53 protein-coding genes (1 of these 53 only partly in view) are annotated in these 57,096 nt (G+C 71.7%); 40 read left to right on the top strand and 13 right to left on the bottom strand.

The annotated features are described in order from the left end of the window. On the top strand, positions 1–180 hold the end of the coding sequence (locus tag G569_RS61290) for a 3-hydroxyacyl-CoA dehydrogenase/enoyl-CoA hydratase family protein (protein ID WP_157592167.1). Its footprint begins 1,413 nt before the window's first position; 180 of the gene's 1,593 nt are visible here — the last part of the coding sequence; its start codon lies beyond the left edge, outside the window; its stop codon occupies positions 178–180. 178 nt (positions 181–358) lie between these two features. Then, complete coding sequence (locus G569_RS0120050; protein ID WP_028064743.1) at positions 359–1,090, top strand: SIR2 family NAD-dependent protein deacylase; 732 nt, start codon at positions 359–361, stop codon at positions 1,088–1,090. Between the two features lie 8 nt (positions 1,091–1,098). Here G569_RS0120050 and G569_RS0120045 read toward each other — a convergent pair whose 3' ends face one another. Continuing rightward, positions 1,099–1,869 (bottom strand): hypothetical protein, encoded by a 771-nt coding sequence (locus tag G569_RS0120045; protein ID WP_028064742.1) that lies wholly within the window; start codon positions 1,867–1,869, stop codon positions 1,099–1,101. 30 nt (positions 1,870–1,899) lie between these two features. Continuing rightward, positions 1,900–4,356, bottom strand: a complete 2,457-nt coding sequence (locus G569_RS64665; RefSeq protein ID WP_053226697.1) for a lytic murein transglycosylase — start codon at positions 4,354–4,356, stop codon at positions 1,900–1,902. Positions 4,357–4,553: 197 nt separating this feature from the next. Here G569_RS64665 and G569_RS0120035 point away from each other — a divergent pair, with 197 nt between their 5' ends. Next, positions 4,554–5,096: a hypothetical protein gene (locus G569_RS0120035; protein WP_028064741.1), complete on the top strand. Its 543-nt coding sequence runs from the start codon at positions 4,554–4,556 to the stop codon at positions 5,094–5,096. 461 nt (positions 5,097–5,557) lie between these two features. Here G569_RS0120035 and G569_RS49980 read toward each other — a convergent pair whose 3' ends face one another. Continuing rightward, positions 5,558–6,238 (bottom strand): phosphorylase family protein, encoded by a 681-nt coding sequence (locus G569_RS49980; RefSeq protein ID WP_037497768.1) that lies wholly within the window; start codon positions 6,236–6,238, stop codon positions 5,558–5,560. Between the two features lie 34 nt (positions 6,239–6,272). Between G569_RS49980 and G569_RS64660 the strand changes: the two genes are divergently transcribed. The 6 genes from G569_RS64660 (at position 6,273) to ftsH (ending at position 12,346) form a co-directional block, all read left to right on the top strand. Further along, on the top strand, positions 6,273–6,911 hold the full coding sequence (locus tag G569_RS64660) for a hypothetical protein (RefSeq protein ID WP_053226696.1): 639 nt from the start codon (positions 6,273–6,275) through the stop codon (positions 6,909–6,911). A gap of 3 nt (positions 6,912–6,914) precedes the next feature. Then, positions 6,915–7,340, top strand: a complete 426-nt coding sequence (locus tag G569_RS58455; RefSeq protein WP_053226695.1) for an SCP2 sterol-binding domain-containing protein — start codon at positions 6,915–6,917, stop codon at positions 7,338–7,340. Between the two features lie 19 nt (positions 7,341–7,359). Next, positions 7,360–8,517, top strand: a complete 1,158-nt coding sequence (locus G569_RS49965) for an adenylate/guanylate cyclase domain-containing protein (RefSeq protein ID WP_053226694.1) — start codon at positions 7,360–7,362, stop codon at positions 8,515–8,517. After that, positions 8,514–9,704 carry a tRNA lysidine(34) synthetase TilS gene (gene tilS / locus G569_RS0120010; protein ID WP_028064740.1) on the top strand — a complete coding sequence of 397 codons (1,191 nt, stop codon included), beginning with the start codon at positions 8,514–8,516 and terminating at the stop codon, positions 9,702–9,704. Before G569_RS49965 ends, tilS begins: the two co-directional genes overlap by 4 nt. Continuing rightward, positions 9,701–10,234: a hypoxanthine phosphoribosyltransferase gene (gene hpt / locus G569_RS0120005; protein ID WP_028064739.1), complete on the top strand. Its 534-nt coding sequence runs from the start codon at positions 9,701–9,703 to the stop codon at positions 10,232–10,234. Before tilS ends, hpt begins: the two co-directional genes overlap by 4 nt. A gap of 123 nt (positions 10,235–10,357) precedes the next feature. Beyond that, positions 10,358–12,346, top strand: a complete 1,989-nt coding sequence (ftsH, locus tag G569_RS0120000) for an ATP-dependent zinc metalloprotease FtsH (protein ID WP_028064738.1) — start codon at positions 10,358–10,360, stop codon at positions 12,344–12,346. A gap of 86 nt (positions 12,347–12,432) precedes the next feature. Here ftsH and G569_RS0119995 read toward each other — a convergent pair whose 3' ends face one another. The 3 genes from G569_RS0119995 to G569_RS0119985 form a co-directional block, all read right to left on the bottom strand. Beyond that, positions 12,433–12,636 (bottom strand): hypothetical protein, encoded by a 204-nt coding sequence (locus G569_RS0119995; protein ID WP_028064737.1) that lies wholly within the window; start codon positions 12,634–12,636, stop codon positions 12,433–12,435. A 90-nt stretch (positions 12,637–12,726) separates the two neighbouring features. After that, the gene (locus G569_RS0119990; protein ID WP_157592165.1) at positions 12,727–12,891 is read right to left on the bottom strand and encodes a hypothetical protein; all 165 of its coding nucleotides are present in this window, start codon (positions 12,889–12,891) and stop codon (positions 12,727–12,729) included. A gap of 28 nt (positions 12,892–12,919) precedes the next feature. Further along, on the bottom strand, positions 12,920–13,408 hold the full coding sequence (locus G569_RS0119985; protein ID WP_028064735.1) for an Lrp/AsnC family transcriptional regulator: 489 nt from the start codon (positions 13,406–13,408) through the stop codon (positions 12,920–12,922). A gap of 83 nt (positions 13,409–13,491) precedes the next feature. Between G569_RS0119985 and G569_RS0119980 the strand changes: the two genes are divergently transcribed. The 12 genes from G569_RS0119980 (at position 13,492) to G569_RS0119925 (ending at position 26,586) form a co-directional block, all read left to right on the top strand. Further along, on the top strand, positions 13,492–14,577 hold the full coding sequence (locus G569_RS0119980) for a DMT family transporter (protein ID WP_084285265.1): 1,086 nt from the start codon (positions 13,492–13,494) through the stop codon (positions 14,575–14,577). A gap of 290 nt (positions 14,578–14,867) precedes the next feature. Beyond that, entirely contained in the window at positions 14,868–15,692 is an 825-nt protein-coding gene (gene folP, locus G569_RS0119975) for a dihydropteroate synthase (RefSeq protein ID WP_053226693.1), read from the top strand. Continuing rightward, a complete protein-coding gene (folB, locus tag G569_RS0119970; RefSeq protein ID WP_053226692.1) occupies positions 15,653–16,084 on the top strand; it encodes a dihydroneopterin aldolase in 432 nt (143 codons plus the stop codon). Before folP ends, folB begins: the two co-directional genes overlap by 40 nt. Positions 16,085–16,104: 20 nt before the next feature. Continuing rightward, on the top strand, positions 16,105–16,611 hold the full coding sequence (locus G569_RS49960) for a TetR/AcrR family transcriptional regulator (RefSeq protein ID WP_037497767.1): 507 nt from the start codon (positions 16,105–16,107) through the stop codon (positions 16,609–16,611). Continuing rightward, a complete protein-coding gene (locus G569_RS49955) occupies positions 16,608–18,647 on the top strand; it encodes an MMPL family transporter (RefSeq protein ID WP_169542201.1) in 2,040 nt (679 codons plus the stop codon). Before G569_RS49960 ends, G569_RS49955 begins: the two co-directional genes overlap by 4 nt. Beyond that, complete coding sequence (gene folK, locus G569_RS0119955; RefSeq protein WP_028064731.1) at positions 18,644–19,162, top strand: 2-amino-4-hydroxy-6-hydroxymethyldihydropteridine diphosphokinase; 519 nt, start codon at positions 18,644–18,646, stop codon at positions 19,160–19,162. Before G569_RS49955 ends, folK begins: the two co-directional genes overlap by 4 nt. A gap of 2 nt (positions 19,163–19,164) precedes the next feature. Next, entirely contained in the window at positions 19,165–19,926 is a 762-nt protein-coding gene (locus tag G569_RS0119950) for a type III pantothenate kinase (protein WP_028064730.1), read from the top strand. Positions 19,927–20,141: 215 nt separating this feature from the next. Further along, positions 20,142–21,131: a tRNA dihydrouridine synthase gene (locus G569_RS0119945; protein WP_028064729.1), complete on the top strand. Its 990-nt coding sequence runs from the start codon at positions 20,142–20,144 to the stop codon at positions 21,129–21,131. 64 nt (positions 21,132–21,195) lie between these two features. Next, positions 21,196–21,672: a transcription elongation factor GreA gene (gene greA / locus G569_RS0119940; RefSeq protein ID WP_028064728.1), complete on the top strand. Its 477-nt coding sequence runs from the start codon at positions 21,196–21,198 to the stop codon at positions 21,670–21,672. A 1-nt stretch (position 21,673) separates the two neighbouring features. Next, positions 21,674–23,119 (top strand): lysine--tRNA ligase, encoded by a 1,446-nt coding sequence (lysS, locus tag G569_RS0119935; protein WP_028064727.1) that lies wholly within the window; start codon positions 21,674–21,676, stop codon positions 23,117–23,119. Positions 23,120–23,359: 240 nt separating this feature from the next. Next, positions 23,360–25,951, top strand: coding sequence for an ATP-dependent Clp protease ATP-binding subunit (locus G569_RS0119930; protein WP_028064726.1), 2,592 nt, complete (start codon positions 23,360–23,362; stop codon positions 25,949–25,951). Between the two features lie 23 nt (positions 25,952–25,974). Further along, positions 25,975–26,586: an ankyrin repeat domain-containing protein gene (locus G569_RS0119925; RefSeq protein ID WP_306765126.1), complete on the top strand. Its 612-nt coding sequence runs from the start codon at positions 25,975–25,977 to the stop codon at positions 26,584–26,586. Here G569_RS0119925 and G569_RS0119920 read toward each other — a convergent pair. Then, positions 26,579–26,794, bottom strand: a complete 216-nt coding sequence (locus tag G569_RS0119920) for a hypothetical protein (RefSeq protein ID WP_028064724.1) — start codon at positions 26,792–26,794, stop codon at positions 26,579–26,581. The genes G569_RS0119925 and G569_RS0119920 overlap by 8 nt on opposite strands. Before the next feature lie 173 nt (positions 26,795–26,967). Here G569_RS0119920 and G569_RS0119915 point away from each other — a divergent pair, with 173 nt between their 5' ends. After that, positions 26,968–29,334, top strand: a complete 2,367-nt coding sequence (locus tag G569_RS0119915; RefSeq protein WP_028064723.1) for a penicillin acylase family protein — start codon at positions 26,968–26,970, stop codon at positions 29,332–29,334. Here the strand turns inward: G569_RS0119915 and G569_RS0119910 are convergent. Then, the gene (locus tag G569_RS0119910; protein ID WP_157592164.1) at positions 29,331–29,969 is read right to left on the bottom strand and encodes a hypothetical protein; all 639 of its coding nucleotides are present in this window, start codon (positions 29,967–29,969) and stop codon (positions 29,331–29,333) included. The two genes, G569_RS0119915 and G569_RS0119910, sit on opposite strands and share 4 nt — an antisense overlap. 621 nt (positions 29,970–30,590) lie before the next feature. On the opposite strand from G569_RS0119910, the gene G569_RS0119905 reads away from it, so the two are divergent. From G569_RS0119905 to G569_RS0119840, 14 genes are all read left to right on the top strand, one after another. Then, complete coding sequence (locus G569_RS0119905) at positions 30,591–33,929, top strand: ATP-binding protein (protein WP_028064721.1); 3,339 nt, start codon at positions 30,591–30,593, stop codon at positions 33,927–33,929. An 81-nt stretch (positions 33,930–34,010) separates the two neighbouring features. Next, positions 34,011–35,360, top strand: coding sequence for a DNA repair protein RadA (gene radA / locus G569_RS0119900; RefSeq protein WP_028064720.1), 1,350 nt, complete (start codon positions 34,011–34,013; stop codon positions 35,358–35,360). A gap of 88 nt (positions 35,361–35,448) precedes the next feature. Then, entirely contained in the window at positions 35,449–36,561 is a 1,113-nt protein-coding gene (gene disA, locus G569_RS0119895) for a DNA integrity scanning diadenylate cyclase DisA (RefSeq protein ID WP_028064719.1), read from the top strand. A 29-nt stretch (positions 36,562–36,590) separates the two neighbouring features. Next, complete coding sequence (locus tag G569_RS0119890; protein WP_169542199.1) at positions 36,591–37,187, top strand: CarD family transcriptional regulator; 597 nt, start codon at positions 36,591–36,593, stop codon at positions 37,185–37,187. Between the two features lie 23 nt (positions 37,188–37,210). After that, positions 37,211–37,864 carry a 2-C-methyl-D-erythritol 4-phosphate cytidylyltransferase gene (ispD, locus tag G569_RS0119885; protein ID WP_028064717.1) on the top strand — a complete coding sequence of 218 codons (654 nt, stop codon included), beginning with the start codon at positions 37,211–37,213 and terminating at the stop codon, positions 37,862–37,864. 15 nt (positions 37,865–37,879) lie between these two features. After that, the gene (locus tag G569_RS0119880; protein WP_028064716.1) at positions 37,880–38,710 is read left to right on the top strand and encodes a histidinol-phosphatase; all 831 of its coding nucleotides are present in this window, start codon (positions 37,880–37,882) and stop codon (positions 38,708–38,710) included. Continuing rightward, the gene (gene ispF, locus G569_RS0119875; protein WP_028064715.1) at positions 38,710–39,174 is read left to right on the top strand and encodes a 2-C-methyl-D-erythritol 2,4-cyclodiphosphate synthase; all 465 of its coding nucleotides are present in this window, start codon (positions 38,710–38,712) and stop codon (positions 39,172–39,174) included. Before G569_RS0119880 ends, ispF begins: the two co-directional genes overlap by 1 nt. A 31-nt stretch (positions 39,175–39,205) precedes the next feature. Then, the gene (locus G569_RS66025; RefSeq protein ID WP_037497764.1) at positions 39,206–40,498 is read left to right on the top strand and encodes an SWIM zinc finger family protein; all 1,293 of its coding nucleotides are present in this window, start codon (positions 39,206–39,208) and stop codon (positions 40,496–40,498) included. Further along, positions 40,495–40,959: a GNAT family N-acetyltransferase gene (locus tag G569_RS0119865; protein ID WP_028064713.1), complete on the top strand. Its 465-nt coding sequence runs from the start codon at positions 40,495–40,497 to the stop codon at positions 40,957–40,959. Before G569_RS66025 ends, G569_RS0119865 begins: the two co-directional genes overlap by 4 nt. Positions 40,960–40,999: 40 nt before the next feature. Next, on the top strand, positions 41,000–42,466 hold the full coding sequence (locus G569_RS49950; protein ID WP_053226690.1) for a DUF5691 domain-containing protein: 1,467 nt from the start codon (positions 41,000–41,002) through the stop codon (positions 42,464–42,466). After that, positions 42,463–43,545, top strand: coding sequence for an ATP-binding protein (locus G569_RS0119855; protein ID WP_028064712.1), 1,083 nt, complete (start codon positions 42,463–42,465; stop codon positions 43,543–43,545). Before G569_RS49950 ends, G569_RS0119855 begins: the two co-directional genes overlap by 4 nt. After that, on the top strand, positions 43,546–45,699 hold the full coding sequence (locus G569_RS49945) for a DUF5682 family protein (RefSeq protein ID WP_037497762.1): 2,154 nt from the start codon (positions 43,546–43,548) through the stop codon (positions 45,697–45,699). Further along, positions 45,641–46,825: a VWA domain-containing protein gene (locus G569_RS0119845; RefSeq protein ID WP_053226689.1), complete on the top strand. Its 1,185-nt coding sequence runs from the start codon at positions 45,641–45,643 to the stop codon at positions 46,823–46,825. Before G569_RS49945 ends, G569_RS0119845 begins: the two co-directional genes overlap by 59 nt. A gap of 176 nt (positions 46,826–47,001) precedes the next feature. Then, positions 47,002–47,928: a hypothetical protein gene (locus G569_RS0119840; protein ID WP_053226688.1), complete on the top strand. Its 927-nt coding sequence runs from the start codon at positions 47,002–47,004 to the stop codon at positions 47,926–47,928. Here G569_RS0119840 and G569_RS49940 read toward each other — a convergent pair. Genes G569_RS49940 through G569_RS0119825 form a run of 3 tightly spaced genes read right to left on the bottom strand, consistent with a single transcriptional unit; the run spans position 47,918 to position 50,264 of the window. After that, positions 47,918–48,391, bottom strand: coding sequence for an SRPBCC family protein (locus tag G569_RS49940; protein WP_053226687.1), 474 nt, complete (start codon positions 48,389–48,391; stop codon positions 47,918–47,920). The genes G569_RS0119840 and G569_RS49940 overlap by 11 nt on opposite strands. Beyond that, positions 48,388–49,062, bottom strand: coding sequence for a 1-acyl-sn-glycerol-3-phosphate acyltransferase (locus G569_RS49935; protein WP_053226686.1), 675 nt, complete (start codon positions 49,060–49,062; stop codon positions 48,388–48,390). Before G569_RS49935 ends, G569_RS49940 begins: the two co-directional genes overlap by 4 nt. Continuing rightward, positions 49,059–50,264: an alpha/beta fold hydrolase gene (locus G569_RS0119825; protein WP_028064709.1), complete on the bottom strand. Its 1,206-nt coding sequence runs from the start codon at positions 50,262–50,264 to the stop codon at positions 49,059–49,061. The genes G569_RS49935 and G569_RS0119825 overlap by 4 nt, the downstream gene beginning before the upstream one ends. Before the next feature lie 42 nt (positions 50,265–50,306). Here G569_RS0119825 and cysS point away from each other — a divergent pair, with 42 nt between their 5' ends. The 4 genes from cysS to G569_RS0119805 all read left to right on the top strand — a co-directional run bounded on the left by cysS (position 50,307) and on the right by G569_RS0119805 (position 54,126). Continuing rightward, positions 50,307–51,656 (top strand): cysteine--tRNA ligase, encoded by a 1,350-nt coding sequence (gene cysS, locus G569_RS0119820; protein WP_037497812.1) that lies wholly within the window; start codon positions 50,307–50,309, stop codon positions 51,654–51,656. Between the two features lie 610 nt (positions 51,657–52,266). Further along, the gene (gene rlmB / locus G569_RS49925; protein WP_037497805.1) at positions 52,267–52,953 is read left to right on the top strand and encodes a 23S rRNA (guanosine(2251)-2'-O)-methyltransferase RlmB; all 687 of its coding nucleotides are present in this window, start codon (positions 52,267–52,269) and stop codon (positions 52,951–52,953) included. Positions 52,954–53,091: 138 nt separating this feature from the next. Further along, positions 53,092–53,742, top strand: coding sequence for an RNA polymerase sporulation sigma factor SigH (gene sigH / locus G569_RS0119810; protein WP_028064707.1), 651 nt, complete (start codon positions 53,092–53,094; stop codon positions 53,740–53,742). Positions 53,743–53,760: 18 nt separating this feature from the next. Continuing rightward, entirely contained in the window at positions 53,761–54,126 is a 366-nt protein-coding gene (locus G569_RS0119805; RefSeq protein ID WP_028064706.1) for a hypothetical protein, read from the top strand. Here G569_RS0119805 and G569_RS49920 read toward each other — a convergent pair. Together G569_RS49920 and G569_RS0119795 are read right to left on the bottom strand one after the other, a co-directional pair. Further along, positions 54,123–54,866, bottom strand: coding sequence for an LOG family protein (locus G569_RS49920; protein WP_053226724.1), 744 nt, complete (start codon positions 54,864–54,866; stop codon positions 54,123–54,125). The two genes, G569_RS0119805 and G569_RS49920, sit on opposite strands and share 4 nt — an antisense overlap. Beyond that, positions 54,850–57,096, bottom strand: a 2,247-nt coding sequence (locus tag G569_RS0119795; RefSeq protein ID WP_211233031.1) for a DUF2339 domain-containing protein, incomplete at its 5' end; no start/stop codon positions are given. The genes G569_RS49920 and G569_RS0119795, both read right to left, overlap by 17 nt.

Raw genomic sequence — 57,096 nt, 5'->3', positions numbered from 1 at the left:
CTGGCCGGCCAGGCGCCGCTGGCGGTCGAGGAGATCAAGCGCGTCTCCCACCACGGCGACCTCGACGCGGGCCTCGCCGCCGAGCGCGACGCGTTCCTGCGCGTGCACGGGAGCGAAGACGGCCGCGAGGGCGTCGCGGCGTTCATCGAGAAGCGCGCCCCGCAGTGGCGCGGGGCGTGACGAGGCGGGTGCACGACGGGCGGCGCGCGGTGGCGGGCCACGCCCCGCGGCGGTGCGTGAGCGACCGCGGGCGGCGCGCGGTGGCGGGCCGCGCCCCGCGGCGGTGCGTGAGCGACCGCGGGCGGCGCGCGGTGGCGGGCCACGCCCCGCGGCGCGCGGGCGACCCCGGGCGGGCGCGGTGAGCGGCCCCGCGCGTCTTGCCGCGCTGCTGCGCGAGGCCGGGCCGGCGGTCGTCCTGACAGGCGCCGGCGTCTCCGTGCCGTCCGGGATTCCCGACTTCCGCACGCCGATGACCGGCCTGTGGGCGAACGTGGACCCGATGGAGGTCGCCCACATCGACGTCTGGCGGCGCGACCCCGAGCGCTTCTGGGACTTCTACGGCCAGCGCTTCGCGATCCTCGACGGCAAGCAGCCCAACGGCGCCCATCTGGCGATCGCCGAGCTCGAACGCCGCGGGCTCGTGTCGGGCGTGGTCACCCAGAACATCGACGGTCTGCACGCTTTGGCGGGCTCGGAGCCGATCGAGGTCCACGGCTCGATCCGCACCGCCTCGTGTCTGTCGTGCGGCGCGTCGTTCTCCTTGGCCGAGACCCGGGCGCGGTTCCCGCTCCCGCTCTGCGACTGCGGCGCCGTCCTGAAGCCCGATGTCGTCCTGTTCGGTGAGCTGCTCCCGGAGCGGGCGATGCTGCGGGCGTCCGCCCTGGCGATGACGAGCGGGCTGATGCTCGCCGTCGGCTCCTCGTTGGAGGTCTGGCCGGTCGCCGGCCTGCCAGAGGACACGTTGCGCGCGGGCGGCAAGCTCGCGATCGTGACGATGGGGGAGACCCCGTACGACCGCTACGCGGACGTGCGGCTCGGCGGCGACGTCGTCACCGAGCTCGAGGCCGTCGTCGCCGCGCTCGACGCCTGACGCTGCGGCTACTCCGCCGCGTACAGCGCGCGGGCGCGCAGCGCGGCTTCCAGGCGGGCGAGCGCGGTGCTCACGACCTCGACGCCGTCGGCTTCGAGCCGCCCTTCGCGGGCCGCGAGGGCGGCGGCGCGGACCGGATCGAGGTAGGTGCGAAGCTCGTCGATGCGTTCGGCGAGGTCGCCGAAGATGACCCAGCCGGCGAGCTCGGCGACCGCCGCGGAGAGCGCAGCCTCAAGCTGAAGTGCAGCTTCAGGGTGGCGGTTGCAGTCGAGATCGGCGCGCGCGCGGAGGGTCAGCTCCTCGCACGCGAGGGCGACGTCGCGGCCGGAGAGGAGGGCGGCGAGGCGCTCGGCCGGGCGGTGCTTGGAGCGGCGGCGGACCCGCGGGGGCTCGGGCTCCGCGAGCTCCTGGGCCTCGGTCCAGTCGCCCTCGGCGAGCTCGGCCCCGGTGCCGATGCCGATGCGGACGATGAGCGCGCGGCCGGGGTCGGGGGCGGCCGGATCGGCCGCCGCGACGCGGTGGGCGGAGAGGAAGCGGGCGAGGCAGGTGTCCGCGCGGCGCTGCCAGGCGTCGTCGTCCGGGTCCTTCTCGGAGGAGGCGTCGATCACCGTCACGCGGGTGACGGCGACGGTCCCCGCGGGCGGGGAGCGGCGTGAGCGGCGGCGGGGCGCGTCGGCGTCGGTGACGACGACGACCTCGTGGACCTCATCGCCCGCGTACCGGCGGACGACGTAGCGGCCGGGCGGCGGCCCGGTCCGCCCCGCGAACTCCCACTGCACGAAGCGGAAGCTGCGCGGGTCGTCCGTCAGCTAGTTGCCCTTCTTCTTGGCCTTGATCGCGGACTTGGACGGCTCGACGCGGACCGTCGGGTTGTCGATCTTGCCGAGGCGCTCGATCAGGCGCGTCCACTGGCTGGGCTTCAGGACGGCGTTGAGCTGCTTGGAGAGCTTGGAGTTCGAGCCGTACTGCGGGCGGAAGCCGATGTGGATGTGGTCGGCGTGGTCGGGCAGCGCGAGCGTGTTGTCCGAGCCGGGGAAGTCGTCGCCGCTCATCAGCGAGATGATCTGGTGCGGCTTCATCGTGCCCTGCAGCGTGAGCAGGCGCTCGATGGTGATGTCGGTGATCGAGCCCTTGCCCTGGTTGCCGAGGATCGGGATGCCGTTGATCGCGGCGATGTCCACGGCGGTGCCGGTCGAGTGCTCGGACACGTTCCCCGAGGCGGTCATCAGCGAGTGGCCGCAGTTCAGCGACGTCACCGTCGGGTTCAGCCCCGACGCGACCAGGAACTCGAGGGTGGCGAGCACGCGGCGGTCGATCTGGCCCGCCTGGATGTCCTGGCGGCCGCAGTCGTAGATCTGGATCCGCGGATCGGCGAGGACGCGCTGCTGGAGCGTCTCCTTGCTCATCAGCAGGATCTGGCCGATCGTCGGCGTCGCGGCGTCCGGGCCGACGAACGGGTTCTTGCCCTTGGCGCGGTAGATCGCGGTCGACTCGAGCAGCTTCCAGCCGTCCAGGATCGGCTTCGGGTCGATGCGCGGAGCGCCGCGGCCGGCGGGGCGGATCTCGAAGCGCACGTACGGCTTCTTCTTCGAGGAGGCCGAGCCGATGCGGCCGAGCACGGTGCCGGCGGGCAGCTGCGAGCCGACCTTGAGCTTCTTGATGACGATCTGGTCGCGGGCCAGGCCGAGCGCCAGTGCCGGCGTGAGCGCGCCGTCGATCCGGCCGGTGCGCAGGAACTCCTGCTGCGCGCCGCCCGAGGCCATCGCGTTCGAGCGCGTCGGGTGGGCGAAGAGGCGCTCCTTGACGGGCGCCGCGGCGGCCGTCGCGTCCACGGTCGTCGTCGCGTCGGCGCTCGTCTGCGTGACGGGCTCGGCCGCCTTCTTCGCGCGCGAGGCGGGCCGGTCGGTGTCCGAGGCGGCCTCGGTCGGCTTCGCGTCCGGCTTGGGCAGCGCGAGCATGCGCTTGACCTCGGCCGGGTCGACCTTCTGCGGCTTCGGCGCGGCGTACTGCTCGGCGATCTTCGTCAGCTTCCCGTACGTGTACGTGTTGCCGTACGCGTCCTGGACCTGGACGAACTTGCCGAGGCGCGCGTTCTCGCCGATCCGCGTCACCTGCACGTCGCTGACGGCGACGACCGGCGCGCCCGCGTCCGCGTAGATCTGGATCCCGTTCTGGCCCGACGAACCCTCGAGCGCGACTGCACGGTTGTCGCCCTTGGTCTTGAGGCTGCGCTTGGTGACCTCGTCGCGGTAGCTCGCGTCCGCCGCGACCGGGAAGCGGCCCTCGGTCAGGCCCGTGAGCGAGCCGACGAGGTTGGTCGGCAGGCCGCCGATCAGCTGCGCGCGCAGCAGCACCGAGTCCACGTACCAGTCGGCGTGGTTGTAGGCGAAGATCGCGCTGCGGATGTCCTTGTCACCGCCGGCGGCCTTGAGGTAGCGCGCGGCGGCGAAGATCGCGTCGACCGGGTTGTACGGGTCCATCAGGCCGTCGTTGTTGCCGTCGACGCCGTACGTCTTCCAGGTCTCGGGCATGAACTGCATCCAGCCCTGGGCGCCCGCGGAGGACACGCGCAGGTTGCGGCCGTAGTCGGTCTCGATCTCGTTGATCGCGGCCAACAGCTCCCAGCGGATGCCGTACTGCGTGCCCGCGGCCTGGTAGATCGGCAGCAGGAACGGCGGGATCCGGAACCGGTCGATGAAGAAGTTCGGGACGCCGATCCTGGCCGCGCCGGGCTGGGTCAGCGTGTACGAGGGGTCGTTCTGGGTCGCCGTGGAGGACCCGTGGTCGACGCTGTCGGGCGTGGGCGTCTCGGTCGCGGCCGCCTCGACCTTGCCCGTCAGCGACTCGGTGTTCGCGTCCTCGCCGGAGGCCTTGTTCGTGGCCTGGTCGGTCGTCTTGTCGACCTTCTTCTTGGTGTCGCTCTTCGTCTTGCCGCTGCCGCCCTTCTGGTTGGAGGGCGTGGGCGTCGAGGTCGGCGAAGTGGTGGGCGTGGCCGTGACCGTCGGCGCCTGGGTGGCGGTCGGCGTGGGCGTCGTCTCCGTCGACCCGAGGTCCACGATCGACGCTACCGCCGCGGGCAGACCGGGTATCTGAATCTGGTCGACAGGCGTACCGGCCGGGACCTCGACGGTGATCGTCAACTGCTGACCCGTGACGAGGGTCACACGCACGTAGTGCATGTCGGCCTGCGCAGCGGTGACGAAAACGCCCGCGTAGAACGCGGATGCGGCGAGCGCGACGGCAAGTGGACGGCTGGACGGATTCATGTCGGAGCGCCGCAACCTAGCGGCGTTTTTCTGGGTCCCGACTCGGACAACGCAGAATTGTCACGAGTCTTGCGCTGTTTTGTTGCAATTGCCTGCACATTGGCTCAGTCTCGACCTGTACTTGAGCATGAGCCCGGTGTTCCCTCGCCGCCTACGGTACCGTCAGCCACATAGGCGTTCGATAAGGAGTTGGAAAATTGGCCGACGAAGACGGCTCGAGCCTGCGCGACCGGCTCTCCCGCCAGAGCGAGGAAGCGCTGGGCAAGATCGCGTCCGACCTGCTGGAGAACCCGCTGGTCAACAGCGCGATCACCAAGGCGTTCTCCGCGCGCGAGAAGGCCGCCTCCGCGCAGGAGGCCGCGATGGGCGCGTTGAACCTCCCGTCGGCCGCCGACATCGACCGCCTCACCCGCCGGCTGCGGACCGTCGGCACGCGCCTGGAGGGCATCGAGGAGGCGCTCGACCGCCTGCAGGACGGCGTCGACAAGCTCGCCGACCGCCTCGAGCAGGCCGGCCGCTCGTCCGACGTGGGCCTCGCCGACCGCGTCGCCGCCATCGAAGGCCAGCTCTCGAAGCTCGTCAACGAGGTCGGACACGTGTCGGACGCGATCGACGCCCGCCCGGTCGAGGTCCACCGCGAACAGGAACGCCTCGCGGTCGACGAGGCCCACCCGGCGGCCAAGGCCAAGCCGAAGGCGGCGGCGAAGAAGGCCGCGGCGAAGAAGCGCGCGGCGAAGTAGGACGGAGCGGCGGGGGCGCCCCGCGCCCGCCGCGCCGCCCCGCCCTGCACCGGCCGCGCCGCCCTGCGCCGCGCCGCCCCGCCCTGCGCCGCGCCGCCCGCGCCGCCCTGCGCCGCGCCGCCTGCGCCGCGCCGCGCCGCCTGCGCCGCGCCGCCTGCGCCGCGCCGCGCCGCCGGCGCCGCGCCGCCCGCGCCGCACCGCCCTGCGCCGTGCCGCGCCGCCCTGCGCCGTGCCGTGCCGTGCCGCGCCGCGCGATCCCGCGCCGCGCGACCCCGCGCCACGTCGCGCGGGCTCCACATCACACGAGCGCGACTGATCCAGCGGGGGGGTGTGTTGCTGGTGTTGCGCTATGCGGGAGCGGAGCAACACACCCCGTGCTGGCGAGGACGCGCCGCGCGGGCCCCAGGCAAGCGCGTGCGCGACGGCCCGCGCCCGCTGCGGCGCGGCGCACCGCGCGGCCGTCACGACGCCAGTGCGGCGAGGGCCACGCGGCCCATCTCCTCCTCGGCGGCGAGCAGCGCCTCGTCGGCGATGCGTTCGCGGGTGGGGACGATGTCCGAGACCACGCACACGCACGCGGCGGCGAGGCCGTGGCGGGCGGCGAGCGCGAACAGGGTCGCCGCCTCCATCTCGATCGCGACCGCGCCCGCGGCGCGCCACTCGTCCACGCGCGAGGGGAACGGGTCGTAGAAGAGGTCGGACGAGACGATCACCCCCGCGGGGGTGTGCAAGCGATCTTGCAGGACCGGGTCGGGCGCCAGCGGCCCCGAGGCGCCGAGCGCGCGGCTCGTCCCATCGCCGGGCAAAGCCGCCGACGCGGACAGCAATCCGCCGAGCGCCAGCCCCTCCGACAGCGCCCCGCAGGTGCCGACGCGCAGCAGTCGGCGGGCGCCCAGCATGATCAGCTCCTCGGCCACGATCGCCGCGCTGGGGCCGCCCATGCCGGTCGCCTGGACGGTCAGCGGGGCCCCGTCGATCGCCACGCCGCTGTAGCCCCACAGGCCCCGGTTGTGGTTGAGCATCTTGGGGACGCCGGTGATCAGCAGTTGGGCGAGGCGCAACGCCCGGCCGGGGTCGCCGGGGAGCAGGACGCGCTCGGCGACGGGCTCGTGCGGGCGGATGTGGATGGTCTCTGGCGACATGCGACGCCCTATCGAACTAGAGTTGCCGGTCGCCATGGCGAAGGACAAGAAGAAGGACAAGAAGGACAAGAAGGACGACAAGAGCGTCGAGACCGACGCTCTCGCGGCCGTCCGCTCCGCGGTCGAGCGGGCCCTCCAGGTTTCTGCCGAGGGTGCTGCCTCGACGCGCGAGAGAACTCGTGAGATCGTCGACGAGATCGCTGCCGCCGCCGGCAAGGTGCGCGTGACGCTCGAGGACATGAAGGTGCTGGACGAGGTCAAGCGCCTGCGGCGTGAGGTCGAGGCGCTCGCCTCCCGCGTGGCGTCGCTCGAGATCCGCCCGTCCGGCGCCGCCGCGCCCGCTGCCAAGGACGCGCCCGCCAAGCCGGCTGCCGCCGCCAAGCGCAAGCCCGCCGCGCGCAAGACGGCCGCCAAGCGCAAGCCCGCCGCCGCCAAGAAGCCCGCCGCGGCCAAGGCCAAGGCCAAGCCCGCCGCTGCCGCCAAGCCGAAAGCCGCCGCCGTCAAGAAGCCGGCCGCCGCGCGCAAGCGCGCCCCCGCGAAGAAGCCGGCCGCCGCCGCCGCGAAGCCCGCCGCCGTCGCGAAGCCCGCCGCTCCCGCCGAACCCAAGCCCGCGGCGCCCGCGCCAACGGTCCCGGCGCCCGCGGCCCCGAAGCCGGCGGCCGGGGAGTCCTGAGCCATGAGCGCCTCATTCGAGTCGGCCAAGGAGCTCCGCGAGGTGATCGACAAGATCTTCTCGCTGATGGACGCCGACCCCGACATGGGGCCCAAGCTGCGTGACGCGGACACGCCACAGCGGTTCGAGTTCTCGGACTTCGACGTTGTCGTGAACATCCGCGCCACGCGGGGCGACGAGGAGGGCAACCTCTACTGGGAGTGGTCGGACGACGTCGACTGGGAGTCCAAGGTCCAGATGACGATGTCGTCCGAGGTCGCGAACCGCTACTTCCAGGGCAAGGAGAACGTCCCGATGGCGGTCGCGCGGCGGCGGATCAAGACCGGCGGCGACCTCAAGGCCGCGCTGGCGCTGATCCCCATCACCAAGCCGATCTACGACCAGTACCGCGACTACGTCGAGCGCGAGAAGCCCCACCTGAAGGTCTGACGAGCGGGGCGGTCGTCGCATGACCCTGGCCGACGTCGCCCGCTCCCTGGACATCTCGCCCGCCACCCTGCGCCGGTGGGTGGCGGAGGGGATCGTGCCGCTGCGCGACGGCGAGTGGACGCCCGCGGCGCTCGCCCAGGCCCGGCTGGTCGCCCGCCTGCGCTCACGGGGTCACTCGCTCGACCAGCTCCGGGTCGCCGCCAAGCAGGGGCGACTCGCCTTCGGCTATCTCGAGGACCTCTTCCCGGACCCGGAGGTCGAGTACGGCCTCAAGGACGCCGTCCGCGAGACCGGCCTCGAGCCGGAGCTGATCCGGCGCATCTGGAGCGCGGCGGGGTTCAGCGCGGAGTCGCTCGAGCACCTCACCGAGGACGACATCTCGCTCCTGCAGCGCTTCGGCGCCGTCCTGGACGCCGGGCTGCCGCTGGTCGCGTTCCTCCAGCTCGTGCGGGTGTACGGGCTGGCGCTGGCCCAGATCGCCGACGCCGAGGTCAAGCTCTTCCACCTCTACGTCCACGAGCCGATGATCCGCGACGGCGCGCCCGTCCTGGACATCGCGGAGGAGCTGAGCGACCTTGCCTCGGAGCTGCTGCCGCTGGCGGGCCCGATCATGGACTCCGTGCACCAGCGCACGCTCCAGCACTTCATCGCGCAGGACGTCGTCGGGCACCTCGAGCTGGTCGCCGACGACGCCGCGCTCGGCCGCGTCCGGGTCGCGATCGCCTTCGCCGACCTCGCGGGCTACACGCGGCTGACCGAGGAGGTGGGGGAGGAGGAGGCGCTGGAGGTCGTCGAGCGCTTCGTCGACCTCGTCGGCGAGACGCTGCCCGACACCGCGCGCGTGATCAAGACGATCGGCGACGAGGTGATGGTCGTCGGGACCGAACCGTCAGCGCTGTGCGACTGGGCGGTCGGCCTTGTGACGCTGTCGACCGAGCGCCCGCTGCCGCGGATCGGCGTCCACGTGGGCAGCGCCCTGTATCGCGACGGCGACTACTACGGCCGCGCGGTCAACCTGGCGGCGCGGGTGAGCGCGCGGGCGACCGGCGGCGAGGTCCTGGTCACGCGCGAGGTCCGCGAGGCGGCGGGCCGGCACCTCACCTTCCAGCCGATCGGCGAGGTCAAGCTCAAGGGCTTCGGCGAGGCGACCGAGCTGTTCCTGGCAGGGCTGCGATGAAGGTGCTCGTGCTGCTGTCGGGCGGGCGCGACTCGGTCTGCCTGCTGCACAAGCTGCGCGACGAGGACGTGCAGGCGCTGCACGTCAACTACGGGCTGCGCGGGGAGGAGTCCGACGGCGACGAGGCCTTCTGCCGCGCGCTCTGCGACGAGCTCCGGATCGAGCTGCACGTCGTGCACGCCGGACAGCCCGTCGGCAACGTGCAGGCGTGGGCGAGGGAGCTGCGCTACGCCGCGGCGGAGCGGATCGCCGGCGACCGGCAGATCGCCGTAGGACACACGGCGACCGATCAGCTCGAGACCCTGATCTACCGCCTCGCCGCCTCACCCGGCCGCCGCGCGCTGCTGGGGATGCGCGAGGACCGTGTGCTCCGCCCGCTGCTCGACCTCACGAGAGAAGAGACCGCGGCCTACAACGTCGCGCACGGTCTCGCGTGGCGCGAGGACTCATCGAACCCGGCATCCGTGCGCGGGCACATCCGGAACGAGATCCTCCCGGCCCTGCGCCGGCTCCACCCGGCCGCCGAGGCGAACATGCTCGAGACGCTGCGGCAGCTGCGGGAGGAGGCGGCCGCGCTCGACGAGTGGTCACAGAAGTACGTGGAGCGGGCTTTTGTGACCACGGCGGATCTCGAGGTTGCGCCGCGAGTCGTCCTCCAGCGCCTGGCCGGGGAGATCAACATCGCCGCGCACGTCGACGCGATCGTCTCGCTCGCGAAGCATCCCGGCACCGCGTCGCTCGACCTGCCCGGCGGTCTGCGCGCCATCTCCGAGTACGGCCGCCTGCGGATCGAGCACCCGCAGGAGACGAGCGATCCGACTCCCGCGGAGCTCCCGATTCCCGGCCGCGTCGCGTTCGGCGACGGGGAGCTCGTGTCCGAGCGGGGACACTTCGCGATCGCCGACGGGACATTGGCCGGCGAGGCGCTGGCGGGCACGCTCGAGGTTCGGGGATGGCGGCCCGGCGACCGGATGCGCCCACTCGGGCTCGACGGCAGCAAGTCCCTCCAGGACCTCTTCACCGACCGCAAGATCCCGCGCGAGACCAGGCACAGGCTGCCGATCGTGCTCTCCGACGGCGAGATCGCGTGGGTGCCGGGCGTGGCGACGGGGGAGCGCTTCCGCGTCGGACCGGAAACCCACACGCAAGTGCGACTGTCCTGGCTCCTAGACTCCGCGGCCCCATGAAGGAAGAGATCGGCGAGATCCTCGTCCAGGCGGACGACCTGCAGCACCGCATCCGGGCGATGGCGGAAGAGATCGCCCGCGACTATGAAGGCAAGGACCTGCTCCTGATCGGGGTCCTGAAGGGCGCGTTCCTGTTCCTGGCCGACCTGATGCGGCATCTGGACGTCGGCTGCGAGGTCGACTTCATGGCCGTCGCGTCGTACGGGTCGAGCACGGAATCGAGCGGCGTGGTGCGGATCCTCAAGGACCTCGACGCGCCCCTGGAGGGCCGGCACGTCCTGATCGTCGAGGACATCGTGGACTCCGGACTGACGCTCCAGTACCTGATGCGGACGCTCAAAGGTCGAGGGCCGGCCTCCCTGGAGGTGTGCGCCCTGCTGACCAAACCCAGCCGGAGGACGGTGGATCTCCCTGTCCGTTACACCGGTTTCGAGATTCCTGACAAGTTCGCGATCGGCTACGGGCTCGACTACGCGGAGCGCTACCGGAACCTTCCCTACGTGGCCGCGTTGGTACTCACTGACGACTGATTAGCCGCCGCATACAAACCCGAACCACACTGGCCGAACCCCCTTTGGCTCTGCGAACTCCTTGGTAGCCTTGATCATCTTGACTCGCCGTATCACTTCTGCGCGCGGGATGCGCGCCGGCTCATGAGCCGCTTCTTCAAGAGCGCCGCCTTCCCGATCCTGATCGTGATCGTGCTGGCGTTCTTCGCCTCCAAGCTGATCCAGAACGGGAATCAGGCGCCGGCGACGAGCTACAACCAGTTCCTCACCCAGATCGACAACGATCAGGTCGACAACGTCGTTCTGCGCACGAAGGACAACTCGGCCGAGGTCACGCTGAAGGGTCCGGAGAAGAAGCGCTACACGACCGGCTGGGTCCAGGGCGACGCGGGTGCCGCGCTGATCAACAAGCTGCGTACCGCGGCCGCCGAGGGCAAGATCAACGGCTTCGACATCAAGCCGGCGCGCTCGAGCGTGATCCTCTCGCTCCTGACCTACGTCTTCCCGATCCTGATCTTCATCGGGTTCTGGATCTTCCTGATGAACCAGGTCCAGGGCGGCGGCTCGAAGGTCATGTCGTTCGGCAAGTCCCGGGCGAAGCGGATGAGCGTCGACTCGCCGAAGATCACGTTCCGCGACGTCGCGGGCGTGGACGAGGCGGTCGAGGAGCTGCACGAGATCAAGGAGTTCCTCGAGAACCCGAAGAAGTTCCAGGCGCTCGGCGCGCGGATCCCGAAGGGCGTCCTGCTCTACGGCCCGCCCGGCACCGGCAAGACGCTGCTGGCCCGCGCGGTCGCGGGTGAGGCGGGCGTCCCGTTCTTCTCGATCTCGGGCTCGGACTTCGTCGAGATGTTCGTCGGCGTGGGCGCGTCCCGCGTGCGCGACCTCTTCGAGCAGGCCAAGCAGAACTCGCCCTGCATCATCTTCATGGACGAGATCGACGCCGTCGGCCGCCATCGTGGCGCCGGGCTCGGCGGCGGTCACGACGAGCGCGAGCAGACGCTCAACCAGCTCCTGGTGGAGATGGACGGCTTCGAGGCCAAGGACAACATCATCATGATCGCGGCCACCAACCGGCCCGACATCCTCGATCCCGCCCTGCTGCGCCCCGGCCGCTTCGACCGGCAGATCACCGTCGATCGCCCGGACCGCAAGGGCCGCGCGAAGATCCTCGAGGTCCACACCCGCGGCAAGCCGCTGGCCAAGGGCATCGACGTCGACACGCTGGCGGGCCAGACCCCCGGCTTCACCGGCGCCGACCTGTCCAACCTGGTCAACGAGGCCGCGCTCCTCGCCGCCCGCACGGGCAAGAAGGAGATCACGCAGGTCGAGCTCGAAGAGGGCATCATGCGCGTGGTCGCCGGCCCGGAGAAGAAGACCCGGGTCATGGGCGAGAAGGAACGCCTGGTCACCGCGTACCACGAGATGGGCCACGCGATCGTCGGCCACTACCTCGAGCACTCCGACCCGGTCCACAAGATCTCGATCATCAGCCGCGGCCAAGCCCTCGGCTACACGATCAGCCTCCCGTCCGAGGACAAGTTCCTCACCACGCGCGCGGAGCTGCTGGACACGATGGCGATGACCCTCGGCGGCCGCGCCGCGGAGGAGATCATCTTCGGCGAGATCACCACGGGCGCGTCCAACGACCTCGAGAAGGTCACGGCGACGGCCAAGCAGATGGTCATGCGCTTCGGCATGAGCGAGAAGCTCGGGCCGCGCGTCTTCGGCCACGATCACGGCCAGCCGTTCCTCGGCCGCGAGTTCTCCTCCGAGCCGGACTACTCCGACGAGATCGCCCGCGAGATCGACGACGAGATCCGCCGGATCGTCGAGGGCGCGCACCAGGTCGCCAAGGACCTGCTGGCCGAGCACCGCGCCAGCCTGGAGTCGATCTCCGAGCTGCTGCTCAAGCGCGAGACGATCGAGCGCGAGCAGTTCGAGGCCCTCCTCGCGGGGGCGCCGGAGTCCGAGCTCTGGCCCGACCTGCCCGAAGGCCCGGAGCGTCCGGAGCTCGGCGGCACGGTCTCGCGCGACCGCGAGTCGGCCAAGCGCGGCCTCCCGCGTCCCGGCCTCGCCGGCGGCGCCGCCGAGCTGCGGCGCGACTTCCCGGAAAAGCCCGAGTTGGCGTAAGCCCGACGCGGCGTGGTGCGGCGCCCGCCCAGCGGGCGCCTACGCCGTCGCGTAGCGCGGAGAGCGCGCGGCGATGCCGTCAGGCGCTACCCGAAGGTCGGGCCCGAGAGCTGCGCGCGGAACGTCGCGATCTCGGTGACCGCCGCGCCGATGAAGGCGGCGTGCGAGCGCGCGATGTCGCGCTCGAGGTCGGCCATGTAGGACCCGATGTTGGCGACGCCGGTCTCCTCGGCGAGGTGACGCTCGGCGTGCAGTTCCTTCAGTTGGTTGTGGAGTTCGAAGGCGGACATCGTGGATAGGAGATTCGCAGTGCGGCGCCTGATACACGCGGGTGCGACCATGCCAATCGCGTGTACGGAGCCCCCACCAGGGGGGTGCGGCTAGCCGGACGTGAGCAGCTGCTGCGCGGCGGTCGAGAGCTCGAGGATGACGTTCTGGTGGTCCTGCGGGGTCTGGGCGTGCTGGGCCTGGGCGAGGGTTGCCCGTACTGCGTCGAGCGAGTTCGCCTGGATCATCAGAGCGGGGCTGTTTCCTTGGATCTCCATATCCCGGTCATCGACACCCACCGCCGGCTCATCGGCGACCTTGGACGGATGTCGCACGCAGAGGCAGCGGCGATGCGGGCTTGAGCTCCGCCAGCCGAAGCAGGGTGATCAGCCGTTGCGCGCCCCCGCGCGTGGAGAGCCGCGACAGCGTCACGTGCAGCTCCTGCACGTCGTGGGCGACGAGCATCAGGATCGCGTCGATCTCGCCCGCGACCGAGTCGGCGGAGATGATGTTGTCCAGCGCGGCCACCTCGGCCGCGAAGCGGCGCTCCGCCGCGTCGTCGTGGCGCGCGAGCGTGACCAGCAGGTAGACCTGCAGCGCGAAGCCGGCCGTCGCCGAGTCCAGCCGGGCGGTGATGTGGCGGACAACGCCCGCCTCCTTCATGCGCCGCACGCGGTTCAGCGTCGCGGCGGGTGACAGACCGACGATCCGGGCCAGCTCCACGTTGGGCCGGTCCGCGTCCGTCTGGAGCTCCTTCAGTAGTCGGACGTCGATTTCGTCCAGTGAGACGGGCATAGGACGAAAGAATATTTCGTCACACGGCGTCAGTAGGCGATCCACAAAAGTCGCAAGCGGTTGGCGCCGAAGATGTGAGGGTCATGTTGAACATTCGCCGTCACACCGCTCTGGTGGCGCTCGTCGCCGCGGGCCTCCTCTGGGGGCTCACCGTGCCCCTGTCGAAGCTCGTCCTGGACTGGCTCGACGGCGGCACCCTCACCTTCATCCGGTTCGCGCTCGCCGCGCCGATCCTCGCGATCCTCTCCCGCAAGCACCTCAAGGCCGCGTTCACGCCGCGCATCATCGCGGCGGGGGCGATCGGCTACGGCGTCGTCGTCGTGCTGCAGAACCTCGGCATCGAGCGCACGTCCGTCAGCCACGCCGCCCTGATCGTGGGCGCCACGCCGGCGCTCGTCGCGCTCTCGGCGATCCTCAGCGGCCGCGGCCAGAGCGGCCCGCTGGCCTGGGCCGGGTTCGCGCTCGCGCTCGCGGGCGTGGTGATCGTCGCCGGCGGCGGTGGGGGAGCCGCCTCGCTCGGCGGCGACGCGATCGTGCTGATGTCCGTCTCGATCAGCGCCACGTTCGTCCTGATCCAGCCGTCGCTGTTGCGCGGGCGCGATCCGTTCGCGGTCACCGCCGTGCAGATGATCGGCGGCGCGGCCGCCGCGCTGCCCAACGCGCTGAGCGAAGGCCTCCCGCATGCGCCCGCGGGCGCGACGCCCGTGATCGCCCTCGCGTTCCTGGCCTTCGCCGGCACGGTCGGTCCGTTCGCCCTGTTCGCCTACGGGCAGTCGCGGGTCGCGCCGGAGCTGGCGGGCGCGTTCCTGAACCTCGAGCCGCTGGTCGGCACCGCCGCGGGCGCGCTCGCGTTCGGCGACCCGTTCGGGCCGCTGCAGCTGCTCGGCGGCGCGGTGATCCTGGCCGGCATCGCGCTCTCCACGGCGCGCCCGAAGCGGCCAGCCGCCGCCCCGAGGCGGGCTGCCGCACCGGCCGGTGCGGCTCACCGCACCCGCACACGCCAGCCAACTCCCTCCCGGCGGCGAGGCGAAATCGCGAGTATGCACGTATCAAGCAGCACCTCTGAACACTCTCTCCAACATGACCCTCCTCGCCCCCCGACCCGACCGCAGCCTGACTCCCCACACCTTTGTGGTCCCGGTGGTTCGCGAGGTTCCCTCCCCTTCTGAAACCCTCAAGGCTGCCGGAGTCTCCCCCTCCTCCCTCTGGTAGCGATCCTCCCCCTCGAACTCCTACATCCACCTACCGGCCGCCCTGGGTTCCTCCTCCCCCACGGCGGCCGGTAGCGTTTAAGGAGCCCGTAAGAGGACCCTGGTGCGCCCGCTGCGGCCCATCCGCGGCGCCTGGCGCCACCGTCGAGCTCGACGGGCGGCGCCCGCCTTCGCTCGCCGGCGGCCCCAGGCATCCACGGCTGGACCACATCGGTCGGACCAGATCTCCTCTGCCAGACTCCCGGGTCATGCCGTTCGAGATCATGGGTGTGGTCAACGTCACGCCCGACTCCTTCTCGGACGGCGGGCAGTTCGACGATGCCGCTCAGGCGGTCGCGCACGGTCGCCGGCTGGCTGCCGAGGGCGCCGCGATCCTCGACGTCGGCGGCGAGTCCACCCGCCCCGGGGCCGACCCGGTCCCCGCCGAGGACGAGCGCGCGCGGGTGATCCCGGTCGTCGAAGGCCTGGCCGGCGTGGCCAGGGTCTCGATCGACACGATGAAGCTCGCCGTGGCCGAGGCGGCGGTGGACGCCGGCGCCGGCTATGTCAACGACGTCAGCGCCTTCCGCCACGACCCGGCGCTCGCCGAGTTCGTCGCCGACCGCGACCTCGACTGCTGCCTGATGCACATGCTCGGGGAGCCGCGGACGATGCAGCGCGACCCCCGCTACGACGACGTCGTCTCCGACGTCAAGGCCTTCCTGACCGAGCGGATGGACGCCGCCGTGCGGGCGGGCGTCAAGGAGGAGCGGATCCAGCTCGATCCGGGGATCGGGTTCGGCAAGACGCTGGAGCACAACCTCGAGCTGCTGCGCCGCCTGGGCGAGCTCACCGACCTCGGGCGGCCGCTGGTGATCGGCACGAGCCGCAAGTCGTTCCTGGGCAAGATCACCGGCCGCGACGTGACCGAGCGCGTGCACGCGACCGTCGCCACCTGCGTGATGGCCTACGAGCGCGGGGCGAGCGTCTTCCGGGTTCACGACGTCGCGGCGGTGGCGGACGCGCTCAAGGTGGCTGATGCTACGGTCGCCGGATGGCCGACGACGAGTCCGACGACTACGAAGACGATCTGAGCGAGGACGACGACGAGGAAGGCCTCGAAGTCGGCGTCACGATCGAGATCACCGGTCTCTCGCTCTACACCCATCACGGCGTCACGGCCGAGGAGCGCAAGATCGGGCAGCGCCTGCTGCTCGACGTGCGGTTCGACGCGGGCGAGCCCGACGCGCTGATCACCGACCGCGTCGAGGACACGATCGACTACGGCGAGGTCTGCCAGGTGATCGCGCTGATCGCCCAGGCGCAGTCCTACAAGACGCTCGAGCGGCTGTGCGCGGTGATCGCGGACCGGCTCGCCTCCCAGTTCGGCGCCGAGAGCGTGACGGTCAAGGCCTCCAAGCCCGAGCCGCCGATCCCGCTGCCGGTCGAAGAGGTGTCGGTCGAAGTCTGGCGCGAAGAACGTTAGTGCTCACTAACATATAGGGCATGGCCAGAAAGTCCGCCGAGGAGCGCCGCGAGGAGATCGTGGCGATCGCGTTCCGCCACTTCGCCGAGGGCGGGTACAACGGCACCTCGACGGAGGCGATCGCCCGCGAGGCCGGCATCTCGCAGCCGTACCTGTTCCGGCTCTTCCGCACGAAGAAGGAGCTGTTCCTCGCCTGCTCGGACCACTGCTTCGCGCAGGTCATCGACGTCTTCCGCGCGGCGGTCGAGGGCGTGCCCGAGGGCGAGCGGTTGACGGCGATGGGTCACGCGTACGAGGAGCGACTGCTGCCCGACCGGCACGGCGTGATGTTCCAGATGCAGGCCTACGCGACGTCGGAGCCCGAGATCCGCGCCTATGTGCGCGAGGGCTACATCAGACTGACGCGGACCGTTGCGGAGTTGGCCGGTGTACCCCGCGATGAGACATGGCAATTCTTCGCCTACGGAATGATGCTCAACGTGGTGGCGATGCTCGATCTCGACTGGGTGCCGGAGCACGAGAGTTGACCTACCGCCACCGGCGGGCGATCGCCTGGGGCGCATTGGTGCTCGTGCTCGTCGCGGCGGTCTTCGCGCTGCCCGTCTTCGGCGAGCTCGGCAACGAGAACGACTTCGACGACCCGAGCGCCGAGGCGGTCACCGCGCGCAACCAGGTCAACCGCACGACCGGGGCGCGCTCGACGCCGAGCATCGTGGCGCTGGTGCGGCTCGGGGCGCCGGCGGAGTCCGGGCAGGCGAGGGAGCGGATCCTGCGCGTGCGCTCCGCGCTGGCCGGCCCGGGGGTGGCATCCGTCGTCTCCTACACGCCCGGCGGCGACCGCCGGCTCGTCTCGCGCGACGGCCGCTCGACCTATCTCCTCGCGACCTTCAGGAACAACGACCTCGGTGCGCGGACCCGGATCGAGCAGCGGCTGGGCGATGTGCCGTGGGTCGTGCTGGGCGGTGGCGCGATCGCCGCGCCCGCGATCGGCGACCAGGTCTCCAAGGACATCGCCCGCGCCGAGCTGATCGCGTTTCCGATCCTGTTCCTGCTGACGCTGCTCGTCTTCCGCAGCCCCGTCTCCGCGCTGCTGCCGCTCGCGGTCGGCGCGGCGACGATCCTGCTCAGCTTCCTGGCGATCCGGATCATCAACCTGCACGTGAACCCGATGTCGATCTACGCCCTGAACCTGATCAACGGGCTCGGGCTGGGGCTGGCGATCGACTACTCGCTGTTCATGGTGTCGAGGTTCCGGGAGGAGCTGGCGGCGGGGAAGGACCGCGAGACGGCGCTGTCGGCCACGCTGCGCACCGCCGGCCACGTCGTGGCGTTCAGCGCGATCACCGTCGCCGCCGCGCTGGCCGCGCTGATCGTCTTCCGCCAGCGCTTCCTCTACTCGATGGGCGTCGGCGGGGCGCTGTGCGCGCTGATCGCGGCGGGTGTGTCGCTCACGCTGCTGCCGGCGCTGCTCGGCATCCTGGGGGAGAAGGTCAACGCGGGCGGGCCGCGGCGCTGGAAGGAGGCGATCGCGCGCGAGGCGCGGGCCGAGCGCTCCGGCTTCTGGTACCGCCACTCGCGGCGGGTGATGCGCCGGCCGATCCCGTTCGCGACCGGCGCCACGATCCTGCTGATCGCGCTCGGCCTCCCGTTTCTGACGATCAAGTTCACCGGGATCGACCCGAGCGTGCTGCCGAGCGATCAGCCGGCACGGATCGTCGACGACGCGATCAAGAAGGAGTTCCCGCCGAGCGAGACCTCGCCGGTGTACATCGCGGTGCCGCGCGGCGCGAACCTCGGCCCGTACTCCGCGGCGCTCCCCAGGCCGGTCGCTCCGCCCCGGATCCAGGACGGGCGGATCGACCTGATCGCGCCGGGCGCGCCGTTGAGCGACGAGGCGAAGTCGTTCGTGCGCCGTGTGCGCGCGATCCCCGCGCCGTTCGAACGCTCCGTCGGCGGCCAGACCGCGGGCTTCCTCGACCAGCAGAAGTCCCTTCGCGCCCACCTGCCGATCGCGCTGGCGATCCTCGCGACCACGACGCTCGTGATCCTGTTCTTCATGACGCGCTCGGTGGTGCTGCCGGTCAAGGCGCTGGTGATGAACCTGCTCTCGCTGTGCGCCGCGTTCGGGCTGATGGTGCTGGTCTTCCAGGACGGGCACCTCGACTGGCTGTTCCGGTTCGACTCCCAAGGGGCGATCGAATCCAGTCAGCCCGTGCTGCTGTTCGCGGTCGCGTTCGGGCTGTCGACCGACTACGGCGTGTTCCTGCTCGGGCGCATCAAGGAGCTGCACGACTCCGGGCTCTCCAATGAGGAGGCGGTCGCGCTCGGCCTGCAGCGGACCGGGCGGATCGTCACGTTCGCGGCCGCGCTGATGGTGATCGCGATCGGCTGCTTCGTCACCGCCTCGATCATCTTCATCAAGCAGCTCGGGTTCGGCGTGGCGGTCGCCGTCCTGATCGACGCGACGATCGTCCGCGCGCTGCTCGTCCCCGCCCTGATGCGCCTGTTGGGCGACTGGAACTGGTGGGTTCCGCGTCCACTCGCCAGACTCTTGCCGGCATGAGGGAGATCGGCTACCTCGGATTGGGCTCGAACATCGGCGACCGGCGGATTAATCTGCAGGCGACCGTCGAGCTGTTGTGGGGACACGGCGTCGACGTGCTGCTGTCGTCGAGCGTCTACGAGACCGAGCCGATCGGCGAGGTGCTCACGCAGCGCGCGTTCTACAACGCGTGCCTGCGGGTCGAGACGACCTTCAAGCCGGAGAAGCTGCTCGACGCGTGCAAGGCGGTCGAGCACGCGTTCGGGCGGGTGCAGGCGGGCGAGCGGGGCTACGTCAAGCACGGCCCGCGCGAGATCGACGTCGACGTCCTGCTGCTCGGGCAGACCACGTATGAGTCCGAGCGGCTCACGCTCCCGCACCGCGAGGTGACCACGCGCCGCTTCGTGCTAGTGCCGCTGCTCGAGCTCGACCCGCATCTGCACGTCCCCGGCAAGGGCCGGGCGGCGGACTTCCTCGATTCGATCGAAGGCCAGGACGTCTCGCGCGTCGGGCCACCATTGGATACGGGGCCTTAGAGATGCTGCTCGTCGTCGACGTCGGCAACACGCAGACCCACCTGGGCGCCTATGACGGCGAGGACCTCGTCCACGACTGGCGCTTCGCGACCGTGCGCGAGTCCACCGCGGACGAGCTCGGCGCCGCGCTGACCAACCTGCTCGCGCTGCGCGGGTTCGCGTTCGAGGACATCGACGCGTCGATCGTCTCGGCCACGGTCCCGTCGCTGCGCCCGCAATGGACCGCGATGGCCCAGCGCTACCTCGGCCACGAGATGCTGCTGGTCGGCCCGGGGCTGCGGACCGGGATGCCGATCCGCTACGACAACCCGCGCGAGATCGGCCCGGACCGGCTGGTGAACGCCGTCGCCGGCTACGAGCGGGTCGGCGGGGCATGCGTGATCGTCGACTTCGGCACCGCCGTCACCCACGACGTGGTCTCAGCCGGCGGCGAGTACCTCGGCGGCGTGATCTTCCCGGGCCTGGAGATCTCGATGGAGGCGCTGGCCAACCGCGCCGCCGCGCTGCCCGCGATCGACCTCACCCCGCCGCGCGCGCTGATCGGCAAGTCCACCGTCGATGCGATCCGCGCCGGTGTCCTGTACGGCTACGCGGGCATGTGCGACGGGATCATCGACCGCCTGCACGCCGAGCTCGGCGACTTCAAGGCCCTCGCCACGGGCGGCCTGGCGGGCGCGGTCGTGCCGCACTGCCGGACGATCGACATCGCCGACGACCTCCTCACGTTGACGGGCTTGCGGATCATCTGGGAGCGCAATCGATAAAGGGGTCAGACCCCTTTAGGTGCTCGGGACGAAACCGAGTGTGCAGAGTCGAGACGGCCACCTAAAGGGGTCAGACCCCTGGCTCCGTCGCTCGGAGCCGCTGGGTTCACGCGCCAGGGGTCTGACCCCTTTAGGTCCACGCCGTCACGAGTGACTCCGTCGCTGACACCTAAAGGGGTCTGACCCCTTAAACGACCCCTCGTACGCTTACAAGCGTGCGCAGCCTGCACGATCCATGGGAGCTCGGGGGTCTGACGATCCCCAACCGCGTGATGCTCGCGCCGCTGGCGGGCATCGGGAACTGGTTCGTGCGCCTGCAGGCCAAGCGCTACGGCGCGGGGCTGGCGGTGAGCGAGATGATCTCGAGCTTCGCGATCCACTACGGCAACGCGAAGACGCTCAACGAGCTGCTCGTCATCCACCCCGAGGAGGGGCCGGTGTCGATGCAGCTCTTCGGGCAGGACCCGGAGATCATGCGCTCCGCCGCGGCTCGGGTGGCCGAGGTCGGCGCCGACATCCTCGACCTGAACATGGGCTGCCCGGTGCCGAAGGTGACCAAGACCGGCGCCGGCGCCGCGCTGATCAAGGACCCGGACACCGCGGTCGCGGTCGCGCGTGCCGCGCGCGAGGGAAGCGGTCTCCCGGTCACGGTCAAGCTGCGCGCCTCGATGAAGCCCGGCGGCGTCGAAGGGCTCGAGCTCGCGCGGCGTCTCGTCGAGGAGGCGGGCGTCGCGGGCATCACGTTCCATCCGCGCAGCGCGGCCGTGCGCCACAAGGGCGTCCCGGACTACGACCTGGCCGCGCAACTGGTCCAGGAACTGCCGGTCCCGGTGATCGTGAGCGGCGGCATGGAGGGCGTGGAGCACATCCGCTGGGTCTTCGAGCACACGGGCTGCGCGGCGGTCATGTTGGCGCGTGGCGCACTTGGAAACCCGTGGCTCTTCGCCCAGGTCCTGGGCGAGCGGACCGACGAGCCGACGCCTGAGGAGATCCTCGACGAGTGGCTGTGGGTGATCGATCGGGCCGAGGAGCATCTGGGTCCCGACCGGGCCGCGCGGTATCTGCGAAAGTTCCATCCCTGGTACGTGGAGCGCCTCGGCGCCCCCAAGACCCTCCAGGACGCGCTCCAACGCGCGGAAACGATCTCTGAACAGCGCGCCGCGCTGTTGCTATCCTGCGCGCCCTTCGCGCCTGTCCAGGCGTAGAAGCCGGTCCGCCTGACCAGCGGGCCGTTTCCATTCTTCAGCCCCGCAGAAGGACTGACGCAGCATGCAGAAGGACGTCATCCTCACCCCCGAGGGACTCGAGAAGCTCAAGCAGGAGATCGAGTACCTCTCGACGACGAAGCGTCGCGAAGTCGCCGAGCGCATCAAGGAAGCCCGCGAGTTCGGCGACATCTCGGAGAACTCCGAGTACGACGACGCCAAGAACGAGCAGGCGATGCTGGAATCCCGCATCGCGACGCTCGAGGACAAGCTCCGCTCCGCGTCGGTGATCGACGCTTCCGAGTTGTCGGCGGACGTGGTCCGCGTCGGCTCGCAGGTCCACATCAAGGACGACAAGGGCAAGGACCTCGTCTACACGATCGTCGGCTCCACCGAAGCCGACCCGGCGGCCAACCGGCTCTCCAACGAGTCGCCCGTCGGCAAGGCCCTCGTAGGCCGCAAGAAGGGCGACGCCGTCAAGGTGACGCTCCCGTCGGGCAAGCAGCGCGAGCTCACCGTCACCGGCATCGAAGTCGCATAACGTGGAGGCGAGCGAGCAATCAGAGCTCCTCGCCACCCGCCGCCGCAAGCTCGAGGCTCTGCGGGAGGCGGGCGTCGAGCCGTTCCCGCACGCCTATCCGGGAGTGATCTCGATCGCGGACGCCAAGGCACCGCACGAGGGACTCGAACCCGGCGAGGAGACCGAGGCGCGCGTGCGCGTCGCCGGCCGCCTGCACGCCCGCCGCGGCCAGGGCAAGGCCGCGTTCCTGGACCTCGACGACCGCTCCGGGCGCATCCAGCTGCACGCGCGCGCGGACGTGCTCGGCAAGGAGTCGCTCGACGCGCTCGTGGCGCTCGACCTCGGCGACCTGCTCGGCGTCGACGGCACCATCTTCCGGACCAAGCGCGGCGAGTTGTCGGTCAAGGTCGACGCCTGGGAGCTGCTCGCGAAGTCGCTACGTCCGCCTCCGGACAAACACGCGGGCCTGACGGACACCGAGACGCGTCTGCGTCATCGCGAGCTGGACCTGCTGTCCAACGAGGAGACCCGCGAGGTGTTCATCACCCGCGCGAAGGTCATCACCGCGATCCGCGCGTTCCTCGACGGCGAGGACTTCATCGAGGTCGAGACGCCGGTCCTGCAGCCGATCTACGGCGGTGCTCTCGCCCGCCCGTTCGTCACCCATTTCAACGCGCTGGACCGCACGTTCTACATGCGGATCGCCACCGAGCTCTACCTCAAGCGCCTGATCGTGGGCGGCCTGGAGCGCGTGTACGAGATCGGCAAGGACTTCCGCAACGAGGGCCTTTCGCCCAAGCACAACCCCGAGTTCACGATGCTCGAGTGGTACGAGGCGTACGCGGACTGGGAGGTCGTCGCCGACCGCGCGGAGCGCCTGATCCGCACCGTGGGAGAGGTCGTGGGCTCCGAGCGCTTCCAGCGCAAGTGGGAGCGCGAGACGCTGGCCGGCTCGATCGCCGCGCGCGTCGACGGCCTCGACGTGCTCGCCAATCGCAGCCTCGAGTCGCTGCAGGGCGCCATGCGCGAGCGGGGCATGGAGATCCCGGACGAGCCGAACTGGGCGGCGCTCGTCGACTACCTGGTTTCCAAGCATGTTGAACCGACGCTGATCGAGCCGACGATGCTGCACGACTATCCGGTCGAGCTCTCGCCGTTCGCCAAGCGACACCGCGAGCACGACGGCCTGGTCGAGCGCTTCGAGGCATTTGCGGAGGGCATGGAGTTCTGCAATGCGTTCTCCGAGCTCAACGATCCGGACGACCAGCGCGCAAGGTTCGAAGAACAGGTGCGTCACGCTGCGGCGGGCGATGAGAACGCTCCGCCGTTCGATCACGACTACATCTACGCGCTCGAGCACGGGATGCCGCCGACCGGTGGCATCGGCATCGGGATCGACCGCCTGGTCATGCTGCTAACCGGTCAGCGGACCATCCGGGAAGTCGTGCTCTTCCCCGCACTCAAGTAGTCGGCCCTCCGGACCGATGGTCCGGACACATATCGATAGCCCCCAGCGTTGGTAGACTGGGGTATGGCCAAAGACGTGCCCCGAGCTGTCATCCGAATCGGCGTTGTCGCCGAATACCTGGATGAGGGCCGGGGTATTTTCGTCTCTCCGGCCATACCGTCACTGCCCTCCCGACCCACTGAGACCACCAGAACGACCGAGCGCTAGGCGAGCACTAGTAGGAAGGAAGCTCCCCAACCCATGTTCGAGCGATTCACAGAGCGAGCACGTCAGGTGGTCGTCCTCGCCCAGGAGGAGGCGCGGACGCTCAAGCACAACTACATCGGGACCGAGCACATCCTCCTCGGCCTTCTCCGTGAGGAGGAGGGTCTGGCCGCTCGCGTTCTCGAATCCCTGGACATCACCGTCGAGCGCGTGCGCGCTCAGGTCGTCCGGATCGTCGGTTCCGGCGAGGAGGTGACCTCTGGCCAGATTCCCTTCACGCCTCGCGCGAAGAAGGTGCTCGAACTGGCGCTGCGTGAGGCACTTTCGCTGGGTCACAACTACATCGGCACCGAGCACATCCTGCTCGGCCTCGTCCGCGAGAACGAGGGCGTCGCTGCCCGCATCCTGCTCGACTTCGACGCGGACTCCGAGAAGATCCGCAACGAGGTCATCCGGATGCTGTCCGGCCCCGGTGGCCGGCGCCAGGGTTCGACCGGCCAGGGCCAGGCGCCCGCGGGTGCCGCGGGAGCCCAGGGCGAGAAGAAGTCCTCAAAGTTGCTGGACCAGTTCGGTCGCAACCTGACCAAGCTGGCGGCCGACGGCAAGCTGGACCCCGTCGTCGGGCGTGAGACGGAGATCGAGCGGATCATGCAGATCCTCTCGCGGCGTACCAAGAACAACCCCGTGCTCGTCGGCGAGCCGGGTGTCGGCAAGACCGCGGTGGTCGAGGGCCTGGCCCAGCGGATCACCAACGGCGACGTGCCGGAGCTGCTCAAGAACAAGCAGATCTACACGCTCGACCTTGCCGCCCTCGTCGCCGGCTCCAAGTACCGCGGCGAGTTCGAGGAGCGCCTGAAGAAGGTGATGAAGGAGATCACCCAGCGCGGCGACATCATCCTGTTCATCGACGAGCTCCACAACCTCGTCGGCGCGGGTGCCGCGGAGGGCGCGATCGACGCCGCCTCGATCCTCAAGCCGGCCCTCGCCCGTGGCGAGCTGCAGACCGTCGGCGCGACCACCCTCGACGAGTACCGCAAGTACCTCGAGCGTGACTCGGCCCTGGAGCGTCGCTTCCAGAAGATCACGGTCGACCAGCCGTCGCTCGAGGAGTGCGTGCAGATCCTCAAGGGCCTGCGCGACCGCTACGAGGCGCACCACAAGGTCAACATCACGGATGAGGCGTTGGAGGCAAGCGCCGAGCTCGCCGACCGCTACATCTCCGACCGCTTCCTTCCGGACAAGGCGATCGACCTCATCGACGAGGCCGCCTCGCGTATGCGCATCAAGTCGATGTCCTCCCCGCCCGTGTACCGGGAGCTCGAGGAGGAGATCGAGACGACGCGGCGCGACAAGGAGGCCGCGATCGAGAACCAGGAGTTCGAGAAGGCCGCGCACCTTCGCGATCGCGAGCGCCAGCTCACGAACAAGAAGCGCGACCTCGAGGACGCCTGGGAGTCCGGCGAGGGCGGCGAGCGGCCGTCCATCGGCGAGGAGGAGATCGCGGACATCGTCTCGATGTGGACGGGCATCCCGGTCTTCAAGCTCACCGAGGCCGAGACCCAGAAGCTGATGCGCATGGAGGACGAGCTCCACAAGCGCGTCATCGGTCAGCACCAGGCGATCGAGGTCGTCGCGAAGGCGATCCGCCGCTCGCGTGCCGGCCTCAAGGACCCGAAGCGGCCGACCGGCTCGTTCATCTTCCTCGGCCCGTCGGGCGTGGGCAAGACCGAGCTGGCGCGTACGCTCGCCGAGTTCCTCTTCGGCGACGAGGACGCGATGGTGCGCATCGACATGTCGGAGTACATGGAGAAGCACGCCGTGTCCCGGCTCGTCGGCTCGCCTCCCGGCTACGTCGGGTATGACGAGGGCGGCCAGCTGACGGAGGCGGTCCGCCGCAAGCCGTACAGCGTCCTGCTCCTGGACGAGATCGAGAAGGCGCACCCGGACGTCTTCAACATCCTCCTGCAGATCCTCGAGGACGGTCGCCTGACCGACTCGCAGGGCCGCACGGTGGACTTCCGCCACGCGATCGTGATCATGACCTCGAACATCGGGGCCGGGGAGATCGCGCGCAACACGCCGCTCGGCTTCGCCGTGTCGGACGACGAGACCGGTATCTCGTACGACGACATGAAGGGCCGCATCATGGGCGAGCTCAAGAAGGTCTTCCGGCCTGAGTTCCTCAACCGCATCGACGACGTGATCGTCTTCCACAAGCTCACCAAGGAAGAGATCAAGACGATCGTCGAGCTGTTGCTGCGGCGCATCCGGACGTCCCTGGCGGAGCGCGAGCTCCAGCTGGAGCTGACGGAGGCGGCCGAGGACTTCCTCGTGGAGAAGGGCTGGGATCCCTCGATGGGCGCCCGTCCGCTCCGTCGCGCGATCCAGCGCTACATCGAGGACCCGCTGGCCGACTTCGTGCTCCGCTCCGAACTGGTGCCGGGCGCGACCGTGATGGTCGAGCCGGCCCCGGAGGGCTCCGACGAGGACATCCTGCTCTCGATCGTCAAGCCCGTGCCGAAGCCGGCCCCGGTGGGCGTCGGCGGGCGCAAGGAGGACGACGCCGAGGCGGTCGACGACACCGGCGCGCTGGACACGCCGCCCGTCGAACCATCCGACGAGGCCTAAGCACCGTTGCGAAGGGGCGCCTCTTGGCGCCCCTTCTGCTTCTCGTAGGGTGTGGGTCGATGCCCACGGGATTGGTCGACGCCGCTGCGCGCGGCGATGTCGCTGAGGTGCGCACGCTGCTCGACGACGGCGCGGACGTGAACGAGCGGCGCTCGGACGGGCGCACTGCGATCACCGCCGCCGCGCTGGGCGACCACGTCGAGGTCGCGCGCGTGCTGATCGACGCGGGCGCCGACGTCGACCCGCAGGACTCCGACCGCAACAACGCGTTGCTGGTGACGGGGGAGACGGGAAGCGTCGCCATGCTGCGCGAGGTCCTGCGCGCCTCGCCTGACCTGGGTGCGACGAACCGCTACGGCGGCGTCGCGGTGATCCCGGCGTCAGACCGCGGCCACGTCGAGTACGTGCGCGAGATCGTTCGCACCGGCATCGACGTCAACCACGTCAACGACCTCGGCTGGACCGCGCTGCTGGAGACGGTGCTGCTCGGCGACGGCGACGCCGCGCACGTGGAGATCCTCGGCATCCTGCTCGCCGCCGGCGCCGACCGCTCGATCGCCGACCGCGACGGCGTCACCGCGCTCGAACACGCGCGGGAGCGCGGGTACCGCGAGATGGTCGCGCTGCTCAGCTGAGGCACGGCTCGTCGCCGGAGACGCACGCCTGGAAGGCGAGCGTGACCAGGAGCGCGTAGCCGATCGCCGCCGCCAGCACCGTGAGGAGCAGGATCGCCGGCGCATAGACGAACCTCCGGTGTCGCACGGCGGCCCGGAACAGCAACACGTCGCCGAACACGACGAGCGCGAGCAGGACGACCTCGATGATCGCGAGCAGGATGAACATCAGTCGCAGTCTCCCCGCGTGCTGACCGCCGGTCAACACGGTGCTAACAGTGCTTAATGACCGACGGTCAACAAGCGGGCCGGCGCGCGAGTGTGGCGTATACGCAACGAGGAGCATCGCCGCGCTTGTGGCATGTGCCGCGTGCCACCGGTCGCGCCGGATAGGTTGCGCGGATGTCCAGGATCGCCGCGATCGCCGCGGCGGCATTCGCCCTTACCGCCGCGCCCGCCGCGGCTCAGGACTTCGCCGCCCCCGCCCGCAACATCATCCCCTCCGGCCAGTACGGGTCCGTCCCGCCCGCGCCCGGCGCCGACACCCAGGCGCTGATGTACGACGCGCTCACGCCGCTGTTCGACAACGTCACCGACGCGGACCTGATGAGCAAGTTCAAGTCCGAGCAGTTCGGGCTCGGGGAGGATGGGCCGGGGACGCCCGAGGCGGTCCCGCGGGCGGGCGTGACCGTGGTCCGTGACCGCTTCAACGTCCCGCACATCACGGGCAACAGCCGCGACGACGTGACGTGGGCGATGGGGTGGATCCTGGCCGAGGACCGCGGGCTGCTGCTCGCGCAGGCGCGGGACGCGGCGCGGCTGGCGGCGATCGACGCGCCCAACATCGACGCGTTCGGGCTGGTCATCAACCTCAAGCAGTTCACGCCGAACAAGCAGATCGACCAGATGATCCAGCACGACGGCGACGCGGCGCTCAAGAGCGCGGGCGCGGCGGGCGCGGCCGTGCGGCACGACATCGACGTCTATCTCGAGGGCCTCAACGCCAAGCTCAAGGCCGACGGCGGGACGCGGCCCTGGACACGCGTCGACATCTACGCCGCCAACGCCATCACCGGCCAGATCTTCGGCCAGGGCGGGGGCGACGAGGCGCGCCGCTCGGAGTACCTGTCGGTGCTCCGCAAGCGCTACGGCAAGACCAAGGGCATGGACCTCTTCGACGACCTCACCGAGTTCGACGACCCCGACTCGCCGACGACGATCTCCAAGACGTTCTCCTACGGCAAGCGGATCGGCATCGGCAAGGGCAACGCGGTGCTGGACGCCGGCTCGTTCAAGCCGGTCGGCCCGAAGGGCCTCGCCCGCGCCGCCTCAGCCCACCCGCGCTGGACGAGCAACTTCCTGCTGGTCGGCGCCGCGCGCTCGGCCACCGGTCACCCGCTGTTCGTCGGCGGCCCGCAGATCGGCTACACGTACCCCGGCCTGACGCTCGAGGCCGACATCAGCTACCCCGGCGTCCAGGCCCGCGGCGCGACGTCCCCGGGCTTCGCGGGCAACATCCTGATCGGCCGCGGGCCGGACTACGCCTGGACGCTCACCTCGGCGGGCAGCGACCTGATCGACACCTATGTCGAGACGCTCTGCGGCGGCTCGAAGACGAAGTACCTCTACAAGGGCAAGTGCAAGAAGATGGGCACGGTCGACGCGGGCACGATCAAGGGCTCCGGCCGCGTGAAGTTCTCCACCACCGTCCACGGCCCGGTCACCGGCTACGCCAAGGTCGGCGGCAAGGTCGTGGCGGTCTCGCGCAAGCGCGCCAGCTACGGCCAGGACATCCTCTGGCAGCTCGGTTTCCGCGATCTCACTATCGGAAAGGTGCGCTCGGCGTCAACCCTGCGTGACGCGATGGCGACCTCGCCCTTCACGTTCAACGTCGGCTACGCGGACGACCGCGACATCGCCATGTACTCCGCGGGCAAGCTCCCCAAGCGCGACTCGCGCGTCGACCCCCGCCTGCCCACCAAGGGCACCGGCGAGTACGAGTGGAAGGGCTTCCTGAGCAAGTCCCAGCATCCGTTCCAGGTCAACCCGCCCGCGGGCACGCTCGTGAACTGGAACAACCGCCCCGCGCCGAAGTGGGGCGCGGCGGACGACAACTGGTCCTACGGCTCGGTGCAGCGCGTGCAGATGCTCAACGACAACCTGGCCAAGACCCAGGTGCACACGCTCGCGACGGTCACCTCCGCGATGAACGCCGCCGCGACCCAGGACCTGCGCAACGTGCGGCTGCTCCCCGTGGTCGCGAAGCTGCTCGAGGCCGCGCCGTCGCCCTCGGCGCACGCCACCGCGCAGCTCGCCGCGCTGCAGGCGTGGAGCCAGATCGGCTCATCGCGCCTGGACCGCGACCTCGACGGCAAGATCGACGCGGGTCCGGCGCCCGCGATCTGGGACGCCTTCTACCCGAAGCTCTTCGACGCCGTGATCGGCGTCAAGGGCCTGGAGCCGCTGATCGGCCGCTCCGCGGGCACGTCGAGCGACTTCACCGACGGCGGCTTCTGGTACGTCGAGAAGGCGCTGCGGACGCTCAACGGCGACCCGGTCAAGCGCAAGTTCAAGACGAAGTTCTGCGGTGACCGCGCCAAGTGCGCGGCCGCCGTCTGGAAGGCGCTGGACTCGGTCCCGGACATCGCGAGCGCCGACGCGACGAAGGAGCGGATCGCGTTCAGGCCCGGCCTGCTCCCGACCACGATCCGCTTCACCAACCGCCCGAGCGGGATTCAGCAGGTCATCTCATTCAGCGGGCACCGCTAAGGGAGGATCTGCAGCACGACTCCGTAGACGCCACAGGTGGCCGCGGCCGTGCCGCGGCCGTCCTGGCGCACGCCGCCGGAGATCATCGCGTTGCGCCCGCCGATCTCGATGTGGAACTCGAACGTGTTCGAGCCGCCGATGCTGATCGACGTCGCGGTCTGATTCGCCGCGAGGCCGAGCTCGCCTGCCAGGTTGCCGACCCGCCGGGCGACGTTGACGGTCGTGCCCGACTGGTTGAGGAACGTGAGGACCGAGATCGGATCCTCGTTGCCCGCGGTCTTGTTCTGGTCGTTGCAGGTCGCGGTCAGCACGCCGAGGCCGCTCATCAGCGCCACAGTCTGCGGCGCGCCGGGCGTGTTGTCGGCGACCTCGAAGCCGCGGCTGAACGTCTGAGACTTCGGGACGTCGGCGACGAACTTGCCGGGTAGGCGGCCCTTGTCCGTGCCCGAGCGGTTGGTCGCGACGAGCTTGCCGGCGGCCTGCGAGAGCGACGCGCCCGCGAACACCGCGCTCTTGCCGTCGACCGCGCCCGCGTTCGACACGTAGCTCACCGCCGCCATCGACGTGCCGCCCAGCGACACGAAGAGCGCGATGCCCGCGACCACCATGGACGGTGAGGGCCGGGAGATCTTCATGGAAACCCCTTCTTTGAATCGGTTGACGCTGCCTCCATCCCCGCAAACCCGGCCGATCAAGCAGAGGTGCGCTTAAGCCTGAGAGGCCCGCCGCCGGGCGGGCCTCTCAAGTTGGGAGTAGGCGGGTGGCCGGGGGTCAGTCGGCGGGCCGCCTCAGAGCATCGGAGGAGGGTGTTCCGATGCGTATGGAGGAGGGGATCGCGGGTCAAACGATCCCTCGTGCATGACGGGAGAGCCGCCGAGCCATTGTCGGCTCTCCGTTATGTGAAATCGACGTCCGTGTCGGGTTTCGCGGTTTCCGGAGGGGTCCATTCCGTACGCCGCTGAGAGCATGATGCGCTTCTTGCGTTGCCGAAACCTTGGAGAAACCTTGGCGCTCCGATAGCGTCCTGGTTAAAGGTGGGCGAGGGCTGGGATATCCGGTTGTGCGGCCCGGTCATGGTCGACGTTTCCGGGCGTCGGTTGGATGCGGGATTGCCAGGGCGGCAGGGCCGCCTGCTGTTCGCCTACCTGGTGCTGAACCGTACACGGGGATGTCCACGCGACGAACTCATCGACGTGCTCTGGCCCGAGGGCCCACCGGCCGCGGCCGACTCGGCACTTAGTGCGCTCCTGTCCAAATTGCGTCGCGCGCTGGGCGACGGCGTCCTCACCGGGCGCGGCGAGCTGCGCCTGCACCTGGAGACGGCGCGGGTGGACATCGAGGCCTCCGCGGCGGCGATCCTCGAGGCCGAGGCCGCGATGGAGTCGGGCGATCACACGCTCGCCGCCGAGCGCGCCCGCGAGGCGCTCTCCACCGACCTGCAGACGTTCCTGCCCGACGCCGAGGGCGGCTGGGCGGCCGAGCAGCGGCGCGAGCTGGAGACGATCCGGCTGCGCGCGCTCGAGACCCTCGCCGAGGCGGGGTTGCGACAGGGCGGGCGCGAACTCGGGGCGGCCGAGCAGGCCGCGCGGGCGGCGATCGCCGCGGCGCCCTTCCGCGAGTCCGCCCACCGGCTGCTGATGGAGGTCCACGAGGCCGCGGGCAACCCCGCCGAGGCATTGCGCGCCTTCGAGGAGCTGCGCTCGCTGCTGCGCGAGGAGCTCGGCACGACCCCGGGGCCGGCGGCGATGACGGTCTTCGAGCGCGTGCTGCGCGGCGAGCCGCCCCCCGTGCACCGCAACCTGCGGGTCGTCCCGTCGGGCGGCATGCCGCTGGAGGCCGCGTCCTGGCCGGCGCCGCTCGCCGCCGCCGTGGACCGGCATGCGCTCGTCGGTCGCGGCGTCGAGCTCGCGTACCTCGACCGCTGCTGGCGGGAGGCGAACGAGGGCCAGCGCGCGCTCGTCCTGCTCACCGGCGACGCGGGCATCGGCAAGACGCGCACCGCCGCCGAGCTGGCCGAGCACGCGCACGGCGAGGGTGCGGTCGTGCTCTACGGGCGCTTCGACGAGGAGACGCTGACGCCCTACCAGCCCGTGGTCGAGATGCTGCGCGGGTGGTCGGCCGGCGCGCCGCTGGACTCGCTGCGCGAGCGCCTCGGCCCGCGCGCGGCGGAGCTCTCGATCCTGCTGCCGGAGTTCGGCCCGCCGCCGGCGGACCACCAGACCCCCGGCGCGATCACCGGCCCGGAGGCCGACGCGCAGCGCTACCGGTTCTTCGACGCCGTCGCGGCGCTGATCGGCGAGGTCGGCGCCGAGGTGCCGGTGATGCTCGTCTTCGACGACCTGCACTGGGCCGACCGCCCCACGCTGCAGCTGCTGCGCCACCTGGTCCGATCCCCCGCCCCGCGGCGGGTGCTGTTCGTCGGCACCTACCGCGAGAGCGAGGTCACCGACCGCCACCCGCTCCACGAGCTGGTCGGCGACCTGCGCCGCGAGGGCACGCTGCGGCGCCTGGAGCTGACCGGGCTGGCCGAGAACGAGGTCGGCGAGCTCGTGGCCGAGCTGGCGTCGGCCCCCGCGACCGAGGCGTTCGTCCACGCGCTCGCCGGCGAGACGGAGGGCAACCCGTTCTTCATCGAGGAGGTCGTGCGCCACATCCGCGACACCGCGGGCGCGCTGACCGAGGAGGTGACGCTCGAGGAGGCGGGCGTGCCGGACGGCGTGCGCGAGGTCACCGCGCGGCGGCTCCGGAGGCTGAGTGAGCCGACGCGCGCGGTGCTGCTCGTGGCGTCGGTGATCGGGCGCGAGTTCGACTATGACGTGCTTGCTTCGGTCGTCTCCCAGGCCGGCGACGAGCTGGTCGAGGCGCTCGAGGAAGGCGTCGAGGCGCGGGTCCTGCGCGAGGCGGGGCACGTCGGGCGCTACGCGTTCACCCACGCCCTCGTGCGGGCGACGTTGTACGAGCAGATCAGTCAATTGCGGCGTGCGCGGCTGCACGGACGCGTGGGCGAGACGCTCGTGCGCCTGCGCGGCGGCGACCTCGACCCGCACCTGGCGATGCTCGCCCACCACTTCGCCCAGGCGGCGCCCGTCGAGCGCCCCGACCGCGCGATCGACTTCGCGCTGGCCGCCGCGCGCCGGGCGGACCGGATGCTGGCGTGGGAGGAGGCGGCGCAGCATTACCGGGCGGCCCTGCGGGCGCGCGAGCTGGCGGGCGCGGTCGACGATCACGTGCGGGCCGAGCTGCTGCTCGCGCTGGGCGCGTCCGAGGACCGGGCGGGCTTGGAGGAGGAGGCGCGGGCGACGTTCCAGGCCGCGATCCGCACGGCGCGCCAGCTCGGCGACGCGGTGCTGACCACGCGCGCGGCGCTCGGCGTGGCCGGGCCGTGGTCGGCGCTCTCGCGCTCGGATCCGGGCCGGGTCGCGCTGCTCGACGAGGCGCTCGAGGTGCTGCCGGAGGACGACTCGCCGCTGCGCGCCCGGCTGCTGGCGCGGATGTCGCTCGAGCTCTACTACGCCGGGGAGCCGGAGCTGCGGCTCTCGCTCTCCGACGAGGCGGTGGCGATCGCGCGGCGCACCGGCGACCTGCGGACTCTGGCCACGTGTCTCGACGCCCGCCACTACGCGCTCTGGCTGCCGGAGAACGTCGAGGAGCGGCTGGAGGTCGCGGCCGAGCTGCGGCGGGTCGCCGAGGAGACCGGCGACCCGGAGCTCGAGCTCCAGGGCGCGGGCTGGACGATCATCGACCTGATGGAGCTCGGCGACATCGACGGCGTCGACATCCAGATCGCCGCCGCGTCGAAGCTCGCCGAGGCGCTCCACCGGCCCGTGTGGCTGTGGTGGACGTCGCTGTTCCGCGGCGCCCGGGCCTTGTTGGCCGGCCACCTCGACGAGGCCGAGCGGCTGGCGCAGGAGACGCTGGCGATCGGCCAGCGCGGGCAGGCCGAGAACGCCCTGCACTACTACGCCCAGACGATGTTCAACATCCGCCGCGAGCAGGGGCGCCTGGCCGAGGTCGAGGGCGCGGTGCGCGGCTTCATCGAGCTCTATCCAGCGATCCCCGCGTGGCGGGGCGCACTGGCGCTGCTGCTGGTCGAGCTCGGGCGGCCCGACGAGGCGCGCGCGGAGTTCGAGCAAGCCGCCGAGGGCGGCTTCGCCGCGTTCCCGCGCGACGCCAACTGGCTGATCGCGATCACGCTGATGGCCGAGGTCTGCGGCGCGCTGGCCGACGCCGGCCGCGCGGAGGAGCTCTACAACCTGCTCGAGCCCTACGCGGGCAACAACGTCGTCGTGGGCCGCAACGCGACCAACTACGGCAACGCGTCGCGGCTCCTGGGCCTGCTCGCGGCGACCCGCGGCAAGGACGAGCTGGCCGAGCGCCACTACGCCCAGGCGCAGCTGATGCACGCCAAGATGGGCGCCAAGCCGATGTTCGCCCGCACGGAGGTGTCGTGGGCGGAGCTCCTGCTCGCCCGACGCGCGCCGGGGGACGTCGAGCGGGCGCGCGAGATGCTGGCCGACGCGATCGTGGTCGCCGACGCGCTCGGGATGGTCGTGCTCGCCGAGCGCGCCCGCCGCCTCGTCCCCCTGCCCGTGTAGCGAAACATAAAGGGGCCTGGCCCCTTTATGTTCACGTGCCCGGGGGTGAACCCGTCCGGGTTCGCACCTACTGTCGGATACATGGCCCGCTCGTCCTCCGTCTTCGTCTGTTCCTCCTGCGCCGCGGAGACGCCGCGCTGGATGGGCCAGTGCCCCGGCTGCGGGGAGTGGAACACGCTCCAGGAGGAGACCCGCGGGAAGGTCGCCGCGCGCGGCTCGTCGCCGGCGCGGGCGGTCGCGAAGCCGCTGCGGCTGGCCGACGTGGCGGCGGAGCGCCACACGCGGCTCTCGACCGGGATCGGGGAGCTGGACCGGATCCTCGGCGGTGGCGTGGTGCCGGGCTCGCTCGTGCTGATCGGCGGCTCGCCCGGCATCGGCAAGTCGACGCTGACCTCGATGGCGCTGGGCAATCTCGAGGGCGCGGGGCGCAAGACGCTCTACGTGAGCGGGGAGGAGTCGGCGGCGCAGATCCGGCTGCGGGCGGAGCGGCTGCCGGGCGCGGCGCTGCAGGTGCCGGTGCTGGCCGAGACCGACCTCGACACGGTGCTGGCCACGCTGGAGGCCGAGCGGCCCGAGGTGTGCGTGATCGACTCGGTGCAGACGCTGCATGCGAGCGACTTGAGCGGCGCCGCGGGGTCGGTCGGGCAGGTGCGCGAGGTCGCCGACCGGATCACGCGGCTGGCCAAGGCGCGCGGGATCGCGGTGCTGCTCGTCGGCCACGTCACCAAGGAGGGCGCGTTGGCGGGCCCGCGGGTGCTCGAGCACCTCGTCGACTGCGTGCTGCAGTTCGAGGGCGAGCGGGAGCGCACGTACCGGACCCTGCGGGCGCTGAAGAACCGGTTCGGGTCGACCAACGACGTGGGCGTGTTCGAGATGCGCTCCGGCGGCCTGGTCGAGGTGCAGGACGCGTCGGCGCGGTTCGTGTCGGAGGCCACGCGCGCGCCGGGCAGCGTCGTCCTGGCCGCGATGGAAGGATCACGGCCGCTGCTGGTCGAGGTGCAGGCGCTCGTGTCGCCTTCAGAGCTCGTGCCGCCGCGGCGGGTGGTCAACGGCGTCGACCGCAACCGGCTCGCGCTGATCCTCGCCGTGCTCGGCCGTCACGCGGGAATAGGCGCGGGAACCGCCGATGTCTTCGTCAACGTCGCCGGCGGCGTGCGGGTGGACGAGCCGGGCGCCGACCTCGCGGTCGCGCTGGCGATCGCGAGCGCCGTGCGCGGCGTGACGATGGGCACCGAAGCGACCCCGCTGGCGTGCTTCGGGGAGGTCGGCCTGACCGGCGAGCTGCGCTCCGTGGGCCACCCGGACCGGCGGCTCGCTGAAGCGCATAAGTTCGGACTCGGACATGTCCTCGCACCCGGTCCAGAGACGCCCACTTTGCGCGCCGCCGTCCGCGCCGCGCTCGGTGCACAGACTTCCCGTGTAGCAGCCTGAAACGGTTTCGTCAAGGACAGTTTTTGGCTCTAGACCAGGGAAAAGCTGTGCTAAATGGCGCTTAAGCAACTGCTAGAATCTCTACGTGATGCAGCCGCGATCAGGGGAAGAGCTCAATGAGCTCGAAGCGCGGCAGGAGCCTCGGCTTGTAAAGGCATTGGAGATGGTCGCCCCCGGCACCGCGGTGCGCGAGGGGATCGACAACATCGTCCACGCCCGCACCGGCGGCCTGATCGTGATCGGCGACCCGGACGAGCTCGCGTTCCTGTTCTCCGGCGGCATCCGGCTCGACATCGACTACACGCCGGCGCTGGTCTACCAGCTCGCGAAGATGGACGGCGCGATCGCGCTGAACGCCAACGCGACGAAGATCGCGTGGTGCAACGTGCAGTTGATGCCCGACCCAACGATCCTCACGTCGGAGACGGGCACGCGCCACCGCACCGCCGAGCGGATCTCCAAGCAGACCGACGCGCTGGTCATCGCCGTGTCCCAGCGGCGCGACGTCGTGTCGCTTTACGTCGACGGCGCGAAGTACATCCTCGAAGAGATCCCCGCGGTCCTCGCCAAGGCCAATCAGGCCCTCGCGACGCTGGACAAGTACCGCACCCGTCTCGACCAGGTCTCGACCCGTCTGACCGCCCTTGAATTCGAGGGCGGCGTGACGCTTCATGACGTGCTGACCGTATTGCAGCGCGCCGAGCTCGTGACCCGCATGGCCGTCGAGATCGAGCGCTACATCGTCGAGCTCGGCACCGAGGGCCGGCTGATCGAGATGCAGCTCGAGGAGACGATGGTCGGCGTCGCGGGCGACAAGGCCGCCCTGCTGCACGACTATCTCGCCGACCCCGTCGACGACGCCTTCGCCGTGGCGCTCGACGGCATCTCAAGACTTCCGCACCAGGACCTGCTGGATTTCGGTCGGCTCGCCGAGCTGCTCGGCTACGACCGCAAGGTGAACACGCTGGACTATCCCGTCTCACCCCGCGGCTACCGCATCCTGGGCCGGATTCCCCGGCTCCCGAAGCTGGTGGTGCAGAACATCGTTCGCGAGTTCCGTGGGCTCGACGAGATCCTGGCCGCGACCGACCCGGAGCTGGAGTCGGTCGAGGGCGTCGGTGAGATCCGGGCGAAGGACATCCGCGAGGGCCTTCGCCGACTGCAGGAGATCAACCTCGTGGACCGGTACTTGCAAACGTGAACCACGTAGTACGGCCCGGCAACCGGGCCATGACGAAGGAGGACACGATTCCCGAGACAGCCCTGGAGATCGAAGATCTCGAGATCGAGCGCGAAATCGTCAATATCGATTTCGAGATCGGCGACAACGTGGTCTATCCCCATCATGGGGCCGGCCAGGTCGTCAAGAAGGAAGAGAAGAACATCCTCGGCGAGGTACGTGAGTACCTCACGATCAAGATCCTCCACAACGACATGACCGTCATGGTCCCGTGCGCGAACGCCGGCAAGGCCGGTCTTCGTCGCGTGATCGACGAGGACACCGTCAAGAAGGTCCTGGCCGTTCTTGCCGACGACGTTTCTGAGATGCCGAAGAACTGGAACCGGCGCTTCAAGCACAACCGGGACAAGATCAAGACCGGCGACATCTACGAGCTCGCCGAGGTCGTCCGCAATCTCGCCGTGCGCGAGCAGGACAAGGGTCTGTCCACGGGCGAGAAGCAGATGTACACGCGGGCCAAGAAGATCCTGGCCTCGGAGATGATGTACGCCCTGGAGAAGACCGAGGAAGAGGCAGAGGCCTACCTCGACGAGATCCTCCTGCGCTCCGCCGAGCAGCTCGCCGCTGCGGGCGCCGCGGCGGACTGACGAATCCGGCCCCGACACAGCGAATGGGTGCGTCGGGGCCCGTAGCCCTTCTCGTCGCCGCGGGCAGTGGCTCGCGGCTCGGACACTCGACTCCCAAGGCCTTCGTCGAGCTCGCCGGCCGGCCGATGCTCGAGTGGTCGCTGGACGCGCTGCGCGCGGCGGGAGTGTCCGAGGTCGTCGTGGCGCTGCCCGACGGTGTCGACGCTCCGGATGGGTGTGTCGGCGTGCGTGGCGGAGACACGCGGTCGGAGTCGGTGCGCGCCGCGCTGGCGGTCGCCGGGCCCGGCGACGTCGTGGTGCACGACGCGGCTCGCCCGCTGGTCTCGCCCGACGTCTTCCGCGCCGTGCTCGACGCGCTCGCGGAGGCGGACTGCGCGATCGCCGCGGCGCGGGTCGTGGACACGATCAAGGAGGCGGACGACGCCGGTGCGGTCGTCGCCACGTTGGACCGCTCGAAGCTGTGGGCGATCCAGACGCCGCAGGCGTTCCGGCGGAGCGCTCTCGAAGCGGCGCTGAACGTCGATGCGTCGCTGTTGGCGGCGGCCACCGACGACGCCTCGCTGGTCGAGCGCGCGGGCGGCACGGTGCGCGTCGTCGAGTCCTCGCCGGCGAACTTCAAGGTCACGACCCCGCACGATCTCCAGGTGGCCGAATTGCTGATCCGCGCCCGCAGCTAGCCTGCTGAGCGCCACATGCTCACCGATTACCACGTGCACCTGCGTCCGGACGACCCGGGCACCTTCGCCGCCGACTACTTCGTTCCCGGCAACGCCGACACCTACCGCGAGACCGCGACCGAGCGGGGCGTGACCGAGCTCGGCGTCTCCGAGCACATCCACCGCTTCACCGCCGCGCTGGACGTCTGGCAGCACCCGTTCTGGCGCCAGAGCGCGGTCGACGACCTCGACCGCTACGTCGGCTTCGTACGCGAGGAGACCGACCTGCGGCTCGGGATCGAGGCCGACTACATCCGCGGCACCGAGGACCGGATGGCGAACCTGCTCGAAGGCCACGAGTGGGACTACGTGCTCGGCTCCGTGCACTTTCTCGGCGAGTTCGCCGTCGACTTCGACGACGAGACCGACATCTGGCGCCACGAGACGAACGCCGAGCGGGTCTGGAAGCGCTACTTCGAGGCGATCGCCGAGTCCGCGTTGACGGGCATGTTCGACGTCATCACCCACCCCGACCTGGTCAAGATCTGGGGCTCCGCGCGGCCTCTGCCGAGCAAGGACCCGCGGTTCTACTACGAGCCCGCGATCGAGGCGATGCTCGACGCGGGCGTGGCGATGGAGGTCTCGACCGCGGGGCTGCGCAAGCCGGTCGGCGAGATCTACCCCGCACGGGCGATGCTCGAGATGGCGGTCGACGCGGGCGTCCCGATCGCCCTGTCCTCGGACGCGCACCGGCCGGAGCACCTCGCCTACGGCTACGAGCAGGCGGTCAAGCTGCTGGAGGAGTGCGGCGTCTCGGAGATCGCCGTGTTCGAGAAGCGGGTGCGGCGGATGGAGCCGCTCGGCTGATGCGGACCGGGCTCGGGATCGACTCGCACCGGTTCGCCTCCGGGCGGCCGTTGATCCTGGGCGGCGTCGAGATCCCGCACGAGCGCGGGCTCGACGGGCACTCCGACGCCGACGTCCTCGCCCACGCGATCACCGACGCGATCCTCGGGGCGGCGTCGCTGGGCGACATCGGCACCCACTTCCCGGACACCGACCCGGCGTTCGCCGGCGCGGACTCGATCGAGCTGCTTCGCGAGGTCGTCAGGCGCGTGGGGGACGCGGGGTGGCGCGTCGAGCACGTCGACGCCACCGTGATGCTCGAGCGGCCGAAGCTCGCCCCGTTCCGCGACGCGATCATGGAGCGGCTGGGCTCGGCTGTCGGCGCCTCCGTGCACGTCAAGGCCACGACGGGCGAGCGGATGGGCTTCGTCGGCCGCGAGGAGGGCGTGGCCGCGATGGCCGTCGCCACGCTCGAGCAAACCTAAAGGGGCCTGACCCCTTTAGGTTCGGGGCACGATGGCGGTCGTGGACTGGTCCGCGGAGACGGTCGAAGGGCTCGCGCCCGACGCGGCGTCGGTGACGGCGGCGCGCAAGCTCGCCCGGCCCGGGCCGTGGTCGTCGACCGGCTACGACGAGCGGGCGCTGTGGGGGCTCTGCAAGGGCTCCGGCGCCAAGCCGTACCAGACGCAGGTCGACGTGTCCGGGCCGGCGTTCAAGTGCTCGTGCCCGTCGCGGAAGTTCCCGTGCAAGCACGCGCTGGCGCTGATGTTGTTGCGGGCGGGCGGGGAGGTGGACGCCGGCGAGCCGCCCGCGTGGGTGGTGGAGTGGCTCGACTCGCGTGCGGCCCGGCCCGCGCGCGTGGCTGGTGAGCCGCCGCGCGATCCCGAGGCCGCGGCCCGGCGGGCGGCGGAACGCGAGGCGCGGGTTGCCGCCGGCGTCGAGGACCTGCGCGTCTGGCTGCGCGACGCCGTCCGCGGCGGGCTCGGCGCGGGGCGGCTGCACGCCTGGGACGAGTGGGACGCTTTCGCGGCGAGGTTGGTCGACGCCCAGGCGCCGGGGGCGGCGTCGCGGCTGCGGTCCCTCGGCGGTGTCGCCGCGGGGCGGCCGGACGGCTGGCCGGAGCGATTGTTGAGCGGTCTCGGGCTCCTGCACCTGCTGTGCGAGGCGCACACGCGCTCGGACGCGGCGGTGCGCGACGACGTCCGCGCGCTCCTGGGCTGGAATGTCGGCCGCGAGGACGTGTTGGCGGGCCCGCGGGTGACCGACCGCTGGATCGTGCTGGCGCGGGTGGTGATCGAGCAGGAGCGCCTGCGCGTGCAGCGCACGTGGCTGTGGGGGCTCGAGACCGGCCGTCCCGCGTTGCTGTTGGACTTCGCGCCCTTGGGGGTGCCGTTGGCGCCGCGGCCCGCCCCGGGCATGGCGATGGACGCGGCGCTGGCCTTCCACCCGAGCGCGACCCCGCTGCGCGCCCTGGTGGCCGAGTCGGGCGAGCCGGCGGTTGCGCCGGGGGCGTTCGGCGTGGGCGGGGCGGGCGACGCGCTGCGCGCGGCCGCCGCGGCGATCGCGGCGAACCCGTGGCTCGAGGAATGGCCGGTCGTGTTGCGCTCGGCCGTCCCGGACGGCCGCGACGGCGGCGCCTGGACCGTCCGCGCCCCCGACGGCGCGCTGCCACTCGGCGGCTCCCCGGGAGCCCGCTGGCGGCTGCTGGCGGTCTCCGGCGGCCGCCCGGTGTCGTTGTTCGGGCTGTGGGACGGCGCGACACTCACCCCGCTGGCAGCGGGCGACGGCGCGCGGACGGTCGCGCTGTGACCGTCGTCCGGCGCGCCCGCGTCGAGGACGCCGGTGGGATCGCGCGTGTGTGGGCGCGTTCGTGGCAGATCGCCTACCGCGACCTCGTGCCCGACGCCGTGCTCGACGCGATCGACGTCGACGCGCGTCGTGAGCGGTGGGCGACGCGGCTCGGGAACGGCGACCACACGTTCGTGGTCGAGGAGCTCGGGATCGCGGGGTACTGTCGGGTCGTCGTGCCCAGCGAGGTCGCGAGCCTCTACGTCCTGCCCGAACGCCGGCACGGCGGCCTCGGCACCGCGCTGCTCACCGCGGGCCTCGACGAGCTGCGCGCGCACGCCGTCCACGCCACGCTCTGGGTCTTCACCGACAACCACCCGGCCCGCGCGTTCTACGCGAAGTTCGGCTTCACCCCGGACGGCGCCGCGCGGACCGACGAGGGGACGGGCCTCGAAGAGATCCGCCTGAGGGCCGAGCTGTGACGCCGGGTGTGTCCCGACTCACCTCGTTCGAGGAGCGCGCGTGAGCGGGTGGGACGACCTCGTCGCCGCGGCCCTCATCGGCACGGACCGGCGGCCGGTGTCGGCGAGCGTGCCGGAAGGGTCGCCGGCAGGGCTTGAGGCGCTCCTCGGGGAGCGCGGGGTGGAGGACCGGCTGCTCGGCGCGGCGGCGGCGTGGACCGTCGCGCGGCGCGCGGGCGCCGTTGCGCGCGCCGGCGGCGAGGCCGCTGCGCCGGCGGAGCTCGACCCGCGGCCGATCGCGCCCGGCGGAGCGCTGCGCCAACGGCTCGAAGGCCTCTACCCGCTGCTGCTCGGCGAGTGGCTGGCGCTCGCCGCCGCTCGGGGTCTGCGACCGCCGCCGGAGCTCGTGCCCGCGTTGCTCGAGTACGTCGTGGAGGCGCCCGAGTTGCACGCCGCCGTGGCCGAGGCGGCGGGGCCGCTCGGAGCGTGGCTGGCCGAGCGCCACCCGGAGTGGGCGTTCGTCCGCGGGGCGAGCGAGGACGTCGACGCGGTGTGGAGCGAGGGTGGGACCGACGAGCGGCGCACGCTCCTCGAACGCCTGCGCGGCACCGACCCGGCCGGCGCCCGCGAGCTGTTGGAGCGCACGTTCGCCGACGAGACGTGGGAGGACCGCGCCGCGTTCCTCGCGACGTTCGCGATCGGCCTGACCGACGCCGACGAGCCGCTCCTCGAACTCGCCCTCGACGACCGCCGCAAGCCCGTCCGGGAGGAGGCCGCGACGCTGCTCACCGCCCTCCCGCGCTCGCGCTTCGCCGCCCGCATGGCCGCCCGCTCCGCGCCGCTCCTCCGCGTGGAGGACGGGCGCCTCCTCGCCACCCTGCCCGGCGACCCCGACGACGCCGCCAAACGCGACGGCGTCCCCACGACGGGCCGCCGCTCCGAACGCCTCCACGCCCTGCTGGCCGCAACGCCCCTCGCGACGTGGACGGGCGCGGAGTCGCCGCCGCCCGGCGCCCACGCGCCCTCGCCGCGCGCCGGCACGTCGCCTCCCGCGCCGCTCACCCACGCCGCGACCGCGCCCGCGTCACCCGCCGACCTCGTCCGCCTCGACGTGGCCGACGACCTCGCCGGGGTCGTGCACGGCGCCTGGCGGGACGCGGCGGTCGCGCAGGGTGACGCGGAGTGGGCGCGGGCGTTGTGGGCGGTGATGCCCGACCCGGCGCTGCTCGCCGCGCTCCCGCACGCGGAGGCGCAGCGACGGGCGGCGGAAGCGGAGTTCCCAGAGGTGGCCGCCACGGCGGTGCCCGGGCCGTGGGGCGAGACGCTCACGCGTGCGCTGCTCGCCGCGCTCAAGGCCCACCGGGGTGCGCTCGACTACGGGCAGGACGTGTCGTTCGCCGGGGAGCGGATGGACCCGGCGCTCGCGGAGGAGGCCGAGGAGCAGCTTCGGGAGGTGCCCGGGCGGGACGTCCGGCGACTGTGCGACATCGTCTCCGCCCGGGCTGCCATGCTGCGCGAGCTGTCGTGACCGCCGAGACGCCACTCCTCCGCCCGCACGCCGAGCAGCTCTACGCGCAGGAGCTCGATGCGCTCGAACGCGCCGACGACCGCACCAGGCCGCCGCAGTGGCGGCTCTCGCCGTGGGCGGTGACGACCTACCTGCTCGGGGGCGAGGCCGACGGCGTCACGATCACGCCGAAGTACGTGGGCAAGCGGCGGCTCGTCGAGCTCGCGGTGGCGACGCTCGCCACCGACCGCGCGCTGCTCCTGCTCGGCGTGCCCGGCACGGCGAAGACGTGGATGAGCGAGCACCTGAGCGCCGCGATCTCCGGCGACAGCACGCTGGTCGTCCAGGGCACGGCGGGCACGCCGGAGGAGGCGCTGCGCTACGGCTGGAACTACGCCCGCCTGCTCGCCGAGGGACCCTCGAAGAACGCACTCGTGCCCGGCCCGGTCTTCCGCGCGATGGAGACGGGCAAGCTCGCGCGGGTGGAGGAGCTCACCCGCATCCCGTCCGACGTGCAGGACGCGCTGATCACGATCCTGTCGGAGAAGTCGCTGCCGATCCCCGAGCTCGACGACGAGGTCCAGGCGGTGCAGGGCTTCAACGTGATCGCGACCGCCAACGACCGCGATCGCGGCGTCAACGAGCTCTCCTCGGCCATGCGCCGCCGCTTCAACACGGTCGTGCTCCCGCTCCCCGACAGCGCCGAGGAGGAGGTCGAGATCGTCAAGCTGCGGCTCGACGCGGTCGGCGCCACGCTCGAACTGCCGCCCGCGACGAGCGCGCTCGAGGAGATCCGCCGCGTGGTGACGATCTTCCGCGAGCTGCGGTCCGGCGTCACCGAGGACGGGCGGACGAAGCTCAAGTCGCCGTCGGGCACGCTGAGCACGGCTGAGGCGATCAGCGTCGTGACCAACGGCCTCGCGCTCGCCACCCACTTCGGTGACGGCAGCCTCAGCCCCGAGGACCTCGCCGGCGGCCTGACCGGCGCGGTCGTCCAGGACCCGGTGCAGGACAAGCTGATCTGGCAGGAGTACCTGGAGGCGGTCGTGCGCGAGCGCGACGGCTGGGGCGCGCTCTACCGGGCCTGCCGAGCGCTCTAGATGACCCACACCGTCTTCGGGATCCGCCACCACGGACCCGGGTCGGCCCGCAGCCTCGAACGCGCGCTGGACGCCCTCCGGCCCGACACCGTCCTGATCGAGGGTCCGCCCGAGGCCGACGCCCTCCTCGAACTGGCGTCGCGTGAGGACATGGAGCCGCCCGTCGCGTTGCTCACCTACGTGCCCGACGAGCCCGCCCGCGCCGCGTTCTACCCGTTCGCCCGCTTCTCGCCCGAGTGGCGGGCGATCCGCCACGCGCTCGACCGCGAGATCCCGGTCCGCTTCATGGACCTCCCCGCGGCGAACAAGATGGCTCACCACGACGACCCGCCGACTCGAGGGCTGCGGGCGGACCCGTTGAAGGCGCTCGCCGAGGTGGCCGGCCACGGCGACCCCGAGCGCTGGTGGGAGGACGTCGTCGAGTCCCGCCGCGAGGACGACGCGTTCGAGGCCGTCACGGAGGCCATGGGCGCGCTCAGAGAGGCCTTCCCCGAGCACGACCCGTCGGAGGAGCGCCGCGAGGCGTTCATGCGCCAGACGATCCGCGCCGCCAACAAGGTCTCCGAGAACGTGGCGGTGATCTGCGGCGCCTGGCACGCCCCCGCGCTGACCGACCTCGGTCCCGCCGCGCCCGACCAGAGAACCCTGAAAGGCCTGCCCAAGGTCAAGATCGCCACGACCTGGGTCCCGTGGACCTATCAGCTGCTCGCGCGCGCCTCCGGCTACGGCGCGGGCGTCGACTCACCCGCCTGGTACGACCAGCTCTTCGACGAGGCCGACGACCCGATCGCCCGCTGGCTGAGCCGTGCCGCGCAGCTGCTCAGAGCCGAAGGGCTCGACGCGTCCGCCGCCCAGGTCGTGGACGCCGCCCGCCTCGCGATGTCACTCGCCGGCATCCGCGACCGTCCGCTCGCCGGTCTCGACGAGCTGCTCGATGCCACCCGCGCCGTCCTGTGCCACGGCAGCGACGTGCCGCTCGCGCTCGTGCGCGCCGAGCTGGTCGTCGGTCATCGCCTCGGCGAGGTCCCCGAGGACACGCCGATGGTCCCGCTCCAGCAGGACGTCGCCCGCCTCCAGCGGCGCCTGCGGTTGAAGGCCGAGGCCCAGGTCAAGGAGGTCACGCTGGACCTGCGGCGGGAGATCGACCGGGAGCGCTCGCGGCTCCTGCACCGCCTGAACCTGCTCGACGTCCCGTGGGGCACACCGACCGCCACCCGCGGCCAGGGGACGTTCAAGGAGGGGTTCCGGCTCGAGTGGTACCCGGAGCTCGCGCTCGAGCTGATCCATGCGGGCCGGTGGGGGACCGCGGTCGACGCCGCCGCGACGGCCAAGGCCAAGGCGCGCGCCGGCACCGAGGAGAGCGTCGGCGCGCTGGCCACGCTCGCTGACAGGGTCCTCCTCGCCGATCTCCCCGATGCCCTGGAGACCGTGCTGCACGCCCTCGCCGACCGCGCGGCCCTCGACCGTGACACCGCCGACCTGATGACCGCCGTCCCGCCGCTGGCGGGCATCCTGCGCTACGGCGACGTCCGCGGCTCCGACACGAGCGCGGTCGCGCAGGTGCTGCGGGGGATCGTCCTGCGGGTGGCGATCGGCCTTCCCGGCGCGGGCGCCGGTGCCGACGAGCAGACGGGCGCACAGCTGGCCAAAGCCGTCGACGACGTCAACGCCGCGCTCGCGCTGCTCCAGGACGAGGAGCTGACCCGCGCGTGGCGTGAGGCGCTCCGGCGCGTGAGCGACGCCGACCGCCTCCCGGGCACCCTCGCGGGCCGCGCCACCCGCCTCCTGCACGACGCGGGCGAGCTCGAGCCGGCGAAACACATGTCCCGCGCGCTCAGCCCGGGCGAGGACCCCGAACGCGGCGCGAGCTGGGTCGAAGGCTTCATCGGCACCTCCGGCCTGATCCTCGTCCACGACCCAGAGCTGCTCGCCACGATCGACGACTGGATCTCGACCGTCCCTCCGGACGCCTTCACCAACGTCCTCCCGCTCCTGCGCCGCGCCTTCTCCGCGGTCCCGGCAACCGAGCGCCGCCGCCTCGGCGAAACCTTAAGCGCACCTAAAAGGGAGCAGGCCGCGTTTAAGTTTGACGATTATGACGCGGAGCTCGCCAAACCCGCTCTCCAAGCCGTCTCGAGGCTGCTCGGTGGCTGAGGAACGGCTCAGAAGATGGCGCCTCGTGCTGGGTGGTGACGAGGCCGACGGAACAGAGCAGGAGCTCGGGGCGGAGGACCGGGCGGTGGACTCGGCGCTGGCCGCGGTGTACGGCGAGCGAGAGGGCGGGCTGGGGAAGTCGGCGCCGGTGGTGGCGCGCTGGCTGGGGGAGTTGCGGGCGCACTTCCCGAGCGGCGTCGTCGCGGTCGTGCAGCAGGACGCGATCGACCGGCTCGGGATCCACCGGCTGCTGCTCGAGCCCGAGGTGCTCGAGAACGTCACCCCCGACGTGCACCTCGCGGCGACGCTGATGAGCCTGCGCGACGCGCTGCCCGAGGCCAGCCGGCAGATCGCTCGCACCGTCGTCGGCCAGGTCGTGCGCGACATCGAGCGCCGGCTCTCGGACCGCACCCGCGCGGCCGCCCGCGGCGCGCTCGACCGCAGCACGCGCACGTCACGACCGCGCCACCAGGAGATCGACTGGGACCGCACGATCCGCGCCAACCTGCGCCACTACCAGCCCGAGCACCGGACCGTGATCCCGGAGCGGCTCGTCGGCCACGGCCGCAGGCGGCGCTCGCTGGCGGCGGAGCTGATCCTCTGCCTCGACCAGAGCGGGAGCATGGCCGCGAGCGTCGTCCACGCCGGCGTGCTGGGCGCGTCGCTGGCGAGCCTGCCCACGCTGCAGACCCGCGTGATCGCGTTCGACACGAGCATCGTCGACCTGACCGACGAGCTGAGCGATCCCGTCGACGTCCTCTTCGGCATCCAGCTCGGCGGCGGGACCGACATCGACCAGGCGCTCGGCTACTGCCAGACCCTCGTCACCCACCCGCAGAAGACCGTCCTGATCCTGATCACCGACCTCTACGAGGGCGGCGACCAGGACTCGATGCTCCGCCGCGCCGCGAGCCTGCTCCGCTCCGGCGTCCGCCTGATCGTCCTGCTCGCGCTCGCCGACGACGGCGCGCCCGGCTACGACCACCAGCTCGCGGCCGAGGTCGCCTCGCTCGGCGCGCCCGTCTTCGCCTGCACCCCCGACGCCTTCCCCGACATGCTCGCCGCCGCGCTCGAAGGCCGCGACGTGGGCGCGTGGGCGGCTGACCAAGGCATCTCCGTGGCGTAGGATTCGTGGTCGACGGCGGCCCCTCGCGCCGAACCTCCATCCGGCGAGCCCCAGCCTCGCCGCCCGCGGAGGCAAAGGGAGGCAGCGACCTCTCGGGTGGGAGGCATCGTCGTGACGAGACGCGCCGGGAAGCGGCTGCGCTGGGGGAGACCGTGACCGGGTGCGGAGGACCGACGATGACCAGCCAAGCCGACTTCAAGCGCCGCGTCCGCGAGCGCATGGCCCGCACGGGCGAGAGCTACACGACCGCGCGAGCACACCTGCTCCGACACGGCACGCTGCACGTCACCAACGGCGACAGCACCGTCATGACGCTCGCGCAGCTCGGGATCGACGCCCTGGCATGGCGCGACGCGCTGCACGAGGGACCGGTCCTGCCCGGCCGGCCCGACCTGCGCGCGCAGGCGATGGAGGCGGACGTCGAAGAGTGGCATCGGCGCGACGCCGCGCTCGAGCGCCACCACGGTGACATCGTCCTGTGGTTCGAGGCCGACCTGTACGACCAGCTGCAGATCGCGGAGATCCTCGCCCGCCTCCACGGCCGCGACGTCGCGCTCCGCCAGATCGGCGAGCACGTCGGCATCGCCCACTTCGGCGGCCTCGGCGAGCTCCAGCCGGAGCAGCTCGCAGCGCTGCCACAGGTCGAGCTCAGCCACGCGGCGATCGACTACGGCGCCCGCGCGTATGCAGCGCTGACGAGCGCGGACCCGATGCAGCTCCTCGAGCTCGGACCGTCGAGCGAGCTGCGCTTCATGCGCGAGGCGCTGGCCCGCCTGGCCCAGGAGTACCCGTCCACCCGCGACGGACTGAGCCTCAGCGAGCGCCGCCTGCTGGCGGCCGCGCCCGGGACCCGCGAGCAGCTCTTCCAGCGCGCATGGCGCAAGGAGGCGCGCCCCTTCATGGGCGACACGATCGCGTTCAAGACGCTCGACCGGCTGGCCCCGCTGCTCGAGGACGCGACCGCCCGCGAGCGCGTGCTCGCGGGCGAGCTCGACTATGTCGGCGCGTATGGCATCGACCGCTGGATCGGCGGCGTCCACCTGCAGGGCCACGAGGTGCCATACCGCTGGGACGACGCCCGCGAGACGCTCGTCAGGTCGTAGCCGCGCGGCGCCCCGCGACCTCGGCCCGCACCCGCTCATGCTCGACGGCCCGCTCGAGCTGGGCGAGTGTGCGGCGGAGGTTCCCGCGCACGATCGGCGCCGCGGCCCGCGCGGCCAGCCAGCCCCAGAGGCCGGGCGCGGAGAACTCGAGCCGCAGCTCCACCCGCGTCGCGCCCCGCTCACGACGCACCCGCCAGCGCCCGCGCTGGTCGATCCCCGTCACCGAATGCCAGGCGAGGTCGCGCTCGGCGTCGAACTCGACCACCTCGATCAGGCCGCCGACCTCGGCCGAGCCGACCCGCATCAGCGTCCGGTAGCGCGCGCCGAGCCCTGTCCGCGGCCCGCCCACGGACTCCCAGCGCGTCACGCCGGCGAAGAAGTCCAGCACCCGCGCGGGGTCTGACACCTGCTCCCAGACGATGCCGGGCGGCGCGGTGACATCGACGTGCTCGGCGACCCTCACCCGAGCACCGGGAAGCGACGCTCGGAAGCGAGCGCGTCGAGGGTCTCCTGCATCAGCCGCTCGAGGTGCTCGTAGACCGCGTCGAGGTCGCCGCCGAACTCCTCGAGCGGGTGGATCGGCGACACCACGTCGATCGTGATCTTCGCCGGGAGCGGCGGCAGCAGCAGTGGCAGCGCGGGCCCGCGCCCGAGGAACATCGCGGTCTCCTGCCCGCCGACCGCGACAACTGGCACGAGCGGCACGTCGCGCTCGATCGCGATGCGGATGAAGTCGGTGTGCTGGCCGAGGTCGACGCGGTGGCGCTGCCAGGACGGGCGGCGCGCCTCGCGCTCCCCGCCCGGGTAGGCGAGCACGGCGGCGCCGGAGTCGAGCGCGCGGCGGGCGTTCGCCAAGGTCGGCGCGAGCGAGCCGAACCTGCGCAGCGACGGCACGTCGGCGAGCTGGTGGAAGAGCCGCTCGACGCCGAAGTAGGTGCTGAAGGCGAGGGCGAAGACGGTCGTATCGGGCGTCGCGGCGCCGCCGGAGTGGTTGCCGACCAGCAGCACCGGGCCGTCCTCGGGCACGTTGCCGAGCCCGCGCACCTCGGCGCGGTGCCAGAGGCTCGACTGCAGCCACAGGCGTGGCAGCGCCGCGCGGATGTGGTCGGGGTCGCGCTCGCCGAGGGAACTCATGCGACCGCCAGCGCTCCCGCCAGCGGGTCGACGCGCGCGAAGAACCGCTCCAGCAGGCCGTTCGTGCGTTCCGGGCGCTCCACCTGCGGGACGTGGCCGCAGCCCTCCAGCACCACCTGCTCGGCACTCGGCAACCAGCGCTCGACGTGGTGGCGGAACCCCTCCGGGATCAGCCGGTCATGCGAGGCCCAGACGAACAAGGCGGGTGGCTGGAGGGTCGCCAGGCGCGGGTAGAAGCTGCCCGGGCTCTCGAGGTAGATCGCGCGGGCGGAGGCGATGAACGCCAACCGCGCGCCCGGCGAGCGATAGATGCGCTCGAACTCGTCCGCGACGACATCGGCCACGACCGGGTCGACGAGGTCGCGGTCGGCGAACAGGGCCCAGAACGTCTGCTGGATCCGGTGGCGGCCGAGCGAGTGGGGGAGCATCCCGAGCTCCGGGCGGGCGAAGCGCACGAGCCAGTGCCAGTCGCGGCGCACGAAGGCGACCGCGGGGCTCAGCAGGGCGATCCCGCCGACGCGGTCCGGCCGCTGGAGCCCGACCTCGATCGCCACCCGCCCGCCCATGCTGTTGCCGACCAGGTGGGCGCGGGCGATGCCCAGCGCGTCCATGGTCCCCACGACCGCGTTGGCGAAGTAGCGGGCGCCGTATGGCGCGGTGGCGGGCTTGGAGGAGCCGCCGAACCCCGGCAGGTCGATCGCGTGGACCCGGTAGCGGCGGCTGAGCGCGGCGGCGGTGTCGAAGAAGCTCGCCTTGGTCGCGCCGAGGCCGTGCAGGAGCAGCAGGTCGGGGCCTTGGCCCATCGTGAGCGTGCTGATCCGCAGCTTGCCGACCGGGACGTTGTGGATGCGCAGCAGCGGCGGGCGACCGGACGGCAGGCGGAAGAGGCCTTCGAAGCCGACGGCGAGGTCGAGGTCCCCGCGCGCGTAGAGCCGGCGCTGGGAGAACGCCTCGACGCCGGAGACCTCGCCCTCGCGCAAGGCCAGCCAGGTGGCGGCGTCGGTGCCGATCACGACGTCGGGCTCGCGGCGGCTCGCCCCGGCGCGCACGCGGGCGCCGAGCGTCGTGCAGCGGACCTCCCAGCTGCGCCCGATGTCGCCCAGCCGCACGTGGTAGGTCGCGTCGAAGCCGGGCTCCGCACCGAGGTAGCGGGACGGCAGCTGACGGAACGCCTCCGTGACGCGTGCCTGGAGGGCGGACATCGAGGGACACTACCCGTCCGCTCGGTGGATACGCTCCGTTGCGTGCCCGACGTCACGCTCTACGACACCCGAACCCGCTCCCTGCAGCCGTTTTCGCCACGCGACCCGGCCAACGTGGGGATCTACGCCTGCGGGCCGACGGTCTACGCCCGCGTGCACGTCGGCAATGCACGGCCGTTCATCGTGTTCAGCCAGCTCAAGCGGTTCCTCGTCCACGAGGGCTACGGGGTGAAGCTCGTCGGGAACATCACCGACATCAACGACAAGATCTACGACGCCGCGCGCAAGGTGGGCAAGCCGTCGGCGGAGCTCGCCGAGGAGATGACGGCGTGGTACCGCAAGGACACCGACCGGATCGGCCTCGGGCGTCCTGACGCGGAGCCGCTGGCGACCGAGTACGTCGGCCAGATCGTCGCGCTGATCGCCGAGTTGCTGGAGCGCGACGCCGCCTACGCCGTGCAGGGCGACGTCTACTTCCGCGTGCGCGGGGTCGAGGGCTACGGCGAGCTGTCGCGGCGCGACCTCGACCAGATGGACCAGGGCGAGGGTGTCGAGGGCGCGGATCTGAAGGAGGACCCGCTCGACTTCGCGCTCTGGAAGGCGTGGAAGGAGGGCGAGGACACCTCCTGGGACGCGCCGTGGGGCCGCGGGCGGCCGGGCTGGCACATCGAGTGCTCGGCGATGGCGGAGGCGCTCCTGGGCGTCTCGTTCGACATCCACGGCGGCGGCGTCGACCTCGTCTTCCCGCACCACGAGAACGAGGCCGCGCAGACGTTCGCGGCGCGCGGCGAGCCGCTCGCGCGGATCTGGATGCACAACGGGATGCTCGAGCTCGACAAGGAGAAGATGGCCAAGTCCGTCGGCAACATCCGCGGGCTGGGCCAGGTGCTCGACGACGTCGGGCCAGAGGTGCTCGTCCTGTTCATGTCGACCGGCCACTACCGCCAGCCGCTGGAGTTCTCCGACAACGCGCTGGAGAGCGCGAAGGCGTCGGTGGGGCGGATCCGCGAGGCGGGCCGGCGGCTGGTCCACGGGCCGTCCCCGGCGGCGTTGGAGCCGCAGCGCGACGCGTTCTTCGCGGCGCTGCGCAACGACTTCAATACGGCGGAGGCCCTGGCGTCGCTGTACGGCTGGATCCGCGAGGCGAACCGCTCGTCGGAGCCGGTGGGTGACGCGCACCTGGTCGAGATGCTCTCCGTGCTCGGGCTCGAGACGCTGCTCGCGGCGGACGAAGGCGCGCCGGCCGAGGCCGTGGCGTTGGCCGAGGCGCGCGAGCGGGCGCGGCAGGAGAAGAACTGGGCCGAGGCCGACCGCCTGCGCGACGAGCTGCGCGCGATGGGCTGGGAAGTGCGCGACGGACCTGACGGGCCTGAGCTCGTCCCGTCGTCATGAGGGGCGCGGCCCCTGACCGTACGGTTTCAGGCATTCCGGGGGTGGCGTCGTGAGTGGCAAGGGCGGACGTAGCGGCGGCTCGCGCGGACCGGGGCGCCAATCGGCCGGCCGGCCGGGCGGAGCCGGCAAGGGTGCCCGAGGCGGCGCCGGCGGGTCGGGCGGCGGCGGCCGTGGCGGTTCCGGTGGCCGCGCGGGCGGGTCGAGTTCCGGCGCCGGCGGACGCGGGCCGGGCGGTTCCGGTGGCCGTGGGGCCGGCGGGCCGGGCGGTACCGGAGGCCGCGGCGCCGGCGGGCGCGGGTCCGGCGGCCCGGGCGGTTCCGGTGGGTCCGGCAGCGGCGCCGGTGGGCGCGGCGCCGGCGGCTCGGGCGGTTCGGGTAGCGGCGCCGGTGGGCGCGGCGCCGGCGGTTACGGCGGGCGCGGGCCGGGCGGCGCCGGCGGGCGCGGCCCCGGTGGCCCGGGAGGCGGCGGTCGTGGTGGCGCGCCGCGCGGTGGCGGCGGTCCCGCGTTCGGCGGCGAGCCCGCGCCCGGGCGCGGCCCGTCCAAGCCCGCGCCGCGCGCGCCGGGCGACTTCGCTCCCGCGGCGCCCGAGGGCGCCGTCACGTCTCGTCGCATGGTCATCTACGGGCGCAACCCGGTCCGCGAGGCGTTGCGGGGCAAGCGCAAGGTCCACCGGATCTGGGCGACGCATCCGGAGGACTGGGCGCCGCACAAGGTCACCGCGGCGACCGCGGAGGAGATCGAGGAGCGCGCGGAGACCGACGCGCACCAGGGCGTCGCCGCGCTCGTGGACCCGTACCCGTACGCCGACGCCGCCGAGCTGCTCGCGACCGAGGCGCCGCTGTTCGTCGCGCTCGACGAGATCACCGACCCGCAGAACCTCGGCGCGGTCTGCCGGACGGCGGAGGCCGCCGGCGCGACCGCGGTGATCATCCCCGAACGCCGCAGCGCCGAGGTCACGCCCGCGGTCTGCAAGGCGTCCGCGGGGGCGGTCGAGCACGTCGCGATCGCCCGTGTGAAGAACCTCGCCGACTTCCTCGCCGAGGCCAAGGAGAAGGGCTGCTGGGTCTACGGAGCGGCGGCCGACGCCACGACCCGTTACGACCAGCCGGACTACACCGGCGGGGTCGTCGCGGTGCTCGGGGCGGAAGGAAAAGGGCTTCGCACACGCGTCGCATCGATGTGCGACGACCTCATCTCGTTGCCGCTGCTCGGCAAGGTCGACTCGCTCAACGTGAGCGCGACCGCGGCGGTTCTTCTGTACGAGATGTTGCAGCAGAGGCTTGACACCTCGACATAAGCGTGCCAACCTCGCGCACATAAACGTGAGCTTGAGGGTAAGCGATGAACCCTCAAGCTCTCGGTCATCTGGGCGCCGCGGGAGGTGTGCGCCACAAGCGATTCAGCCCTGGGAATGGGCTGAGAAGGGCATGCGCTCGTGGCTAGACTCTCACCAACCAAGTCTCAAGCTCAACTTCAGCTTGATGACGGCTATCTTCTCGCGCTGGCCCGGCAGGGCAGTCATGACGCGTATGACCGCCTTGTCCGGCGGTACGCGTCGTTCGTGCGCTTGAAGGCGTCGTCGTACTTCCTGGTCGGTGGCGACAGCGAGGATCTGATCCAGGAAGGCCTGGTCGGCCTCTACAAGGCGATCCGCGACTTCCGCCCCGACCGTGAGAGCTCCTTCCGCAACTTCGCCGAGCTCTGCATCACGCGCCAGATCATCACCGCGGTCAAGACCGCGACACGCAACAAGCACACGCCGCTCAACGGCTACGTCTCCTTCAGCGCGACGCCGGCGGGTTCATCGGACTCCGAGCCGAGCCTCGACGAGATGCTGCCCGGCTCGATGGTCCATGATCCGGTCAACCAAGTCATCTCCTCCGAGGAGTTGCGCTCGCTCGTCGCGTGCCTGTCGACGGTGCTCTCCGACCTCGAGTCGCGCGTCCTGAGCCTCTACCTCGACGGCTACTCCTATACGTCGATCGGCGAGAAGCTCGGCTGCGACTGCAAGACCGTGGACAATGCCCTGCAGCGCGTGAAGCGCAAGGTCGGCGCGCACCTGCAGTCGCGGGCCGTTCTGAACTAGACCGCTCATACTGGGCTCATGCCCCTCTGGCTCATCATCGTCCTGGTCGTGTTCGCCGTCCTGATCGTCGGCGGCATCTACGCCCGCAACCGCCAACTCGCGCGCTCACGCCCCGCGTTCGAGCGCGCGCTGTCGCGCGTCGAGCAGGATCTCGCGGCCGCCGCGGCGGCCGATCGCGGCTGGGACCGCACCGTTCTCGAGGCCGCCGCGCGCCGCGTCAGCGTCGAGCGCTTCGGCGCCGAGCCCGAGGAGCTCACCCTGGTCGAGGTGGTCGACAAGCCCGGCACCGACGAAGACCAGGCGGTCTTCGACGTCAGTGCGGGCGGCGACCACCACCGGGTCGTCCTCGGCCGCCGCGACGGCGACTGGGTCCCGGCGGCCTAAGCGGCCTTCGGCGGCAGCTTGCGCGGGCGGCGGTGCTCGACGGCGTCGAGCTCGGCCGCCACATCGGCGAAGGAGTCCGTGACGACCAGCGAGCGGACGTCGTCCTCGACGATGTTCCCGTCCCGCTGCACGGTGTTCTCCAGCCAGCTGGACAACCCGCCCCAGTACTCGCTGTCGAACAGCACGATCGGGAAGTAGCGGATCTTCTCCGTCTGGCGCAGGGTGGCGGCCTCGAACGCCTCGTCGAGCGTCCCGAACCCGCCCGGGAAGACCACGAACCCGCTCGCGTAGCGGACGAACATCACCTTGCGCGTGAAGAAGTAATGGAACGTCACGCCGACGTCCACGTACTCGTTGAGGGACTGCTCGTGCGGGAGCTCGATGCCGAGGCCGACGCTGATCGCGCCGGCCTCGCGCGCCCCGCGGTTGGCCGCCTCCATGATCCCGGGCCCGCCGCCGGTGACGATCGCGTAGCCGTCCTCGCCGAGCTCGCGGGCGAGGCGCCGCGCGGCCTCGTAGCGGGGATGGTCGCGCGGCGTGCGGGCGGAGCCGAAGATCGAGACCGCCTTGCCCACGTGCGAGAGCGCACGGAACCCCGCCCGGAGCTCGTCCTGGATGCGCAACAGGCGCTGCGCGTCCGAGTACTCGGAGAGGATCGCGGTCGTCTCGGCCTCGAGCAGCTCCTCGTCGTCGGAGGTCGCGGGCCGTGGCTGTCGAGGCGGTTCAGTCAACTCTCCCACTGTAGGTCCCCCGGACCTGCTGCCACGCGAACGCGCCGGTCAGGAGCAGCAGCCCGAGACCGATCAGCGAGCCCACCCGATACAGCGAGTCCAGCGACGCCATGTCGTACAGGAACACCTTCCCGATCGTGACCCCGAGGAAGAGCAGCGCGGCCTGGCGCAGCTCGCGGTCGTCGGTCAGCAGGCCGCGGACGAGCGCGCCGACGCCGACGAGCGCCCACAGCACGCTGAGCAGCGTCTGGCCGGTGTGCTCCGGGCCGGCGAGCGTCACGACCTCGACGCTCGCGAGGTAGAGCAGGGTGACCGCGGCGGCGGTCTCGAGCCAGCGGCGCGAGTCGGGGATCGGCAGCGGCGTCCGGCCGAGGCCGTAGAGCGCGGCGGCGACGGCGGCCAGCGCGCCGGCCGCGGCGAGCGGCTGGTCGAGGCCGTTCAGGAGCGCGTCGGGGGTCGCGAGGGTGCCGAGCGTGTGGAACATGCTGAGCGCGGCGAAGCCGACGGCGGCCCAGGCCGCGTACTGGTCGTTCGTGCGGCGGGCGAGGCTCGCGAGGCCGAGCGCCTGCGCCGCCAGCGCGGCGGCGAGCGCGGCGCCTTCGAGCGCGAGGCCGGTGAACTGGGCGACCGCGGCCAGCGCGAGCGTGTCCAGCCACGGGCGCAGCTGGTCGTTGATGAGGCGTGCGCAGGCCCAGGCGGCGACGGCGATCGCGCCGGTCGCGGCCAGGGCGGTGCTGTCGGTCAGCGGGCCGTTGAGCTGGTCGACGGGGGCGTTGAACGCGAGGCTCTGGAAGCCGGCGAGAGCGATCTGGCCGAACATGCCGGCGATCGCGAGGATGCGGTCGGCGCGGCGGGCGGCTTCGTCGTCGGGGCGGCCGAGGATGCCGTCGACCAGCTTCGTGAAGTGGGTCGGGGCGTCCGAGCGGGCGCCGAGGATCGCCGCGAACGGCAGTGCCGAGACGGCCCAGCCGAGCACCAGCGGGAGGCCGGTCGCGATCGACGCGAAGGCGATGTTCGCGATGATCACGCCGATCGAGAGGACGGTCAGCGCGAGCTCGCGCGAGATCCGGCGGTCGTGGGTGAGGCCGACGCCGAGCGCGATGTGGGTGATCGCGAGGCAGACGAGCCACGTCTCGCCGTCGGCGAGCGCGCTCCAGCCGGTGGCCGCGAGGATCAGTGCGTTGAGACCGAGGACCGATACCGCGATCGGGTGGATGGACGTGCGCGCCTCCGGGCCGATCTCGACGGGCGTGATGCCACGGCGGTTGGCCTCCACGCCGAGCGCGTAGGCGGCGCTCAGCGTGCCGAAGACGATCAGGGACGGAAGCGACGAGGTGTCGAACGCGACGTAGGTGACCCACTGCATCGTCGTCGTGAGGTAGGCGAAGGCGCCGAGCGTGGTCCACCGCTCATGGATGAGGACGGGGATCGTGGCCGCGAACGCGATCGCCAGGAAGGTCATGCCGCCGCCGTCGAACGCGCCGAGCGCCGTCGGCGCCCACAGCGCGCCGAGCAGCCCCAGCCACCCCATCACCTGCGCACGCCAGCGGATCGCCAGCACGGTCGCCGCGGCGCCGGTCGCGAACGCGCCCGCGAACGCGAGCGGGGTGGGGATCAGGTGATAGACGGGCCCGGCGACCACCAGCGTGCCGAACAGCCCCGCGATGCCGACGGCAGCAGCGGCGAGCGACGCCTCGGTCTTCTCCTTGTGCTCGCGCAGCCACACGCCGGCGGCGAGCAGCGCGGCCGACAGCACGCCCGCGAGCGCCGTCCGCGCGCCCTCGCCGATCCACCCGCTCGAGATCGCGATCGTCAACAGGAACGCGAGCCCCGCGAGCACCGCGATGCCCCCGAGCCACGCGAGGACGCTGCCGCCGACGAAGTCCTCGAGGTCGCGCTTCGGCTGCTGCGACAGCGGCTTCGGCACCGCCCGCGCCTCCGCCACGGGCGGGGCGAACACGACGGGCGGGACGCCCAGCGAGGGCCGCGCCGCCCGGCGCGGCGGGGGATAGGACGCGCCGTCGCCGCGCGTCGTGGTGCCGCCGCGAGCCGTCGCGTCGCCGCCGCGCGTCGTGGTGCCGCCGCGAGCCGTCGCGTCGCCGCCGCGCCGCGCCACGTCTCCGCGCGCCGCGTCGCTGCCACGGCGCGCCGTGGTGCCGCCGCGAGACGCCGCGTCATCGCGCCCGCCCATCGCGTCGCCGCGCCCGCCCATCGCGTCGCCGCGCCCGCCCATCGCGTC

It is taken from the genome of Solirubrobacter soli DSM 22325 (genome assembly GCF_000423665.1).
Taxonomy (GTDB): Bacteria; Actinomycetota; Thermoleophilia; order Solirubrobacterales; family Solirubrobacteraceae; genus Solirubrobacter; species Solirubrobacter soli.
The sequence above is the reverse complement of the archived record's forward strand: the minus strand, read 5'-3'. Positions and strand labels throughout refer to the sequence as shown.

Excerpts from the sequence above, each read along its gene's own strand:
- G569_RS64665 (WP_053226697.1), bottom strand. The coding sequence starts at position 4,356 with ATGAATCCGTCCAGCCGTCCACTTGCCGTCGCGCTCGCCGCATCCGCG.
- G569_RS0119915 (WP_028064723.1), top strand. The coding sequence starts at position 26,968 with ATGTCCAGGATCGCCGCGATCGCCGCGGCGGCATTCGCCCTTACCGCC.
- tilS (WP_028064740.1), top strand. The coding sequence starts at position 8,514 with ATGAAGGTGCTCGTGCTGCTGTCGGGCGGGCGCGACTCGGTCTGCCTG.
- hpt (WP_028064739.1), top strand. The coding sequence starts at position 9,701 with ATGAAGGAAGAGATCGGCGAGATCCTCGTCCAGGCGGACGACCTGCAG.
- greA (WP_028064728.1), top strand. The coding sequence starts at position 21,196 with ATGCAGAAGGACGTCATCCTCACCCCCGAGGGACTCGAGAAGCTCAAG.
- G569_RS0119805 (WP_028064706.1), top strand. The coding sequence starts at position 53,761 with ATGCCCCTCTGGCTCATCATCGTCCTGGTCGTGTTCGCCGTCCTGATC.
- G569_RS49965 (WP_053226694.1), top strand. The coding sequence starts at position 7,360 with ATGACCCTGGCCGACGTCGCCCGCTCCCTGGACATCTCGCCCGCCACC.
- G569_RS0119845 (WP_053226689.1), top strand. The coding sequence starts at position 45,641 with ATGACGCGGAGCTCGCCAAACCCGCTCTCCAAGCCGTCTCGAGGCTGC.
- G569_RS64660 (WP_053226696.1), top strand. The coding sequence starts at position 6,273 with ATGGCGAAGGACAAGAAGAAGGACAAGAAGGACAAGAAGGACGACAAG.
- G569_RS49945 (WP_037497762.1), top strand. The coding sequence starts at position 43,546 with ATGACCCACACCGTCTTCGGGATCCGCCACCACGGACCCGGGTCGGCC.
- G569_RS0119950 (WP_028064730.1), top strand. The coding sequence starts at position 19,165 with ATGCTGCTCGTCGTCGACGTCGGCAACACGCAGACCCACCTGGGCGCC.
- G569_RS49935 (WP_053226686.1), bottom strand. The coding sequence starts at position 49,062 with ATGAGTTCCCTCGGCGAGCGCGACCCCGACCACATCCGCGCGGCGCTG.
- rlmB (WP_037497805.1), top strand. The coding sequence starts at position 52,267 with ATGGTCATCTACGGGCGCAACCCGGTCCGCGAGGCGTTGCGGGGCAAG.
- G569_RS0119930 (WP_028064726.1), top strand. The coding sequence starts at position 23,360 with ATGTTCGAGCGATTCACAGAGCGAGCACGTCAGGTGGTCGTCCTCGCC.
- G569_RS0119840 (WP_053226688.1), top strand. The coding sequence starts at position 47,002 with ATGACCAGCCAAGCCGACTTCAAGCGCCGCGTCCGCGAGCGCATGGCC.
- G569_RS49980 (WP_037497768.1), bottom strand. The coding sequence starts at position 6,238 with ATGTCGCCAGAGACCATCCACATCCGCCCGCACGAGCCCGTCGCCGAG.
- folB (WP_053226692.1), top strand. The coding sequence starts at position 15,653 with ATGGCCGACGACGAGTCCGACGACTACGAAGACGATCTGAGCGAGGAC.
- ispD (WP_028064717.1), top strand. The coding sequence starts at position 37,211 with ATGGGTGCGTCGGGGCCCGTAGCCCTTCTCGTCGCCGCGGGCAGTGGC.
- G569_RS49960 (WP_037497767.1), top strand. The coding sequence starts at position 16,105 with ATGGCCAGAAAGTCCGCCGAGGAGCGCCGCGAGGAGATCGTGGCGATC.
- G569_RS0119990 (WP_157592165.1), bottom strand. The coding sequence starts at position 12,891 with ATGGAGATCCAAGGAAACAGCCCCGCTCTGATGATCCAGGCGAACTCG.
- G569_RS0119985 (WP_028064735.1), bottom strand. The coding sequence starts at position 13,408 with ATGCCCGTCTCACTGGACGAAATCGACGTCCGACTACTGAAGGAGCTC.
- G569_RS0119995 (WP_028064737.1), bottom strand. The coding sequence starts at position 12,636 with ATGTCCGCCTTCGAACTCCACAACCAACTGAAGGAACTGCACGCCGAG.
- G569_RS0119910 (WP_157592164.1), bottom strand. The coding sequence starts at position 29,969 with ATGAAGATCTCCCGGCCCTCACCGTCCATGGTGGTCGCGGGCATCGCG.
- G569_RS0119880 (WP_028064716.1), top strand. The coding sequence starts at position 37,880 with ATGCTCACCGATTACCACGTGCACCTGCGTCCGGACGACCCGGGCACC.
- folK (WP_028064731.1), top strand. The coding sequence starts at position 18,644 with ATGAGGGAGATCGGCTACCTCGGATTGGGCTCGAACATCGGCGACCGG.
- ftsH (WP_028064738.1), top strand. The coding sequence starts at position 10,358 with ATGAGCCGCTTCTTCAAGAGCGCCGCCTTCCCGATCCTGATCGTGATC.
- G569_RS0119890 (WP_169542199.1), top strand. The coding sequence starts at position 36,591 with ATGACGAAGGAGGACACGATTCCCGAGACAGCCCTGGAGATCGAAGAT.
- G569_RS0119980 (WP_084285265.1), top strand. The coding sequence starts at position 13,492 with ATGTTGAACATTCGCCGTCACACCGCTCTGGTGGCGCTCGTCGCCGCG.
- G569_RS58455 (WP_053226695.1), top strand. The coding sequence starts at position 6,915 with ATGAGCGCCTCATTCGAGTCGGCCAAGGAGCTCCGCGAGGTGATCGAC.
- folP (WP_053226693.1), top strand. The coding sequence starts at position 14,868 with ATGCCGTTCGAGATCATGGGTGTGGTCAACGTCACGCCCGACTCCTTC.
- G569_RS0119825 (WP_028064709.1), bottom strand. The coding sequence starts at position 50,264 with ATGTCCGCCCTCCAGGCACGCGTCACGGAGGCGTTCCGTCAGCTGCCG.
- radA (WP_028064720.1), top strand. The coding sequence starts at position 34,011 with ATGGCCCGCTCGTCCTCCGTCTTCGTCTGTTCCTCCTGCGCCGCGGAG.
- disA (WP_028064719.1), top strand. The coding sequence starts at position 35,449 with ATGCAGCCGCGATCAGGGGAAGAGCTCAATGAGCTCGAAGCGCGGCAG.
- G569_RS66025 (WP_037497764.1), top strand. The coding sequence starts at position 39,206 with ATGGCGGTCGTGGACTGGTCCGCGGAGACGGTCGAAGGGCTCGCGCCC.
- ispF (WP_028064715.1), top strand. The coding sequence starts at position 38,710 with ATGCGGACCGGGCTCGGGATCGACTCGCACCGGTTCGCCTCCGGGCGG.
- G569_RS0119920 (WP_028064724.1), bottom strand. The coding sequence starts at position 26,794 with ATGTTCATCCTGCTCGCGATCATCGAGGTCGTCCTGCTCGCGCTCGTC.